The 55100-nt window shown below is 71.8% G+C and carries 53 protein-coding genes and 1 pseudogene (1 of these 54 running past the window's edge); 27 read left to right on the top strand and 27 right to left on the bottom strand.

From position 1 onward, the window contains the following. The 4 genes from ACIBG6_RS11815 to ACIBG6_RS11800 all read right to left on the bottom strand — a co-directional run. Positions 1 to 513 carry the 5' portion of a hypothetical protein gene (locus tag ACIBG6_RS11815; protein WP_399222417.1) on the bottom strand. The gene continues 72 nt to the left of window position 1, outside the view, so the window shows 513 of its 585 coding nt (coding positions 1-513); its start codon is at positions 511 to 513; the stop codon falls past the left edge of the window. Beyond that, positions 510 to 1433, bottom strand: a complete 924-nt coding sequence (locus ACIBG6_RS11810; RefSeq protein ID WP_399222416.1) for a hypothetical protein — start codon at positions 1431 to 1433, stop codon at positions 510 to 512. The genes ACIBG6_RS11815 and ACIBG6_RS11810 overlap by 4 nt, the downstream gene beginning before the upstream one ends. Continuing rightward, entirely contained in the window at positions 1430 to 2164 is a 735-nt protein-coding gene (locus ACIBG6_RS11805; RefSeq protein WP_399222415.1) for a DUF4386 domain-containing protein, read from the bottom strand. Before ACIBG6_RS11805 ends, ACIBG6_RS11810 begins: the two co-directional genes overlap by 4 nt. A gap of 136 nt (positions 2165 to 2300) precedes the next feature. Further along, positions 2301 to 2546: a hypothetical protein gene (locus ACIBG6_RS11800; RefSeq protein ID WP_399222704.1), complete on the bottom strand. Its 246-nt coding sequence runs from the start codon at positions 2544 to 2546 to the stop codon at positions 2301 to 2303. Here ACIBG6_RS11800 and ACIBG6_RS11795 point away from each other — a divergent pair. From ACIBG6_RS11795 to ACIBG6_RS11765, 7 genes are all read left to right on the top strand, one after another. After that, positions 2436 to 3014, top strand: coding sequence for a LysR substrate-binding domain-containing protein (locus ACIBG6_RS11795; RefSeq protein ID WP_399222414.1), 579 nt, complete (start codon positions 2436 to 2438; stop codon positions 3012 to 3014). The two genes, ACIBG6_RS11800 and ACIBG6_RS11795, sit on opposite strands and share 111 nt — an antisense overlap. Before the next feature lie 24 nt (positions 3015 to 3038). Further along, positions 3039 to 4259 carry an NAD(P)/FAD-dependent oxidoreductase gene (locus tag ACIBG6_RS11790; RefSeq protein WP_399222413.1) on the top strand — a complete coding sequence of 407 codons (1221 nt, stop codon included), beginning with the start codon at positions 3039 to 3041 and terminating at the stop codon, positions 4257 to 4259. Then, positions 4256 to 6781 carry a nitrite reductase large subunit NirB gene (nirB, locus tag ACIBG6_RS11785; RefSeq protein WP_399222412.1) on the top strand — a complete coding sequence of 842 codons (2526 nt, stop codon included), beginning with the start codon at positions 4256 to 4258 and terminating at the stop codon, positions 6779 to 6781. The genes ACIBG6_RS11790 and nirB overlap by 4 nt, the downstream gene beginning before the upstream one ends. Then, positions 6778 to 7137 carry a nitrite reductase small subunit NirD gene (gene nirD / locus ACIBG6_RS11780; RefSeq protein ID WP_399222411.1) on the top strand — a complete coding sequence of 120 codons (360 nt, stop codon included), beginning with the start codon at positions 6778 to 6780 and terminating at the stop codon, positions 7135 to 7137. The genes nirB and nirD overlap by 4 nt, the downstream gene beginning before the upstream one ends. A gap of 37 nt (positions 7138 to 7174) precedes the next feature. Continuing rightward, a complete protein-coding gene (locus ACIBG6_RS11775) occupies positions 7175 to 7759 on the top strand; it encodes a TetR family transcriptional regulator (protein ID WP_317594980.1) in 585 nt (194 codons plus the stop codon). A 99-nt stretch (positions 7760 to 7858) separates the two neighbouring features. Further along, positions 7859 to 9229 (top strand): MFS transporter, encoded by a 1371-nt coding sequence (locus tag ACIBG6_RS11770; RefSeq protein WP_399222410.1) that lies wholly within the window; start codon positions 7859 to 7861, stop codon positions 9227 to 9229. 54 nt (positions 9230 to 9283) lie between these two features. Next, positions 9284 to 10054 (top strand): SDR family NAD(P)-dependent oxidoreductase, encoded by a 771-nt coding sequence (locus ACIBG6_RS11765; RefSeq protein ID WP_399222409.1) that lies wholly within the window; start codon positions 9284 to 9286, stop codon positions 10052 to 10054. A 51-nt stretch (positions 10055 to 10105) separates the two neighbouring features. On the opposite strand, the gene ACIBG6_RS11760 is transcribed toward ACIBG6_RS11765, so the two are convergent. Continuing rightward, entirely contained in the window at positions 10106 to 10519 is a 414-nt protein-coding gene (locus ACIBG6_RS11760) for a VOC family protein (RefSeq protein ID WP_399222408.1), read from the bottom strand. A 111-nt stretch (positions 10520 to 10630) separates the two neighbouring features. Further along, the gene (locus tag ACIBG6_RS11755; RefSeq protein ID WP_399222406.1) at positions 10631 to 11080 is read right to left on the bottom strand and encodes a group III truncated hemoglobin; all 450 of its coding nucleotides are present in this window, start codon (positions 11078 to 11080) and stop codon (positions 10631 to 10633) included. Between the two features lie 275 nt (positions 11081 to 11355). Here ACIBG6_RS11755 and ACIBG6_RS11750 point away from each other — a divergent pair, with 275 nt between their 5' ends. After that, positions 11356 to 12510 carry an alkaline phosphatase PhoX gene (locus ACIBG6_RS11750; RefSeq protein WP_399222405.1) on the top strand — a complete coding sequence of 385 codons (1155 nt, stop codon included), beginning with the start codon at positions 11356 to 11358 and terminating at the stop codon, positions 12508 to 12510. Here the strand turns inward: ACIBG6_RS11750 and ACIBG6_RS11745 are convergent. The 4 genes from ACIBG6_RS11745 to ACIBG6_RS11730 all read right to left on the bottom strand — a co-directional run bounded on the left by ACIBG6_RS11745 (position 12480) and on the right by ACIBG6_RS11730 (position 19385). Continuing rightward, positions 12480 to 13532: a helix-turn-helix domain-containing protein gene (locus tag ACIBG6_RS11745; RefSeq protein ID WP_399222404.1), complete on the bottom strand. Its 1053-nt coding sequence runs from the start codon at positions 13530 to 13532 to the stop codon at positions 12480 to 12482. The genes ACIBG6_RS11750 and ACIBG6_RS11745 overlap by 31 nt on opposite strands. 678 nt (positions 13533 to 14210) lie before the next feature. Then, complete coding sequence (gene ppdK / locus ACIBG6_RS11740; RefSeq protein WP_399222403.1) at positions 14211 to 16922, bottom strand: pyruvate, phosphate dikinase; 2712 nt, start codon at positions 16920 to 16922, stop codon at positions 14211 to 14213. Positions 16923 to 17288: 366 nt separating this feature from the next. Beyond that, positions 17289 to 18425 carry a tRNA dihydrouridine synthase DusB gene (gene dusB / locus ACIBG6_RS11735; RefSeq protein ID WP_399222401.1) on the bottom strand — a complete coding sequence of 379 codons (1137 nt, stop codon included), beginning with the start codon at positions 18423 to 18425 and terminating at the stop codon, positions 17289 to 17291. Between the two features lie 42 nt (positions 18426 to 18467). After that, positions 18468 to 19385, bottom strand: coding sequence for a helix-turn-helix domain-containing protein (locus ACIBG6_RS11730; protein ID WP_399222687.1), 918 nt, complete (start codon positions 19383 to 19385; stop codon positions 18468 to 18470). A 110-nt stretch (positions 19386 to 19495) separates the two neighbouring features. Here ACIBG6_RS11730 and ACIBG6_RS11725 point away from each other — a divergent pair, with 110 nt between their 5' ends. Next, positions 19496 to 20938, top strand: coding sequence for an MFS transporter (locus ACIBG6_RS11725; RefSeq protein ID WP_399222400.1), 1443 nt, complete (start codon positions 19496 to 19498; stop codon positions 20936 to 20938). A gap of 53 nt (positions 20939 to 20991) precedes the next feature. Here ACIBG6_RS11725 and ACIBG6_RS11720 read toward each other — a convergent pair whose 3' ends face one another. After that, positions 20992 to 21204 carry a DUF6243 family protein gene (locus ACIBG6_RS11720; protein ID WP_399222399.1) on the bottom strand — a complete coding sequence of 71 codons (213 nt, stop codon included), beginning with the start codon at positions 21202 to 21204 and terminating at the stop codon, positions 20992 to 20994. Between the two features lie 229 nt (positions 21205 to 21433). On the opposite strand from ACIBG6_RS11720, the gene ACIBG6_RS11715 reads away from it, so the two are divergent. Next, positions 21434 to 22471 (top strand): aldo/keto reductase, encoded by a 1038-nt coding sequence (locus ACIBG6_RS11715; RefSeq protein WP_399222398.1) that lies wholly within the window; start codon positions 21434 to 21436, stop codon positions 22469 to 22471. Positions 22472 to 22487: 16 nt separating this feature from the next. Next, positions 22488 to 23081, top strand: coding sequence for a TetR family transcriptional regulator (locus ACIBG6_RS11710; protein WP_399222397.1), 594 nt, complete (start codon positions 22488 to 22490; stop codon positions 23079 to 23081). A 98-nt stretch (positions 23082 to 23179) separates the two neighbouring features. Here the strand turns inward: ACIBG6_RS11710 and ACIBG6_RS11705 are convergent, their stop codons facing one another. Beyond that, positions 23180 to 24559, bottom strand: coding sequence for a glycine--tRNA ligase (locus ACIBG6_RS11705; protein ID WP_399222396.1), 1380 nt, complete (start codon positions 24557 to 24559; stop codon positions 23180 to 23182). A 166-nt stretch (positions 24560 to 24725) separates the two neighbouring features. Between ACIBG6_RS11705 and ACIBG6_RS11700 the strand changes: the two genes are divergently transcribed. From ACIBG6_RS11700 to ACIBG6_RS11685, 4 genes are all read left to right on the top strand, one after another. After that, positions 24726 to 25736, top strand: a complete 1011-nt coding sequence (locus ACIBG6_RS11700) for a metal ABC transporter substrate-binding protein (protein ID WP_399222394.1) — start codon at positions 24726 to 24728, stop codon at positions 25734 to 25736. Between the two features lie 29 nt (positions 25737 to 25765). Continuing rightward, positions 25766 to 26539: a metal ABC transporter ATP-binding protein gene (locus ACIBG6_RS11695; RefSeq protein WP_399222393.1), complete on the top strand. Its 774-nt coding sequence runs from the start codon at positions 25766 to 25768 to the stop codon at positions 26537 to 26539. Between the two features lie 27 nt (positions 26540 to 26566). Further along, positions 26567 to 27463: a metal ABC transporter permease gene (locus ACIBG6_RS11690; protein ID WP_399222392.1), complete on the top strand. Its 897-nt coding sequence runs from the start codon at positions 26567 to 26569 to the stop codon at positions 27461 to 27463. Between the two features lie 61 nt (positions 27464 to 27524). Continuing rightward, on the top strand, positions 27525 to 27935 hold the full coding sequence (locus ACIBG6_RS11685) for a Fur family transcriptional regulator (RefSeq protein ID WP_399222391.1): 411 nt from the start codon (positions 27525 to 27527) through the stop codon (positions 27933 to 27935). A gap of 66 nt (positions 27936 to 28001) precedes the next feature. Here the strand turns inward: ACIBG6_RS11685 and ACIBG6_RS11680 are convergent, their stop codons facing one another. Continuing rightward, positions 28002 to 28544, bottom strand: coding sequence for a YcxB family protein (locus ACIBG6_RS11680; protein WP_399222390.1), 543 nt, complete (start codon positions 28542 to 28544; stop codon positions 28002 to 28004). Between the two features lie 97 nt (positions 28545 to 28641). Between ACIBG6_RS11680 and ACIBG6_RS11675 the strand changes: the two genes are divergently transcribed. Both ACIBG6_RS11675 and ACIBG6_RS11670 read left to right on the top strand, forming a co-directional pair. Next, positions 28642 to 29682 (top strand): helix-turn-helix transcriptional regulator, encoded by a 1041-nt coding sequence (locus ACIBG6_RS11675; protein WP_399222389.1) that lies wholly within the window; start codon positions 28642 to 28644, stop codon positions 29680 to 29682. A gap of 144 nt (positions 29683 to 29826) precedes the next feature. Continuing rightward, a complete protein-coding gene (locus tag ACIBG6_RS11670) occupies positions 29827 to 32562 on the top strand; it encodes a M4 family metallopeptidase (RefSeq protein ID WP_399222388.1) in 2736 nt (911 codons plus the stop codon). A gap of 59 nt (positions 32563 to 32621) precedes the next feature. On the opposite strand, the gene ACIBG6_RS11665 is transcribed toward ACIBG6_RS11670, so the two are convergent. The 3 genes from ACIBG6_RS11665 to ACIBG6_RS11655 are packed head-to-tail and all read right to left on the bottom strand — an operon-like array spanning position 32622 to position 35193. Next, the gene (locus ACIBG6_RS11665; protein WP_399222387.1) at positions 32622 to 33446 is read right to left on the bottom strand and encodes an isoprenyl transferase; all 825 of its coding nucleotides are present in this window, start codon (positions 33444 to 33446) and stop codon (positions 32622 to 32624) included. A 17-nt stretch (positions 33447 to 33463) separates the two neighbouring features. Next, complete coding sequence (recO, locus tag ACIBG6_RS11660) at positions 33464 to 34213, bottom strand: DNA repair protein RecO (RefSeq protein ID WP_055643554.1); 750 nt, start codon at positions 34211 to 34213, stop codon at positions 33464 to 33466. Further along, positions 34210 to 35193: a LysR family transcriptional regulator gene (locus ACIBG6_RS11655; protein WP_399222386.1), complete on the bottom strand. Its 984-nt coding sequence runs from the start codon at positions 35191 to 35193 to the stop codon at positions 34210 to 34212. Before ACIBG6_RS11655 ends, recO begins: the two co-directional genes overlap by 4 nt. A gap of 71 nt (positions 35194 to 35264) precedes the next feature. On the opposite strand from ACIBG6_RS11655, the gene ACIBG6_RS11650 reads away from it, so the two are divergent. Continuing rightward, the gene (locus ACIBG6_RS11650) at positions 35265 to 35879 is read left to right on the top strand and encodes a maleylpyruvate isomerase family mycothiol-dependent enzyme (protein WP_399222385.1); all 615 of its coding nucleotides are present in this window, start codon (positions 35265 to 35267) and stop codon (positions 35877 to 35879) included. After that, entirely contained in the window at positions 35876 to 36334 is a 459-nt protein-coding gene (locus ACIBG6_RS11645; protein ID WP_399222383.1) for a MarR family transcriptional regulator, read from the top strand. Before ACIBG6_RS11650 ends, ACIBG6_RS11645 begins: the two co-directional genes overlap by 4 nt. Positions 36335 to 36354: 20 nt before the next feature. On the opposite strand, the gene ACIBG6_RS11640 is transcribed toward ACIBG6_RS11645, so the two are convergent. Continuing rightward, positions 36355 to 36570: a hypothetical protein gene (locus ACIBG6_RS11640; RefSeq protein ID WP_399222382.1), complete on the bottom strand. Its 216-nt coding sequence runs from the start codon at positions 36568 to 36570 to the stop codon at positions 36355 to 36357. Beyond that, the gene (locus ACIBG6_RS11635; protein ID WP_317595023.1) at positions 36567 to 36788 is read right to left on the bottom strand and encodes a hypothetical protein; all 222 of its coding nucleotides are present in this window, start codon (positions 36786 to 36788) and stop codon (positions 36567 to 36569) included. Before ACIBG6_RS11635 ends, ACIBG6_RS11640 begins: the two co-directional genes overlap by 4 nt. Positions 36789 to 36920: 132 nt before the next feature. Here ACIBG6_RS11635 and ACIBG6_RS11630 point away from each other — a divergent pair, with 132 nt between their 5' ends. Continuing rightward, the gene (locus tag ACIBG6_RS11630; RefSeq protein ID WP_399222381.1) at positions 36921 to 37754 is read left to right on the top strand and encodes a Scr1 family TA system antitoxin-like transcriptional regulator; all 834 of its coding nucleotides are present in this window, start codon (positions 36921 to 36923) and stop codon (positions 37752 to 37754) included. Continuing rightward, positions 37736 to 37930, top strand: coding sequence for a DUF397 domain-containing protein (locus ACIBG6_RS11625; RefSeq protein ID WP_399222379.1), 195 nt, complete (start codon positions 37736 to 37738; stop codon positions 37928 to 37930). Before ACIBG6_RS11630 ends, ACIBG6_RS11625 begins: the two co-directional genes overlap by 19 nt. A 54-nt stretch (positions 37931 to 37984) precedes the next feature. On the opposite strand, the pseudogene ACIBG6_RS11620 reads toward ACIBG6_RS11625, so the two are convergent. Beyond that, positions 37985 to 38495 (bottom strand): annotated as a pseudogene (locus ACIBG6_RS11620) (TetR/AcrR family transcriptional regulator). A gap of 204 nt (positions 38496 to 38699) precedes the next feature. Here ACIBG6_RS11620 and ACIBG6_RS11615 point away from each other — a divergent pair. From ACIBG6_RS11615 to ACIBG6_RS11600, 4 genes are all read left to right on the top strand, one after another. Next, a complete protein-coding gene (locus tag ACIBG6_RS11615; protein ID WP_399222377.1) occupies positions 38700 to 39533 on the top strand; it encodes a hypothetical protein in 834 nt (277 codons plus the stop codon). 137 nt (positions 39534 to 39670) lie between these two features. Further along, positions 39671 to 41041: an FAD-dependent oxidoreductase gene (locus ACIBG6_RS11610; protein ID WP_399222376.1), complete on the top strand. Its 1371-nt coding sequence runs from the start codon at positions 39671 to 39673 to the stop codon at positions 41039 to 41041. Positions 41042 to 41101: 60 nt separating this feature from the next. After that, positions 41102 to 42880 (top strand): LuxR C-terminal-related transcriptional regulator, encoded by a 1779-nt coding sequence (locus ACIBG6_RS11605; protein ID WP_399222375.1) that lies wholly within the window; start codon positions 41102 to 41104, stop codon positions 42878 to 42880. 166 nt (positions 42881 to 43046) lie between these two features. Then, positions 43047 to 44420 carry an FAD-binding oxidoreductase gene (locus ACIBG6_RS11600; protein ID WP_399222373.1) on the top strand — a complete coding sequence of 458 codons (1374 nt, stop codon included), beginning with the start codon at positions 43047 to 43049 and terminating at the stop codon, positions 44418 to 44420. 14 nt (positions 44421 to 44434) lie between these two features. On the opposite strand, the gene ACIBG6_RS11595 is transcribed toward ACIBG6_RS11600, so the two are convergent. The 3 genes from ACIBG6_RS11595 to leuA form a co-directional block, all read right to left on the bottom strand. Beyond that, complete coding sequence (locus ACIBG6_RS11595) at positions 44435 to 45127, bottom strand: TerB family tellurite resistance protein (protein WP_399222371.1); 693 nt, start codon at positions 45125 to 45127, stop codon at positions 44435 to 44437. A gap of 131 nt (positions 45128 to 45258) precedes the next feature. Continuing rightward, entirely contained in the window at positions 45259 to 46668 is a 1410-nt protein-coding gene (locus ACIBG6_RS11590; RefSeq protein ID WP_399222370.1) for a choice-of-anchor A family protein, read from the bottom strand. Between the two features lie 252 nt (positions 46669 to 46920). Next, positions 46921 to 48684, bottom strand: coding sequence for a 2-isopropylmalate synthase (leuA, locus tag ACIBG6_RS11585; RefSeq protein WP_399222369.1), 1764 nt, complete (start codon positions 48682 to 48684; stop codon positions 46921 to 46923). Between the two features lie 296 nt (positions 48685 to 48980). Between leuA and ACIBG6_RS11580 the strand changes: the two genes are divergently transcribed. Beyond that, entirely contained in the window at positions 48981 to 50045 is a 1065-nt protein-coding gene (locus tag ACIBG6_RS11580; protein ID WP_399222368.1) for a M4 family metallopeptidase, read from the top strand. A gap of 20 nt (positions 50046 to 50065) precedes the next feature. Further along, positions 50066 to 50329, top strand: a complete 264-nt coding sequence (locus tag ACIBG6_RS11575) for a protealysin inhibitor emfourin (protein WP_399222367.1) — start codon at positions 50066 to 50068, stop codon at positions 50327 to 50329. A 49-nt stretch (positions 50330 to 50378) separates the two neighbouring features. Here the strand turns inward: ACIBG6_RS11575 and ACIBG6_RS11570 are convergent, their stop codons facing one another. From ACIBG6_RS11570 to ACIBG6_RS11550, 5 genes are all read right to left on the bottom strand, one after another. Next, positions 50379 to 51269 (bottom strand): hypothetical protein, encoded by an 891-nt coding sequence (locus ACIBG6_RS11570; protein ID WP_399222365.1) that lies wholly within the window; start codon positions 51267 to 51269, stop codon positions 50379 to 50381. 4 nt (positions 51270 to 51273) lie between these two features. Next, positions 51274 to 51630: a peptidase inhibitor family I36 protein gene (locus tag ACIBG6_RS11565; RefSeq protein ID WP_399222364.1), complete on the bottom strand. Its 357-nt coding sequence runs from the start codon at positions 51628 to 51630 to the stop codon at positions 51274 to 51276. Positions 51631 to 51728: 98 nt separating this feature from the next. Then, positions 51729 to 52754 carry a helix-turn-helix domain-containing protein gene (locus tag ACIBG6_RS11560; protein WP_399222363.1) on the bottom strand — a complete coding sequence of 342 codons (1026 nt, stop codon included), beginning with the start codon at positions 52752 to 52754 and terminating at the stop codon, positions 51729 to 51731. A 214-nt stretch (positions 52755 to 52968) separates the two neighbouring features. Further along, positions 52969 to 53919, bottom strand: coding sequence for a GTPase Era (gene era, locus ACIBG6_RS11555; RefSeq protein WP_399222362.1), 951 nt, complete (start codon positions 53917 to 53919; stop codon positions 52969 to 52971). A gap of 51 nt (positions 53920 to 53970) precedes the next feature. Continuing rightward, positions 53971 to 54930, bottom strand: coding sequence for a WxL protein peptidoglycan domain-containing protein (locus ACIBG6_RS11550; protein WP_399222361.1), 960 nt, complete (start codon positions 54928 to 54930; stop codon positions 53971 to 53973). Between the last annotated feature and the right edge of the window lie 170 nt (positions 54931 to 55100).

Here is a 55100-nt window from a genome sequence, read left to right as displayed (position 1 = left end):
CCGGCGGCCGCGGCGGGTCCTGCCCCATGGCTTGTGGACGGACAGTGCCGTCGCCGCGACCAGCAGCACCAGAGCGATGCTCATGCTGATCACCAGCTGCAGGCCGACGGATTCGGAGGCCGTGTCCAGGTCCGCCTGTCGGCGCAGCCAGTGCTGGAGGAGGAAGTGGCCGTCCAGCATCAGGGTGACGGTGACGACGAGTTTGGTCGCGATCCAGTAGTGCTTCAGCAGGCCCCACTGCGTCGCCATCGCGAGGAGCAGGCCGGTCAGCAGGGTCATCCAGGCGATACCGACGGTCAGTTCGAGCCCGAGGATCTCCATGACGACGCGGGTCGCGCGGACGACTTCCGGGTCGTCGGTGGTGAGGCCGACCAGCCCGAGGAGGAGCTGGGCGATCTCGACTCCCACCCAGCCGACCGCCACCGTCACATGGAGGGTGAGGATCGCCTTGCGCCATCGCGGGGAGAGGCGCCGGCCCCTTCCGGCGGCGGGCGTTGTCCGGGGTCGGTTCATGCGTCCTGCCTCCGGTCGTCGTACCGGACGCCCGGCGAGACGCCGAACAGGAGGAACGCCCCTGCGGGGATCATCGTGACGCCCGCGCTCACCGCAGCCGTGGTGGCCGGGGAGGCGAAGGTGAGGCCGGCCGCGGCCGCGGCGGTGACCAGCGCGACGACGGCGCCGTACGCGGCGACGGTGATACGGATCAGGCGCAGCCGTTCCGCCTCCGGTCGTCGGGTCCGGCTCAGCAGCCAGGCCAGGGAGGGCAGCAGCAGGACGGCGTGCATGGTGACGGCATGGGCGGGGCGCAGGAAGCCCGCCGACCGGTAGGCCTCGGCCGCGCGGCCGGCACCCTCAAGGGTCAGCCCGTAGGCGATCATCACCGCTCCGGCCGCCATGGAGCCGGTGAGCGCCACCAGTCCGGCGCGGAGCGCGAGCCGCATGCTGGGGGCGACGGTCGGGCTGGGGGCGGCAGCCGGAATGGCGCGCAGTGCGGCGACGGTGAGGGCGACGACGGCGGCGACGAGGGTGACGCCGCCGGCCGCGAGGGCGCGGGTGACGACGGTGTCGAAGGTGGTCTCGGTGTTGAAGTGCGAGGGGACACCGCGCCATGCCTGGAGGGTGATCAGACCGGTCTCCAGCAGGGACGCCGCGGTGAACGCGCCCAGGAGGAGCGTGCGGGTGCGCGCGGCGAGCGGGAGGAGCCGGCAGATCCAGGTGACGGTCAGCACGCTGATCCCGAAGGACAGCCCGAAGGTGATCGGCTTCCGCCAGGAGACGGGGCCGTCCCACGGGCCGCCGTCCAGCACGAGGACGGCGGTGTGGAAGGCGGCGGAGGCGAGCAGCAGCAGGCCCGCGGCGACGGGGATCCGCCGGGCCGGGCGCCCGGGCCCGGCTCCTCGTACGGGCGAGGCGGCGGTCATGGCGGCGGTCATGCGTTCACGGCCGGTGCGGTCGGTGCGGCCGGTGCCGTCGGGCGCGAGCGGACCAGCGCGACCGCGGCCCAGACCAGCCAGGCCGTTCCGCCGAAGCGGACGACGGGCAGCAGGTAGCCGAAGTCGAGGGCGAGGAGCGTGAGGGTGGCGGCCAGTCCGGCGGCGGCGATGACCAGCCCGGTGGTGGCGCAGGCGCGCGGCAGGAGCCCGCTCCTCCGGGCCGCCAGGCAGGTGCCTGCCGCCAGGAACGCGAAGGACACGGCGTATCCGAGACCGCCGGCGAGGAAGGACAGGTCGGCCAGGGCGCGGGCCAGGGCCGCGGGCGCCTCCTCCGGAAGCCGGCCGAGGGTCCAGGTGAGCGCGGCGCTGGAGGCCAGCGCGCCACCGGCAAGGACTCCGCCGGCGAGGACGGTCGCCGCCGCGGCGCCGTGGTCCTGTCCCTGCCCCTGCCCCCGTCGCACCAGCGCGGCCAGGGTGGCGGCGGCGGGCACCAGGAGCACGGCGGCGACGAGCAGCAGGAAGGCGCCCAGGTTGATCGCCGTGCCGTTGTCGCGTACGTAGTCGCGCAGGATGTCGCCGCCGGGGGTGTCGGGCTGCGGGGTGGAGCGGTTGGTGACGACGTACGCGGCGGTGAGTGCGGCGTAGGAGAGCGAGAGGGTGAGCAGCGGGACGGCGGCGCGCGGTCGCGGGGCGGCTTGGGCGGCTTGGGACTCACGTACTGATGTGGGCATGACAGCTCCCGGATCATGGGTGAAGGGAATCGCTGAAGTGAATCGGCGGGCGGTGCGGGCGTGGAACCCCGGTGCGTGACAGCCAGAATGCCGCCGCGGGGGTGCCAGGGTCGTCCCGCGGCGGGAGGCGGTACGACTACTCCGCGGGGAGTAGTCCACTCCGGGGCGGCGAGCCCGCCAGGGGCGTGGAGTCGAGGTAGCGGACCTCGTAGACGCGCTCGGCGAACTTCCAGCCGTCCGGGGTGCGTTGGTAGCGGTCGTGGTAGACGGCGTGGTCATCGTCCAGCCGGATGGTGCCGGGGTGGACGTTCTGCACGAAGAACTCCCAGAGGCCCTGACCCCGGTCGGCCGGCGCCTCCGCGAGGATCTCCAGCAGGCTCACGACCTCCTCCGAGCGGGACTCGCCCGCGCCGAGGCGGCCGGTCTGGGCGCGGGCCGTATACGGCTCGGGGTCATCGGCACACTCGGATACGAACTCCGCCCGCGCCTCGACGCGTTCCGCAGCCGCTACCCCGGCAGTGACGTGCAGTTCACCGAAGTCGTGGGCAGCGACCCGTTCACCTCCCTGCGCACCGGGGAGACGGACGTGAACGTGCTGTGGCCGCCCGTCGCCGAGCCGGACCTCACCGTCGGCCCCACCATGGCCACCGGAGGCCGCGTCCTGGCCGTGCCGGCGGAGCATCCGCCGGCCGTGCGCGACACGGTGTCCCCGGAGGACCTCGCCGACGACCAGGTCGCCGCCCCCCTGTGGCCACCGACCTCCCCTGTGACCACTGGCCCTCACAGCGCCCGGGACCGGGGACGGAGATCAGCGTTCCGTACGGGAAACAGTCGGGATGCCGCCGGGTAACACCGGCCGCGCACGCTTCCCGGTATGAGTACACGGATCGTGGTGGTCGGGGGCGGAACGGCGGGCGCCCGGCTCGCCCAGCGCCTGCCCGTCACCCTCCTCGGCGAGGAACCGCACGCCCCGTACAACAGGGTGCTGCTCGCGGACGTCCTCGCCGGGCGGTACGCCCCCGAGGTGATCGCCCTGCCCGGGACCCGGGAGCCGGTACGGCTCGGGGTACGGGCGGTACGGATCGACCGGGCGGCGCGGACGGTGGAGTGCGCGGACGGCTCCCTCGTCGGCTACGACCGGCTGGTCCTGGCCACGGGCTCCAACCCGGTGCTGCCGCCGCTGCGCGGCCTGCGCGGGGCGGCGCTGCCGGAGGGCGTCCACCCCTTCCGTACGCTCGACGACTGCCTGACGCTGCGCGCGCTCGTCCGGCCCGGGGTGCGGGCGGTGGTCATCGGCGGCGGGCTCCTCGGGGTCTCGGCGGCGCGGGCGCTCGCGGCGCTGGGCGCGGAGGTCGTCCTGACCCAGCAGGGCGAGCGCCTGATGGAACGCCAACTCGACGTCCAGGCCTCGGCCCTGCTGCGCGACCACGTGGAGTCCCTCGGCGTCGAGGTGCACACGGAGTGCCGGGTCAGCGGCCTGCGACAGCGGGACGGGGCGGTGACGGCGGTCGAACTCGCCGACGGCTTCGTCCTCGACGCCCAGGTCGTGGTCCTGGCCTGCGGGGTCAGGCCCCGGACGGCACTGGCGCGGGAGGCGGGCCTCGACGTCGGCAGGGGCGTCCTGATCGACGACGAACTCCGCACGTCCGACCCGTACATCCACGCGATCGGCGACTGCGCGGAACACGCGGGCCGCGTCTACGGCCTGGCCGGCCCGGCCCTGGAACAGGCGGACGTCCTGGCGAACGTCCTCCTGACCGAGGCGCCCGCGACGGACCACGCGGCAACGGACTCCGGCCCCCGATACACCGGCACCCGCGCCCTCACCCGCCTCACCCTCGGCGGCCCCCACCCCCTGGACCTCGCCGCCTTCGGCGACGCGACCGCCCGGCCGGGCGACGACGTCGTCCAGCTCACCGACGCCACCCAAGGCGCCTACCGCAAGGTCGTCGTCCGCGGTGACCGGCTCGTCGGGGGCGTCCTCCTCGGCGACCTGGCCGCGGTCGGCGCGCTCGCCCGGGCCTGGGAGGGCGACGAAGCCCTCCCGGAGGCCCCCCTGCTGCACCTGCTCACCCACGACGGAGGCTCCTCATGACCACCCCCACCATCGTCCTGGTCGGCCACGGAATGGTCGGCCAGCGATTCCTGGAGGCGCTCGCCGACCGTGGCGTCACCGAGCGGGCCCGGATCGTGGTCCTCTGCGAGGAGCCGCGCCCGGCCTACGACCGCGTGCAGCTGACCTCGTACTTCTCGGGGAAGAGCGCCGAGGACCTGTCGATGGTCGAGGCCGGGTTCCTGGAGAAGCACGGCATCGAGCTGCACCTCGGCGACCCGGCGGAGTCGGTGGACCGGGAGGCCCGTACGGTCACCGCCCGCTCCGGGCAGGTCTTCGCGTACGACACGCTCGTCCTCGCCACCGGCTCGTACCCCTTCGTCCCGCCGGTCCCCGGCAAGGACGCCCGCGGCTGCTTCGTCTACCGCACGATCGAGGACCTGCTCGCCATCGAGGAGTACGCGAAGACGGCGACGACCGGCGCGGTCGTCGGCGGCGGGCTGCTCGGCCTGGAGGCGGCGGGCGCGCTCAAGGGGCTCGGGCTCGACACGCACGTCGTGGAGTTCGCACCGCGCCTGATGCCGGTGCAGGTCGACGAGGGCGGCGGCGCGGCGCTCCTTCGCACGATCGAGCGGATGGGCCTGAGCGTCCACACGGGGACGGGCACGCAGGAGGTCCTGACGGCGGACGGCGCCGTGACCGGCATGAAGCTCTCGGACGGCTCCGAACTGGCCGCGGACATGGTCGTGTTCTCGGCGGGCGTGCGCCCCCGTGACCAGCTGGCCCGCGACTGCGGCCTGGACGTCGGCGAGCGCGGCGGCATCGCGGTCGACGAGCGGTGCCGTACGTCGGACCCCGCGGTGTTCGCGATCGGCGAGTGCGCGCTCGCCGTGGACGGCCGGGTGTACGGCCTGGTGGCGCCAGGCTACGAGATGGCGCAGACGGTGGCGGCGGCGATCGCCGACGAAACGGTCGACGGCTTCACGGGCGCCGACATGTCGACCAAGCTCAAGCTCCTCGGCGTGGACGTGGCCTCGTTCGGCGACGCGCACGGCGCGGCCGAGGGCTGCCTCGACGTCGTCTACTCCGACTCCCGCTCGGGCGTCTACAAGAAGCTGGTGATCTCCGGCGACGGGGTGCTGCTCGGCGGCGTCCTGGTCGGCGACGCCGAGCAGTACGGGCTCCTTCGCCCGCTCACCGGTTCCGTACCGCCCGTCTCCCCCGAGCAGTTGGTGCTCCCGGCGGGCGCGGGCGCGCCGGTGGCGCTCGGCCCGTCGGCGCTGCCGGACGACGCGGTGATCTGCTCCTGCCACAACGTCACGAAGCACGCGATCGGCCAGTGCGAGTCGCTGGCCGAGGTGAAGAAGTGCACCAAGGCCGGTACGGGCTGCGGCAGTTGCGTGAAGGTGATCGAGAAGCTGCTGCCGGCCGCCACCGACAAGGGGCTCTGCGGCTGCTTCTCGTACAACCGCAGCGAGCTGTACGAGATCGCCCGCACGCTCCGGATCACCTCCTTCGCCGCGCTGCTGGACTCGCACGGGCGGGACGGGGCGAAGGGCGGCGAGGGCTGCGAGGTCTGCAAGCCGACGGTCGGCTCGATCCTGGCCTCCCTCAACAACGGTTACATCCTCGACGGCGAGCAGGCCTCCCTCCAGGACACCAACGACCACTTCCTCGCCAACATGCAGCGGAACGGCTCGTACTCGGTCGTGCCGCGCATCCCCGGCGGCGAGATCACCCCGGACAAGCTGATCGTGATCGGCGAGGTGGCACGGGACTTCGGCCTCTACACGAAGATCACGGGCGGCCAGCGGATCGACCTCTTCGGCGCCCGGGTGGACCAACTCCCCTCGATCTGGACCCGCTTGGTCGACGCGGGCTTCGAGTCGGGACACGCCTACGGCAAGGCGCTGCGCACGGTGAAGTCCTGCGTCGGGCAGACCTGGTGCCGGTACGGCGTCCAGGACTCGGTGAAGATGGCGATCCAGCTGGAGCTGCGCTACCGGGGCCTGCGCGCCCCGCACAAGCTCAAGTCGGCGGTCTCGGGCTGCGCCCGCGAGTGCGCGGAGGCCCAGTCGAAGGACTTCGGGATCATCGCGACGGCGAACGGCTGGAACCTGTACGTCGGCGGGAACGGCGGCGCGACCCCGCGCCACGCGGACCTGCTCGCCCAGGACCTCTCGGACGCCGAACTCGTCCGCCTGATCGACCGGTTCCTGATGTTCTATATCCGGACGGGGGACCGGCTGGAGCGGACGTCGACCTGGCTGGAGCGCCTGGAGGGCGGGCTCGACCACCTCAAGGACGTGGTGGTGCACGACTCGCTCGGGCTGTGCGACGAGCTGGAGGCGCTGATGTCGGCGCACGTCGCGGACTACCAGGACGAGTGGGCGCAGACGCTGGACGACCCGGACCGGCTGCGGCGCTTCGTCTCCTTCGTGAACGCGCCGGAGGCGCCGGACCCGTCGGTCCGGTTCATGCCGGAGCGCGACCAGATCAAGCCGGATCTCACGATCCTGACGCTCGGCCCGACGAACAGCACCCTGGAAGGGGCTTCCCGATGACGGCACTCACCTCGACGACGCTCACCTCGACGATGCTCGAACTCTCCCCCTCCCCCGACTCCTGGATGACGGTCTGCGAGGAGTCCCGGCTGACCCCGGGCCGGGGCGTGGCGGCCCTGCTCCCGGACGGCCGGCAGGCGGCGGTCTTCCGGGACCGGTCGGGCCGGACGTACGCGATCGACAACCGCGACCCGTTCACCGGGGCGCAGGTGCTGTCCCGGGGGCTGATCGGCTCGGCGGACGGGCGGCCGTTCGTGGCGTCGCCGCTCCTGAAGCAGCGCTTCGACCTGGAGACGGGCCGCTGCCTGGACGACGACGAGGTCACGGTCGCGGTCTATCCCCTCCGAACCCTTTAGCTTGACCGGTCGTTCCAAAAAGACGTACGGTCTCTCTGTGGCCAGGACCAAGGAATTCGATCCCGACGCCGCGCTCCAGGCCGCTCTCGACCTGTTCTGGGCGCGCGGCTACGAGGCGACGACGATGTCGGACCTCGTGGAGCACCTCGGCGTGGGCCGCGCCAGCATCTACGCGACCTTCGGGAACAAGCACGACCTGTACATGAAGGCGATGGACCGCTACCTGGAGACCCGCGACCCGGAGCTCGTCGAGGAGCTGTCCACGCCGGGCCCGGCCCTGCCGGCCGTGCGCGGGCTCGTCCGCCGCTTCGCCGCCCAGGCGGCGACGGAGGGCGAGCGCCTGAACGGCTGCTTCGTCACCAACTCGGCGGCGGAGCTGGCCCCGCACGACGTGGCCGTCGCACGCCGGGTCGAGCTCAGCTGGGAGCAGGTCGAGACGCTCCTGTACGGGGCGCTCACCCGGGCCCGGGCCGGGGGCGAGCTCCCGGCGGACCGGGATCCGCGCGCCCTGGCCCGGATGCTGCTCGTCCTGCTCCAGGGGATCAGGGTGGTCGGCAAGGCGTCGACGGACCCTGGCAGGGTCCTGGACGCGGCGGAGCAGGCGCTGGAACTGCTGGACTAGAGGAGCCGAGGAGCGGGCGCCCGCAGAGGGGCGCCCTTTCTTCGGGGCCCATATTGGAATGTACGGTCAAGTACAAGGCCACACTCAGGGGGATGGGTCATGCAAGCGACGACGCGGACACGGGGACACGACAGAGCAGCGGCCGGACCCGACCGGCCCCGCACCCGCGGCGGGTTCGCCCTGCTCGGCGGCGTGCAGATGACGCTCATCTTCACGCTCGCCGGCCTCGCCGTCCCCCTCCCCCGCATCCGCGCCGAGTTCGGGCTCGACCGCGCCGACCTGATCCTGCTGACCGCCGCCTACGGCCTGACCTTCGCCGGGCTGCTCCTGCTCGGCGGGCGGCTCGCCGACCGGTTCGGCGGCCGCAGGACCCTCACCGCCGGGCTCCTGGTCTTCGGCACCGCCTCCGCGCTCGCACCGCTCGCCCCGGGGTACGAGGCGCTGCTCGCCGCCCGCTTCGGGCAGGGCGTCGGCGCGGCGCTCGTCGCCCCGGCCGCGATGGCCGTGCTCCGGGCGCTGTTCCCGGCACCGGCCGCGTACGGCAGGGCGATGGCCACCTGGGGCGGGCTCTCCGTGCTCGGCGCGACCTCAGGGAACCTCCTCTCCGGGGTGATCGCGGCCGCCGTCTCCTGGCGCGGCACCTTCGCCGTACCGGTCGCCGTGACCCTCGCGGCGCTGCTCCTCGCGCCCCGGCTGCTGCCCGCGACCCCGCCCGGTACGGGCCGGGCCCTGGACCTGCCCGGCGCGCTGCTCGCCACCGCCGGGATCACGCTCGCCAGCTTCGGGCTCGTCCTCACCGACGCCCACCCCTGGGGCTCCGCCCCGGTCCTCGTCCCGCTGCTCACCGGACTGGCCCTCCTCGCCGCCTTCGCGGCCGTCGAGCGGCGGACCGCCGACCCGCTGCTGCCGCCCGACTTCCTCCGCGACGGCCGCCGGGGCCTGGGCCTCGCGGCGATCGGGCTCACGGCGGCGGGAACGGCCACGGTGTTCCTCCTGCTGTCCCTCGCCCTCCAGGAGGGGCGCGGCTGGTCCGCGCTGCTCACCTCCGCCGCCTTCGTGCCCTTCGCGGTCGCCCTGCTCGGCGCGGGACGGCTCGCGGGCCCGCTGATCGGGCGGTACGGCCCCGGCGGGGTGACCGGAGCCGGGCTCGGCACGGCCGCCGCCGGGCTCGGGCTGCTCGCCGCGACCGGCTTCGACACCACCGTCCCGTACGCGTACGGGCTGCTGCCCGGCCTCGTGCTGCTCGCGGCCGGTAGCGCCGGGTCCTTCGCGGGCGCCGCCGTCCTCGCCACCGACGGCGTCCCGGCGCACCGCGCGGGGCTCGCGGGCGGCGTCCTGAACACGGCGATGGAGCTCGGGCCGACCGTGGTCTTCGCCGCACTGCTCACCCTCGGCTCCGACGCGGTGTCGCTGGCGGCCGCGGCCGTCGCGTTCACCGCTCTAGCGGCCACCACGATCCGTACCAAGTAGAAGCAAGCAAACACGCACGCACACAAGCACGCACGCACAGGGGAGTCGACTCACATGTCCGCATCAGCCGCCCGCTTCACCGACCGCACCGTCCTCGTCACCGGCGCCGGCTCCGGCCTCGGCCGGGCCATCGCGCTCGCCTTCGCCGCCGAGGGCGCGAAGGTCGTCGTCGCCGGCCGTACCGCCGAGCCCCTCGACGCGACGGTCGCCCTGATCGAGGCCGCCGGGGGTACCGCGGCCGCGGTCACGGCCGACGTGTCCGGCGCCGAGTCCACGCGGGAGCTGGTCCGGCGCACGGTCGAGCTCTTCGGGGGTCTCGACGTCGCCGTGAACAACGCCGGGGTCTTCCGGGGCGGCCACAGCGCGGCCGACTTCCCCCTGGAGGACTGGCAGACGCTGCTCGACATCAACGTGACGGGGGTGCTGCACGCCCTCCAGGCCGAGGTGGCGCACATGCGGGCGCACGGCGGCGGGGCGATCGTGAACATCTCGTCCAACCTGGGTCCGCACGTCCGGATCCCCGGGGTCTTCGGCTACCAGGTCTCGAAGGCGGCCGTCTCGGCCCTCACCAGGGCCGCGGCCCTGGACCACATCGCCGACGGGGTGCGGATCAACGCGGTCAGCCCGGGCGCCGCGGAGTCCTCGATGTCGCTGCAGCCCGGCGAGACCGAGGCCGAGCGGGCGGTCCGGATGAAGGAGCAGTCGCCGCTGGGCCGGATCTCGTCCGCCGCGGAGGTGGCGGCGGCGGTCCTGTACCTCGCCTCGGACGCGGCGGGCTCCGCCGTCGGCACCGACCTGGTGATCGACGGCGGGGTCTCCGCCTGACATACGCCGGGAGTCCGGGGGTCCGAGGCCCCTGGGTCCGGTGGGAGGGGCTCAGCCCTGGGCGGCGGCCGGGTCCATCCAGAAGACCTCCCAGTGGTGGCCGTCCAGGTCGGTGAAGGAGCGGCCGTACATGAAGCCCATGTCCATCGGCTCCTTCGCCGGGCTGCCACCGGCGGCGAGGGCCGCGTCGGCCAGCTCGTCGGCCTTCGCGCGGCTCTCGGCGCTCAGCGTGACGAGCACCTCGGTGGTCTTCGTGGCGTCGGAGATCTCCTTGCCCGGGGCGGTGAAGGTCTTGAACTTCTCCTCCGTGAGCAGCATCGCGAAGATCGTGTCGCTGATGACGACGCACGAGGCGGTCTCGTCGGTGAACTGCTCGTTGATCGAGAAGCCGAGCTTCACGAAGAAGGCCTTGCTGGCGTCGAGGTCCTTCACGGGCAGGTTCACGAAGATCATCTGCGGGGCCATGACGTGCTCTCTTCCGTCGGGCGGCCGGACGCTCGGTGCGTTCCGGCGCTTTCAAGAGGTAGGACGGGCGTCCCGCCCGTAACTCATCGCTCTCCCGAGGATCCTTTTCGCTCAGGCCGCGGAGCGCAGCTCCAGCGCCGCCAACGGTACGAATCCGCCGCCTCCGCCCCCGGTCCCGGCGTCCGGTCCGGCGAGCCTGCGCAGCATCGCGACGGCGATCCGCTCGCCCTGCGCCTTGGCCCGCTCGGCCCGCGGCCCCCGGTGGAGGCCGTCGACGGTGGCGTGCCAGAGCTGGACCCAGCGGCCGAAGTGGGCGGCGGTGAGCGGCCGCGCGGAGTGGAGGGCGGCGTGCGGCGCGAAGGCGTCCCGCCCGTACTCGGCGGTACGGAAGAGGGCGCGCTCCCAGAAGTCGGTGATCCGCGGCAGGTGGACCTCCAGGTCCGTGCCGGCGATCTCGGTGAAGAAGGGCCCGATGAGCGGATCGGCGAAGGCGGCGCCGTAGAAGCGCCGCAGCAGCACGTCGAGGTCGTCACGGTCGCTGATGTCCCGGGTGGCGCGCATGCCCCCCAGTGTGCCCGCCCGGACCCCGCTCCCCCAGTGCCGAACGTCCCGGGTGCGGTCGGTGGGCGCCCCGGCATCCCGGGGCGCCGAGGCGTCCGCGGACGAGGCCCCGCGCCTCCCCCACCTGCGACGCCGCGCTTCGCCCCGCACCCGCCTCTTCCCCTTCATCGCTTGTTGATGCACCGTCAACTCCGTACTCCTAGGTTCCGGAAGCGCGCGACCCCGCCGCCGACCGGCTTGGCGGGGCGGTTCATCACCCTCTTCAGGAGTGAGACGTGGAGCGACGCAGTTTCCTGCGTGGAGCGGTCATCGGCACCTCCGCCGCCGCCTTCGGCGGCAGCCTCTGGCACGGGGCGGCCTTCGCCGCGCCCGCCCAGCCCGGCGCGGGCCCGTACGGGGCGCTCGGCGCGGCGAACTCGCACGGCATCCAGCTGCCGGCCGGTTTCACCAGCCGGATCATCGCCCGGTCCGGCCAGACCGTGACGGGCACCTCGTACACCTGGCACAACGCCCCCGACGGCGGCGCCTGCTTCGTCGACGGCACGGGCTGGATCTACGTGTCGAACTCGGAGATCAACCCGAGCGGCGGCGCGAGCGCCGTGCGGTTCGACTCCGCGGGCACGATCACCGGCGCGTACCGGATCCTCTCCGGCACCCGTCAGAACTGCGCGGGCGGCGCCACCCCGTGGAACACCTGGCTCTCCTGCGAGGAGGTGTCCCTCGGCTACGTCTACGAGTCGAACCCGTGGGGCGGCACGGCCTACCGCCGTGACGCGATGGGCAAGTTCAAGCACGAGGCCGCCGCCGCCGACCCGGTCCGCAAGGCGATCTACCTGACCGAGGACGAGTCGGACGGCTGCTTCTACCGCTTCGTCCCCACCACCTGGGGCAACCTCTCCTCCGGCACCCTCCAGGTCTTCAAGGCCGGCACGGCCACCTCCGGCACGTTCACCTGGCAGAACGTGCCGGACCCGGACGGCGCGCCGACCACCACCCGCAACCAGGTCTCCGGCGCCAAGCGCTTCAACGGCGGCGAGGGCTGCTACTACGCGGACGACACCGTCTGGTTCACCACCAAGGGCGACAACCGCGTCTGGCAGGTCAACCTCGCCGCCGGCACGTACGAGCTGGCCTACGACGACTCGCTCGTCTCCGGCACGGCCCCGCTGACCGGCGTCGACAACGTCACCGGCACGACCTCCGGCGACCTGTTCGTCTCCGAGGACGGCGGCAACATGGAGATCTGCGTCATCACCCCGGACGACATCGTCGCCCCGTTCCTCCGCATCACGGGCCAGTCCAGCTCCGAGATCACCGGACCGGCGTTCTCGCCCGACGGCAAGCGGCTGTACTTCTCCAGCCAGCGCGGTACGACGGGCAGCTCCTCGGGCGGCATCACCTACGAGGTGACCGGCCCGTTCCGCGCGTAATGGCGCAGGTCGGCCGTCCGCAGGTCGGCCTTCCGTAGATCCACCGTCCGTTGGGCGCCGCCGAGCAGGGCGGCGCCCAACGGCGTCAGCGTGTGCAGGACCGCGTTGCCGTGGCGCAGGGTCGCGATGAGCCCGGCCTCCCGGAGCACGCCCGCGTGCTGGCTCGCGGAGGCGAGCGACACCCCGGCCCGGCGCGCGAGCTCGCTCGTCGTACCGCCGTCCCCGATGGCGTGCAGGACCGCCGAGCGGGTCTGGCCGACCAGCTTGGCGAGCGAGGAGCCGCCCGGCGAGCGGACGGTCGGCGCCTCGCCGTGCGTGACGGGGTACACGAGCACCGGCGGCAGCGCGGGGTCGCGCAGCACCACCGGGGTCCCCCGGCAGAAGTACGAGGGCTGGAGCAGCAGCCCCCGCCCGTCGAGGTGGACGTCCCGGTCGACCGGGTAGTCGGCCTCCAGGACGGGCGCGCGCCAGCGGAGCATCGGCGGCAGCGAGGCGAGCAGTTCGTCCGCGCCGCCGTCGAGCAGGGCCCGGCCCCGACGGGCCCGGTCGGCCTCCACACGGGCCCGGATGTGCGGCCAGTACGGCTCGATCGCGGCCCGGTGATAGCTGCGCAGGGCCCCCACGAGCCGGTCGAAGGGCTCCGCGCCGCCGTCGGCGAGGGCGCGCAGCGAGTGGGGCACGGTCCGGCCCCCGGAGCGGTCGGCGGCGAGCAGGGAGAGCTCGTCGCGGAGCCGTCCCGAGTCGGTCGCGCGGATCGCCCGGAGGCCCTCGTCGAGGCCGTTGACGCCTTCGGCGGGCGTCAGGAAGTCGGGAAAATAGCCGCGGCTGGGAACGAGGGCGGCGAGCAGACGGGTCTCACCGCCGAGCCGCATCCGGGCGTCCGAGCGCCATTCCCGGTAGACGACGGATCCGCGCCGGTCCCTTAAGCGGTGAAAGCTGAGAATGGTTTCCCACAGAACATCCGGCCGGGCGGCCGTCCGCACCCCCGCCAAGTCGTTTCCGGTGAAATGAATCCGCAGCATGACGTCCCCACCTGTGCACTCGCAACCACCCCCGACGACGAGTATGCACAGCATCACAGCACGTTACCAGGGTGTTTCAGCCACAGTTGAAAAGCATCGCGGCGATCGGGGGAGAAACGAAAAGCTGTGCGGGTCGGGCAGGAAACCTTCAGGACCGAGGTGACGTGGCGAAGACCGTGGGGGGCTTTGCACGTCCGGCGGCGGTCGGCGAGGTTGCGGCTCACCTGCCCGACATCGGTAAAGGGCGCGGCCTCCGGGTGGGGATCCGGGGGTCGCGCCCGCTCCGTTCTTTGCGGAGAGTTGCGGCGAGGAAACAGAAAAGTTCAATGGCCAATAATTGAATCGGCCGAAATTGAACAGGAACTCACATCTGATCGACGATCAAGCAAAATGAGCGGCCGCGTTCGGGATGAAATACGACGGGGCGGACACCTCCGCACAAAGGTGTCCGCCCCGTCTCTCTTTGGTACCCGGGGCCGCCGCCCGTCGGTGAGGGTCGAAAGTGACCGACGGCGGCCCCGGTGGTTCTGGTGGTTTCGGTGATTTCCGCTGCTGAACGGGGGTTCAGCAGGGCTCGGCACCGCTGCTGAACGGGGGTTCAGCAGCGGAGCGGGACTGCTGCTGAACCGGGGTTCAGGAGGGCCCGACCGCCGCTCCTGACCCCCGGTTCAGCAGGACTCAGCGGCTGTCGCTGCCCTTGGACTCGGCCGCCGCGCGGCCGGCCTCCAGGCGCGCCACCGGGATCCGGAAGGGCGAGCAGGAGACGTAGTCGAGACCGACCTCGTGGAAGAAGTGCACCGACTCCGGGTCGCCGCCGTGCTCGCCGCAGACACCGAGCTTGATGTCGGGGCGGGTGGCGCGGCCGGCCTGGACGGCGCTGCGCACGAGCGCGCCGACACCGTCCTTGTCGATGGTCTCGAAGGGGCTGACGCCGAAGATGCCCTTCTCCAGGTACGCGGTGAAGAACGAGGCCTCCACGTCGTCGCGGGAGAAGCCCCAGACCGTCTGCGTCAGGTCGTTCGTGCCGAAGGAGAAGAACTCCGCGGCCTCGGCGATCTGACCGGCGGTCACGGCGGCGCGCGGCAGCTCGATCATGGTGCCGAGCGCGAGCTTCAGGTCCACGCCCGTCTGCGCCCTGACCTCCGCGATGACCTGCTCGGCCTCCTCGCGGACGATCTCCAGCTCCTGGACGGTGCCGACGAGCGGGATCATGATCTCGGCGCGCGGGTCGCCCTTGGCGTCGATGCGCTGGGCCGCGGCCTCGGCGATCGCCCGGACCTGCATGGTGAACAGGCCGGGGATGACCAGGCCGAGGCGGACGCCGCGCAGACCCAGCATCGGGTTCTGCTCGTGCAGCCGGTGCACGGCCTGGAGGAGGCGCAGGTCGTTCTCGTGCGGCTCCTTGCGGGACTCGGCGAGGGCGACGCGCACCGACAGCTCGGTGATGTCGGGCAGGAACTCGTGCAGCGGCGGGTCGAGCAGCCGGACCGTGACGGGCAGCCCGTCCATGGCCTCGAACAGCTCGATGAAGTCCTGCTTCTGCAGCGGCAGCAGGGCCTCCAGGGCCTGCTCGCGCTCGACGTCCGTGTCGGCCAGGATCAGCCGCTCGACGAACTGACGGCGCTCGCCGAGGAACATGTGCTCGGTGCGGCAGAGGCCGATGCCCTGGGCGCCGAAGCGGCGGGCGCGCAGCGCGTCCTCGGCGTTGTCGGCGTTGGCGCGGACGCGCAGCCGGCGGACGCGGTCCGCGTAGGCCATGATCCGGTGGACGGCGGCGACGAGCTCGTCGGCGTCGTCGGCACCGGCGTGCATGCGGCCCTCGAAGTACTCGACGACCGGGGACGGTACGACGGGTACCTCACCGAGGTACACCTTGCCGGTGGAGCCGTCGATGGAGACGACGTCGCCCTCCTCGACGACCTGGCCGTCGGAGGTGGTCATCCGGCGGCGCTTGGTGTCGACCTCGAGCTCCTCGGCGCCGCAGACACAGGTCTTGCCCATGCCGCGGGCGACGACGGCGGCGTGCGAGGTCTTGCCGCCGCGCGAGGTGAGGATGCCCTCGGCGGCGATCATGCCGTCCAGGTCGTCCGGGTTGGTCTCGCGGCGGATCAGGATGACCTTCTCGCCGGAGCGGGACCACTTGACCGCGGTGTACGAGTCGAAGACGGCCTTGCCGACGGCGGCACCCGGGGAGGCGGCGATGCCGCGCCCGATCTGCTCGACCTTCGCGTCCTCGTCGAACTTCGGGAACATGAGCTGCGCGAGCTGGGCGCCGGTGACGCGCTGGAGCGCCTCGGCCTCGTCGATCAGGCCCTGGTCCACGAGCTGCGTGGCGATGCGGAAGGCGGCACCGGCGGTGCGCTTGCCGACGCGGGTCTGGAGCATCCAGAGCTGGCCGCGCTCGATGGTGAACTCGATGTCGCAGAGATCCTTGTAGTGGGTCTCCAGCGTGTTCATGATGTGCATGAGCTGGTCGTACGACTTCTTGTCGATCGACTCGAGGTCGGCCAGCGGCACGGTGTTGCGGATACCGGCGACGACGTCCTCGCCCTGCGCGTTCTGCAGGTAGTCGCCGTAGACGCCGGCGTGGCCGGAGGCGGGGTCGCGGGTGAAGGCGACGCCGGTGCCGGAGTCCGGGCCGAGGTTGCCGAAGACCATCGAGCAGACGTTGACGGCGGTGCCGAGGTCGCCCGGGATGCGCTCCTGGCGGCGGTACAGCTTCGCGCGGTCGGTGTTCCAGGAGTTGAAGACGGCCTCGATGGCGAGGTCCATCTGCTCACGCGGGTCCTGGGGGAAGTCGCGGCCGGTCTCGGCCTTCACGATCTTCTTGAAGTGCTTGACGACCTTCTTGAGGTCGGCGGCGTCCAGGTCGGTGTCGCTGGCGACCTTCTTCGAGGCCTTGGCCTCGTCGAGGGCGTCCTCGAAGAGCTCGCCCTCGACGCCGAGGACGGTCTTGCCGAACATCTGAATGAGCCGGCGGTACGAGTCCCACGCGAAGCGCTCGTTGTCGGCCTGGCGGGCGAGTCCGACGACGGACTCGTCGGAGAGGCCGATGTTGAGGACCGTGTCCATCATGCCCGGCATGGAGAACTTGGCTCCGGAGCGGACGGAGACGAGCAGCGGGTCGTCGGCCTGGCCGAGCTTCTTGCCCATCTGCTGCTCGAGAGCGTCGAGGTGCGCGCTGACCTCGTCGCGGAGCTCGACAGGCTCCGAACCGCTCTCGAGGTAGACCTTGCACGCCTCGGTGGTGATCGTGAAGCCGGGGGGAACCGGCAGGCCGAGGTTGGTCATCTCGGCGAGGTTCGCGCCCTTGCCACCGAGCAGGTCCTTCAGGTCCCTGTTGCCCTCGGTGAAGTCGTAGACGAACTTCTGATCATTGTTTTCCGACACGGGTCCCGACTCCTCGATGACTCGGTTGGCTGCCCTGACGGCGAGGAACATACCCAGATCGAAGGCGTCTGTGGAGGTACGCCTGCCGGTCACATGGTCTTAACCACCCGTCCGCCAGCACATCGAAAGTAACTGAGAGGTAGCTTCCGCTTTCAGGCCCCGAAGCTCAGATGACCAAAAGAAGAGCCTTAGCGCTCAGGTGAGCGCCCATCCGAGCACTTGCGTTCACTTCTTGAACGCAAAAAGGGTGGCACCCGGTGCCACCCTTCAGGCGGTGCAGTCGTCCGTAACATGCTCATGTGAGCACTACCCCCCTCAGGGGTGGCGAGGATCACTCCCCAGGAAAGGCCGATTCCTGCACGGATCTCACCCGCCGGACGTGTCCAGCTCGGCGTCCTCGCTCACCCCTGCGCAGTCGTACGGGTCCTTCAACCAGCCGTCCGGCAGGACAACTCGGTTGTTTCCGGACGTACGACCCCGAGGACCGTCCGCACCCACCGGCCACGGCTGGTCCAGGTCCAGCTCGCTCAACTGAGCGCTCAGTTCGTCGAGGGACGAGGTGATGGCGAGCTTCTTGCGCATCTCGGAGCCCACCGAGAAGCCCTTCAGGTACCAGGCCACATGCTTGCGGAAGTCGATGACACCGCGTGCCTCGTCCCCGAGCCACTCACCGAGCAGCCGCGCGTGCCGCACCATCGCGTCCGCGACGACCCGCAGACCCGGCGCCGCGTAGGCTCCGGTGCCTTCGAAGCCCGCCACCAGGTCCGCGAACAGCCAGGGCCGGCCGAGGCAGCCGCGCCCGACGACCACGCCGTCGCAGCCCGTCTCCCGCATCATCCGCAGGGCGTCGTCGGCCGACCAGATGTCGCCGTTGCCGAGCACCGGGATCTCCGGCACGTGCTCCTTGAGGCGCGCGATCGCGTCCCAGTCCGCCGTACCGCCGTAGTGCTGCGCCGCCGTCCGCCCGTGCAGGGCGATCGCCGTGACGCCCTCCTCGACCGCGATCCGGCCCGCGTCGAGGAAGGTGATGTGGTCGTCGTCGATGCCCTTGCGCATCTTCATCGTGACCGGCAGGTCGCCCGCGTTGCCCACGGCCTCGTTCAGGATCGCGCGCAGCAGCGGCCGCTTGTAGGGCAGGGCCGAGCCGCCGCCCTTCCGGGTCACCTTGGGGACCGGGCAGCCGAAGTTCAGGTCGATGTGGTCGGCGAGGTCCTCGTCGACGATCATCCGGACGGCCTTGCCGACCGTCACCGGGTCCACCCCGTACAGCTGGATCGAGCGCGGCTTCTCGGTCTCGTCGAACCGGATGAGCTGCATCGTCTTCTCGTTGCGCTCGACCAGGGCGCGCGTCGTGATCATCTCGCTCACGAACAGCCCCTTGCCGCCGCTGAACTCGCGGCAGAGGGTACGGAAGGGGGCGTTGGTGATGCCGGCCATCGGGGCGAGCACCACCGGCGGCTGCACGATGTGCGGCCCGATGGCGAGGGGAGAGAACGCGGTCATTGAGCCATTGTCGCGCACTCCGGCAGTCATGAGTCAGCCGTACTATCCGCACGCCCGAGCCGGCTCGTCCTGAGCTGCCCCGCTCGGAGCGACGGCCCGAGCCTCCTCCTCGATCACGAGGGCGAGGAGGCGCTCGACGCCCGCCCGGGACTTCTCGTCCACGGGGACGTACGTCACGAGGCACGGTCCGGACGTCGGGCCGAGCCACAGGTTGGTGTGCTCGAACCGGAGCACACCGACGCGGGCATTGTGGATGACCTTGGTGCGGCCGCCCGGGGCGACCACGTCGTGCCGGGCCCAGATCTCCCGGAATTCGCGCGAGGCCCCTTCGAGCCGCTGGACGAGCGCCTTCCAGGCGGGCTCCGCCAGGTGCTCGGCCATGGCGGCGCGGAGCTTCCCGGCGAGGATGGGGAGGAGGTCCGGCAGGTCGGTGGCGGCGGCCCGGAAGTCCTCGTTGGTGAAGGCGAGCCAGAGGGAGTTACGGTCCTCGCGGGGCAGGGCGTCCAGGTCGCAGAAGAGCCGCCCGAAGGTCCGGTTGTGGGCGAGGAAGTCGAACCTGCTGTTCTGCACGGCGGCGGGCAGCGGTTCCAGCTGGTCGAGCATCCGGCGCAGTGCGGGCGTGACGGCCGGGGAGGGCGCCCCGGGGTGCGGGTCGGACTGCCCGGCGAGGGCGAAGAGGTGGCTCCGCTCGGTCGGGTCGAGGAGCAGCGCGTCGGCGAGGGCGTCGAGGACCTGCGGGGAGACCTGGATGTCGCGGGCCTGTTCCAGCCAGGTGTACCAGGTGACGCCGACGGCGGAGAGGTGCGCGACCTCCTCGCGGCGCAGGCCGGGCGTGCGGCGGCGCCGGCCTCGCGGGAGGCCGACCTGTTCGGGGGTGATGCGCTCGCGCCGGCTGCGCAGGAAGGCGGCGAGCTCGTGCCGCCGGGTCCCGGGCGACGCCGCCACCGCCGTCGTCGTCATGGTCGTCACTGCTCCAGGGTGCCGGGGCGGCAGGCCGGTTGCCAGGTACTGGTTCTACCAGGATAAGAAGACTCTGGTACCAGGCTCAGCGTGGGCGGATCGTCGACCGCGTGACTTCGACCTCCACTTCCACGTCCCCCCGGGCAGGCGCACCGGCCCTCGGCCACGGCCCCGCGGCGCTCGGCTCCTTGGGCCTGTTCACCGTCCTCCTCGGCGCCTCGCTGCCGCTGATCGACTTCTTCATCGTCAACGTCGCCCTGCCGTCGATCGGCCGGGAGCTGGCGGCCGGCGAGTCCCTCCTCGAACTGATCGTGGCCGGGTACGGCCTGTCGTACGCCGTCCTCCTCGTCCTCGGTGGGCGCCTCGGCGACCTCTTCGGGCGCCGTCGCCTCTTCCTCGTCGGCATGACCGCCTTCGGCCTGACCTCGCTGGCCTGCGGGCTCGCGCCGGACGCCTGGACCCTCGTGGCGGCCCGGGTGGCCCAGGGCGCCGCGGCGGCGCTGATGCTGCCGCAGGTGCTCGCGACCATCCACGCGTCGACGGCGGGAGCGCGTCGGGCGAAGGCCCTGAGCCTGTACGGGGCGACCGCCGGCCTGTCGATGGTGACCGGTCAGATCCTGGGCGGCGTCCTCGTCGCCGCCGACCTCGCGGGCTCGGGCTGGCGGGCGGTCTTCCTGGTGAACGTGCCGGTGGCGGTGGCCGGCCTGCTGCTCGCCCTGCGGACCGTGCCCGAGACGCGCTCGGACCGGCCGGCCCGGGTGGACGTGCCGGGCACCCTGCTCCTCGCGGTCGCGATGCTCACGCTGCTCGCCCCTCTGACGGAGGGCCGGACGGCCGGCTGGCCGCTGTGGACCTGGGTCTCGCTCGCGGTGTTCCCGTTCGCGGCGGGCGCCTTCTGGCGGGTCGAGCGGCGGGCGGAGCGCCGGGGCGACACCCCGCTGGTCCCGCCGAGCCTCCTCGACCTGGTCTCGCTGCGGCGCGGTCTGATCCTCGTCCTGCCGCTGTCGGGCGGCTTCGGCGGCTTCATGTTCGTGATCGCGGTGGCGCTCCAGCAGGGCCTGGGCCTGGGCGCGGTGGCCTCGGGCCTGGCGCTCGTCCCGATGGCCGTGGCCTTCTTCGGGGCGTCGCTCGCGGGTCCCCGGCTCGTACGGCGCTGGGGCACCCGGGTGGTTCCGGTGGGGGCCCTGCTCCAGGCCCTCGGTCTCGGGCTGCTCGCCCTGACGGCCTGGCGTTCCTGGCCGGACCTGTCGGTGGGGAGCCTGCTTCCCGGCATGGCGCTCGCGGGGCTGGGGCAGGGCCTCCAGCTTCCGGTGCTCTTCCGGGTGGTGCTCTCCGAGGTGCCGCCGGAGCGGGCGGGCGTGGGCAGCGGGGTCATGGTGACGACCCAGCAGACGGCGCTGACCCTGGGCGTGGCCACCCTCGGCACGCTGTTCCTGAGCCTGTCCGCCTCGGACTCGACGGGCACGGCCCTGACGGTGACGCTCCTGCTCCAGCTCGCGATGGCGCTCCTGACAGCGGTGCTCGCGCTGCGGCTGCCGAAGCAGGTGGGGTGAAACGGGCGGGCCCGAGGTGTTCACGACCTCGGGCCCGTTTCACACGGCGCCGGCTACTCCTGACCGGCCGCGGTGTCAGCGGCTTCGGTGTCAGCGGCTTCGGCTCCCTGCGCGCGCTCGCGCATCTTCTTCAGGAGCTCCTGCTTCTGCTCGTCGGCCGTGCGGTGGACGGCACCGCGGCTCCGGCCGGTGCCGTGCTGGTCGGCGCGGGACAGCTTCTTGCGCTGTCCGCCGACTCCGAGGAGGTCGTTACGGCTCTTGCCCATGGGGGTTCTCCCGAATCAGTTCAGTGAGGTGGTCGGTGGTCGGCCTGCGCGGCGCGCTCACTCGTAGATCTGGAAGAACAAAGACATGCCGAAGACGCTACCCCGGCACCCAAGCGGCGGCACCCGTTTTTCGCCACCCCACCCAAACGAATGACAGATATTGAAATCTGTCATCGGTCATGTCATGGTTGTTCTGTCGCACCTCCCGTCGACTCCCCAGGAGACCGCCATGACCACCACCCGGCACCCCGTCCCCACCCGCCCGCTCGGCGCCACCGGGCCCGCCGTCTCCGTCCTCGGTCTCGGCTGCATGGGCATGTCCGCGCTGTACGGGGAAAGCGACCGCGCCGAGTCGATCGCGACCATCCACGCCGCCCTGGACGCCGGGGTGACCCTGCTCGACACGGGCGACTTCTACGGGATGGGGCACAACGAACTGCTGATCGCCGAAGCCCTGCGGAGCGCCCCCGCGGCCGCCCGCGAGCAGGCGCTGACCAGCGTGAAGTTCGGTGCGCTGCGCACGGTCGAGGGCGGCTTCACCGGATACGACGGCCGTCCGGCGGCGGTGAGGAACTTCGCGGCGTACTCGCTCCAGCGCCTCGGCACCGACCACATCGACATCTACCGGATCGCCCGTGTCGACCCGGACGTGCCGATCGAGGAGACCGTCGGCGCCATCGCCGAGCTGGTCGAGGCGGGGCACGTCCGGCACATCGGCCTCTCCGAGGTCGGCGCGGACACCCTGCGCAGAGCGGCGGCGGTGGCCCCGATCGCGGACCTCCAGATCGAGTACTCGCTGATCTCCCGCTCCATCGAGGAGAAGATCCTCCCGGCCGCGCGCGAGCTCGGCATCGGGATCACGGCGTACGGAGTGCTGTCGCGCGGCCTGATCAGCGGCTACTTCACCCGGGACCGGGAGCTCGGCGCGGGCGACTTCCGCGGAATGTCCCCCCGCTTCCAGGGCGACAACCTCCACCGGAACCTCGACCTGGTGGACCGGCTGCGGACGATCGCCGAGGCGAAGGGCGTGACGGTCGCGCAGACCGCGATCGCCTGGGTCCTCGCACAGGGCGAGCGACAGGGCGCGGACATCGTCCCGCTGGTCGGCGCCCGACGCCGGGACCGGCTCGTGGAGGCGCTCGGCGCCCTGGACGTCACGCTCGACGCCGCCGACCTGGCGGCCATCGAGGAGGCCGTCCCGGCGGGCGCCGCGGCCGGCGAGCGGTACCCGGCGGCGCAGATGGCCCACCTGGACAGCGAGCACTGACAGGTAGTGTCATTCCATGGCCGCCACCGAGACCCTGACCGCCGAGCGCATCCTCGAAGCCACGGAGGAGGTGCTCCGGCGCTACGGCCCCGCGAAGGCGACCGTCGTGGACGTCGCCCGGGTGCTCGGCGTCAGCCACGGCAGCGTCTACCGCCACTTCCGCACGAAGGCCGCCCTGCGCGAGGCCGTCACCGAGCGGTGGCTGAGCCGCGCCGAGGTGATGCTCGCCGGGCTGATCGCGGGCGCGGACCGGCCGGCCGGCGAGAAGCTCAGGTCCTGGTTCGCCGCGCTCTTCGAGGCCAAGCGCCACAAGGCGGGCGACGACCCCGAGCTGTTCGCGACGTACGGCGTGCTGATCGACGAGGCCAGCGGCGTGGTCGAGGAGCACATCGAGGTACTGATCGGTCAGGTCCGGGAGATCGTCGAGGAGGGCGTGCGGAGCGGGGAGTTCACCGCCCCCGACCCCGCGGCGACGGCCCGTGCGGTGTTCCACGCGACCGGCCGCTTCCACGACCCGGTGTACGCCCCGGAGTGGCGGCGCCCGACGATCGAGGCGGAGTTCGACGCGGTGCTCGCCCTGCTGCTGCGCGGCCTGAAGGCCGAGGGCTGAGAGGCCCACACCCCACGACGCACCCAGACGCAGGGAAGCCCCCGACTCCTTCCGGAGTCGGGGGCTTCCCTGCGAAGACGATCAGACCGCGACCAGACTCAGCAGCCGAGCAGGCGGCTGCCCAGGTAGCCCTGGATCTGGTCGAGGGAGACGCGCTCCTGCTTCATGGTGTCGCGCTCGCGCACGGTCACCGCGTTGTCGTCGAGGGTGTCGAAGTCGACGGTCACGCAGAACGGGGTGCCGATCTCGTCCTGGCGACGGTAGCGGCGGCCGATGGCGCCGGCGTCGTCGAACTCGATGTTCCAGTTCTGACGCAGGTCGGCCGCGAGGCCCTTGGCCTTCGGCGAGAGCTGCGGGTTGCGCGACAGCGGCAGGACCGCGACCTTGATCGGGGCCAGGCGCGGGTCGAGGCGCAGGACGGTGCGCTTCTCCATGACGCCCTTGGCGTTGGGGGCCTCGTCCTCGGTGTACGCGTCGAGCAGGAAGGCCAGCATCGCCCGGCCGACACCGGCCGCCGGCTCGATGACGTAGGGGGTCCAGCGCTCGCCGGCCTCCTGGTCGAAGAACTGCAGGTCGTTGCCGGACGCCTTGGAGTGCGCGTTCAGGTCGTAGTCCGTGCGGTTGGCGACGCCCTCCAGCTCACCCCACTCGCTGCCACCGAACGAGAAGCGGTACTCGATGTCCGCGGTGCGCTTCGAGTAGTGGGAGAGCTTCTCCGCCGGGTGCTCGAACCAGCGCATGTTCTCCTCGCGGAGACCCAGGCCGGTGTACCAGTTCCAGCGCTGCTCCATCCAGTATTCCTGCCACTGCTCGTCCTCGCCCGGCTTGACGAAGAACTCCATCTCCATCTGCTCGAACTCGCGCGTGCGGAAGATGAAGTTGCCCGGAGTGATCTCGTTCCGGAAGGACTTGCCCATCTGCGCGATGCCGAACGGCGGCTTCTTGCGCGAGGTCTGCAGCACCTGGCCGAAGTTGGTGAAGATGCCCTGCGCGGTCTCGGGGCGCAGGTAGGCGACGGAGCCGGAGTCCTGGGTCGGGCCGAGGTGCGTGGAGAGCAGGCCGGAGAACTGCTTGGGCTCCGTGAAGGTGCCCTTGTTGCCACAGTTGGGGCAGTTGAGCTCGGTGAGGCCCTCGGGGAGACGGCCGTGCTTCGCCTCGAACGCCTCCTCCAGGTGGTCGGCGCGGAAGCGCTTGTGGCAGGAGGTGCACTCGGTCAGCGGGTCCGTGAAGGTGGCGACGTGACCGGACGCCTCCCAGACCTCGGTGGCCAGGATCACCGACGAGTCGATACCGACGACGTCCTCGCGCGCGGTGACCATGTACCGCCACCACTGACGCTTCAGGTTCTCCTTGAGTTCGACACCCAGCGGTCCGTAGTCCCAGGCGGCGCGCTGGCCACCGTAGATCTCGCTGCACGGGTAGACGAAGCCACGGCGCTTGCTCAGGCTGACGATGGTGTCGATCTTGTCGGCGGCCACGGTGCTCTCTTCATTACGACGACGAAGTGCGAATGCCACAGGTTACCGGCGCCCGCACCCCCTGTATCAAATCGGTTCGGTGCCGTGGGAGCGCGAGGCCCGGCGTGGGCGGAGCCACACATACGACAATTGACAATCGTTTCCAGTTTTGTTGAAAATGAGTGTCATGAACGTACGACGCCTGATACCCACCACCGCCCTCGCCGGAGCCGTCGCGCTCGGTCTCGTCTCCCTCTCCGCCTGCGGCACCTCGGACGCCGCCGACAAGGGGAGCAGCGGCAAGCTGGACGTCGTCGCGTCGTTCTACCCCATGCAGTACCTGGCCGAGCAGATAGGCGGCGAGCACGTCGCCGTCGACACGCTCACCAAGCCCGGCGTCGAACCCCACGACCTGGAGCTCAAGCCGAAGCAGATCGGCGAGCTCGGCGAGGCCGACGTCATCCTCTACCTCAAGGGCATCCAGCCCGCCGTCGACGACGCCATCGCCCAGGCCGGTGTCGAGAACACCGTCGACGCCGCCACCCTCACGAAGCTCGAAGCGCACGGCGCCGAGGTCGGCCACGAGCACGAAGGCGAGTCCGCCGAGGAGCACGCCGGGCACGCCGGCGAGGAGCACGCGGCCGAGGAAGAGGGCCACGACCACGGCTCCGAGGCCGGCACCGACCCGCACATCTGGCTCGACCCCGTGAAGTACGCCGAGGTCGCCAAGGGTGTCGGCACCGCCCTGGAGAAGGCCGACCCGGCCAACGCCGCGGACTACGAGAAGAACACCGACGCCCTGGTGAAGAAGCTCGGCGCGCTGAACACCGAGTTCGAGACGGGCCTCGAGAACACCGCCACGAAGACCTTCATCACCACCCACTCCGCCTTCGGCTACCTCGCCGAGCGGTACGGCCTGGACCAGGAGGGCATCACCGGCATCGACCCCGAGTCCGAGCCGAGCCCCGCCCGGATCAAGGAACTCCAGGACAAGGCGAAGAAGGAGAAGGTCACCACGGTCTTCTTCGAGACCCTCACGAGCGACAAGACCGCCAAGACCCTCGCGGGCGACACCGGTCTCACGACCGACGTGCTCGACCCGCTGGAGGGAATCACGGACAAGTCCAAGGGCGATGACTACATCGAGGTCATGCAGTCCAACCTCGCCGCGCTGAAGAAGGCCCTCGGCGCCAAGTGACCGCAGCAGCACAGCAGGAGGCAGGAGCCATGGCAGCGCTGGAACCGGATCCCGTCATCTCCGTCCGCGGAGCGACGGCGGCCCTCGGCGGCCGGCCCGTCCTCCGGGGCGTCGACCTCACCGTCCACCGCGGCGAGGTCGTCGCCCTGCTCGGCGCCAACGGCTCGGGCAAGTCGACCGCCGTCCGCTCCGTCATCGGCCAGGTGCCGCTGACCGGCGGCCGGATCGAGCTGTTCGGCACGGAGCAGAAGCGGTTCCGCGACTGGGCGCGCGTCGGCTACGTACCGCAGCGCACCACAGCGGCGAGCGGCGTCCCCGCCACCATCCGCGAGGTCGTCGCCTCCGGCCGGCTCTCCCGTCGCCGCTTCGGCTGGCTGACGAAGGCCGACAAGGCCGCCGTCGAGGCGGCCATCGAGCTCGTCGGTCTCGCCGACCGCGCGAAGGACTCCGTCTCCGCGCTCTCCGGCGGCCAGCACCAGCGCGTGCTGATCGCCCGCGCGCTCGCCTCCGAGCCCGAGCTGCTGATCATGGACGAGCCGATGGCCGGCGTGGACCTCGCGAGCCAGGAGATCCTCGCCGCGACCCTGCGCGAGCAGGTCGCGGGCGGTACGTCCGTCCTCCTCGTCCTGCACGAGCTGGGCCCGCTGGAGCCGCTGATCGACCGGGCCGTCGTCCTCCGCGACGGCTGCGTCGTCCACGACGGCCCGCCGCCGGAGGCGGTCGGCCAGCACGCGCTGCCCGGCCACGACCACGTCCACCCGCACGCGGCCGGTGAGCCGCTCCGTACGGGTCTGCTGACCTGAAGCCGACCCTAGGAAGCTGACCTGATCATGGAAATGCTCGATCTCGCCTTCATGCAGCGCGCGCTCCTCGCGGCCGTGCTCGTCGGTATCACCGCGCCCGCCGTCGGCATCTACCTCGTCCAGCGCCGCCAGGCGCTGATGGGCGACGGCATCGGCCACGTCGCCATGACCGGTGTCGGTCTCGGCTTCCTGCTGAACTCCAGCCCCGTCTGGATGGCGACCCTCGTCGCCGTCGTGGGCTCGGTCGCCATGGAGCTGATCCGGGCGTACGGGAAGACCCGCGGCGACCTCGCGCTCGCCCTGCTCTTCTACGGCGGCATGGCCGGCGGCGTCCTGCTGATCAACCTCTCGCCGACCGGCTCGAACGCCAACCTCAGCTCGTACCTCTTCGGCTCGCTCTCCACGGTCTCGTCCGAGGACATCACCGCGATCGCGATCCTCGCCGCCTTCGTGGTCCTCGTCACGGTCGGCCTGCGCCGCCAGCTCTTCGCCGTCAGCCAGGACGAGGAGTTCGCGCGGGTCACCGGCCTGCCGGTGCGCGCCCTGAACCTGCTGATCGCGGTCACGGCCGCGGTGACGGTCACGGTCGCCATGCGGGTCGTGGGCCTGCTCCTCGTCAGCGCGCTCATGGTGGTGCCGGTGGCGGCGGCCCAGCAGCTGACGAAGTCGTTCCGTGCGACCTTCGTCCTCGCGGTGGCGACCGGCATCACGGTCACCCTGGCGGGCACGGCCACCTCGTACTACCAGGACGTCCCGCCCGGCGCGACGATCGTCCTGTACGCGATCGGCGTCTTCGTCCTCCTGACCCTTCTCGCCACCCCGCTCGCCAAGCGGCGGGCCCGGGCGGCCGAGGCGGGCGCGGCGAACTGCGACGCCCCGCTCCCGGCCACCAGGCAGCCCACGGACGACGTGAAGGTGGTCTGACCTCAAGCACACGGGGGACTGGCAGAATGGCGGGGGCAGACAAGCACTCAAGGAGGCCCTCGTGGTGACGGCAGGACCCCCCGTACGAGGCCGCTCGACCAAGCAGCGGGCCGCCGTGTCGGCGGCGCTGAACGAGGTGGACGAGTTCCGCAGCGCCCAGGAGCTGCACGACATGCTCAAGCACCGCGGCGACTCGGTCGGCCTCACCACCGTCTACCGCACGCTCCAGTCCCTCGCGGACGCGGGCGAGGTCGACGCGCTGCGCACGAGCGAGGGCGAGACCGTCTATCGCCGCTGCTCGACCGGCGACCACCACCACCATCTGGTGTGCCGCGTCTGCGGCAAGGCCGTGGAGGTGGAGGGCCCGATGGTCGAGCAGTGGGCCGAGACGGTCGCCTCGGAGCACGGCTTCGTGAACGTGGCGCACACGGTCGAGATCTTCGGCACGTGCGCGGAGTGCGCGATGAAGTAGCCCCTGTACGGATACGAGAGCGGGCCTGTACCGAATCCCTTCGGTACAGGCCCGCTCCTCGCCGTGTCAGACCTTGCTGATGTTCCGGTCCAGGGCCGCCCGCAGCCGGTCCGCCTCGCCGGGCCCCGCGAGGCCCCGCTTCGGCAGGTACGCGAAGCCGCTGCCGGACTTCTTCGCCGTGAGCAGCACGAAGAGCCGGGGCGTTTCCACGTACCGGGGCATGAGCGCCCACCGGATCGTCGTGTCGGCGTCCCGGGAGGTCCAGCGCACCCCGTCCTCCTCGACGACGGCCGTGGCCTCGCCCTGGGACCTGACCGCCAGGAAGAAGCTGCGGGCGACGAGCCAGGGCGCCAGCTCGGCGGCGCCCACGGCCACCAGGCCGAGCCCCACCAGCTTGACCACCACGCCCGGATCCGGCGTGGGCGGCAGCAGGGCCACGCCGGAGGCGAGGAGGGTGAGGACGAACGCGCCCCACGCCGCCCATCGCAGCAGCCGCCACCACAGGAGGGCCCGCATCCGTATCCGTACGGCCTCGCGCACGTCCGCGAACACCGGGGGGTAGACGAGTTCGAGCCCGTCCCGAGTGCTGTTCTCCGTCGCTTCGTTCACGGCGGCGATCGTAGCGGTACGGGCAACCGGGCACCGTACCGGTTTTCGATCATCCCGCTTACCCTGGCCCCGTCGTCGGCCGCCGGAGGGGAAGCGCATGGAGAGCACGCCGAAAGACCTGTCTCCGGCCCCCGACTCCTCGCTGCTCTCGCTCCTCGGTCTCGACGCCGAGCAGGACGCCGTCTACCGGCTGCTCGTCGACCGTCCCGACAGCGTCCCGGCGTCGGTCACGGAGCCCGGCGCGGACCCCGGGGCCGTCGCCCGCGCGCTGCGGGACCTCGTCGACCGGGGGCTCGCGAGCGCCGAGCGGGACGAGGACGGCGTACGGTACCGGGCCGCGTCGCCCGTCCTCGCGCTGGGCCCGCTCCTGGAGTCGCGCCGGTCCGCACTGCACCGGGTCGAGCACTTCGTCTCCGAGCTGGCCGAGCGGCACCGGGCGGCGCAGTCACGGACGGGCGGGGCACCGGTGGAGGTGCTGTCGGGGGCGGCGGCGATCCGGCGGCGCCTTGTGGAGATGCAGCGGAAGGCGCGGCACGAGGTGCGGTCGCTGGTGCCGGCGATGGACCGGGCGGTCGCGATCACCTTCGAGGACAACGTCGACGAGGTCGAACGCGAGTCGATGCGCCGGGGTGTGGTCGTGCGGTCGGTGGTGGCACGGGCGTGGCTGGAGGAGCCCCGGGCGGCCCGGTGGCTCACCGACCTGGCGTCGGAGGGTCAGCGGATCTCGGTGACGGAGTCGCTGCCGATCAAGCTGGTGGTGGTCGACGAGGACGTGGCGCTGCTGCCGCTGGATCCCGAGCGGGAGGAGACGGAGCCGGTGGCCCTCGTGGTGCACCGCAGTGGTCTGCTCACGGCCCTGATCTCGCTGTTCGAGCAGTACTTCGCGCTCGGCAGGGAGTTGCACCCGGCCGTCCGGGGGTCGGAGTGCGACGGGTCGGGCCCGCTCGATCCGGTGGACCGGCAGATCGTGGCGCTGCTGCACGTGGGGCTCACGGACGCGGCGATCGCCCGCCAGTTGGGGATCGGGCACCGGACGGTGCAGCGGCGGCTGCACGAGCTGATGGAGTCGGTGGGGGCGGCGACCCGGTTCCAACTCGGCTGGCACGCTTCGGAGTCGGGCTGGCTGCCCGCGCCGTAGGACGGAACGAGGCGGCTTTACGCCTGGGCGGCTTTGCGCCGCACCTCACCCCTTGTAAGCGGAACCCCGCCTACCGAACCATCGACCCCATCAGTCGCGAGGGTCCCTCAGACCCTCGCGAACGTGTGTGATGGGGAGGGCTTCGTGAGGACTCAGAGAACCCGACGGATACGCCGGATGCTCGCGACCGGTGTGGTCATGGCGGCCACCGGTTCGGTGCTGCTGACCGCTCCGGCGCAGGCCGAGGAGGTGAACGAGCCCACCCCGGCCGCCACGCGGGAGGCGACGGTCGCGCCGCGCATGACCCAGGGCCTCGACGGCGCCGCCGCCCGTCCGGGCACCCCGGCGGAGGCGGCCCGCGCCCATCTGAAGGACCACCAGGACACGTACCGCGTACCGGAGTCCGACCTCGCGACGGTCAGGACGAGCGCCGACGCCGGCCAGTCCGCTGTCCGTTTCCAGCAGAAGCGGAACGGCGTGCCGGTCTTCGGCGCCGAGTACGCGGTGCAGACGGAGGCGGCCGACGGCGGTCAGCACGTGACCTCCGCGACGGGCACGCTCTACCCGGAGCTGACCGTCTCCACCACCCCGAAGGTCTCCGAGGCCACCGCCGAGCGGCGGATGCACACCCTGGACACGCGCCTCGCGGCCGCCGAGGGCACGGCGACCGAGCGCCACGGCCTGACGGTCCTGCCGGGTGCGGACGGCGGCCGGCTCGCCTGGCACTTCACGGTGACGGGTGCGACGGCGGCCGGCGAGCCGCTGCGCCAGGAGGTCTTCGTCGACGCACACGTCGGCGGAATCGCCCTCTCGTACAACAACATCGACGCCGCGACGGCGGCCGAAGGCGCCGCCGCCGCTCCCGCCGCTCCCGGGAAGGGCACGGGCGTCCGCGTCGACGGTACGGAGACCCCGCTCGACGTGAACAAGGAGGCGGACGGCTCGTACACCCTGGTCGACTCGGCGCGGGCGATGTTCCCGGTGACCGGCGGCCAGGTCGTCACGTACGACGCGAACCGGCAGAGCTACCTGGACGTCGCCTACGGCCCGGTCCGCGAGGGCACGACGATCGTCTCCTCCCCCACGAACCGTTTCGCGGGTACGGCGACCGCCTCCGGCGCGGTCGACGCGCACGTCAACGCGAGCAAGGTCTACGACTACCTCAAGAACCGGCTCGGCCGTGACGGCGTCGACGGCAAGGGCGGCACGATCCACTCCGTCGTCAACGTCGCCGCCAACGGCAAGGACTACGCCAACGCCTTCTGGGACGGCACCAAGATGGTCTACGGCCACATGGGCGGCGTCCCGCTCTCCGTCGGCCTCGACGTCGTCGGCCACGAGATGACCCACGGCGTCACCGAGCACAGCGCGGGTCTCGTCTACCTCAACCAGTCCGGCGCCCTCAACGAGGCGATCTCCGACTACTTCGGCAACGCCATGGAGACCGCCGACAAGGGCGTCGCCATGAGCGACCCGACGTCGGGCCTGATCGGCGAGCACCTCTGCAACGGCACCAAGCCGCTCGCCGAGTGCGCCCTGCGCGACATGAACGACGGCCGGGTCGCGGGCGAGGACCACCTCCCGGTCTCGCTCGACATCGACAACGGTGGGGTGCACCTCAACTCGACCGTGGTGTCCGGCGCGATGTGGGACATGCGCAAGGCCCTGGACCCGGCGCTCGCGGACAGGATCGTCTACCGGGCGGCACAGAACTACCTGACCCCGCTCTCCGGCTTCTCGGACATGCGGAACGCGGTCACCCTCGCCGCGAAGTCGCTCAAGGTCTCCCGGGCCGACAGTGAGGCCATCGCCAGGGCCTTCGACGACCACGGCATCCAGGAGGGCTGGGAGCGCGCGTCCGGCACCCATGACGGGACCACGCTCGCCGGCGACGTCCTGCCCGCGTACGAGGTGTACGCCGGCGCCGTCGACGAGCAGGCCGCGCAGATCAACGGCGACGTGTACGCGATCGGCCACGGCGACGCCGTCGCGTGGGGCGCGGGCAGCGCGGGCTTCGGCATCACGGTCGGCCGCTTCGGCAAGCACCCGCAGCGTGAGCTGGCCCAGCAGGACGCCTACCTCCTCGACCCGTCCCTCGACGACGACCGCATCGTCTTCACCCGCGTCACCGCCGACTCCGTCGGCGTGTACTCCACGCAGGAGAAGGGCCAGGGCCCGATCCGCAAGCTGGTGGACGGCCCGGGCGACGAGCTGCAGCCCGTGACCGAGGACGGCCGGCTCGTCTACATCGACAGGCGGGACGGCGAGTCCGACGTCATGCTCCTGGACCGCGACGGCACCACGGTCAATCTGACCCCGGCCACGGGCACCAACGCCGACCGCCTGACCATGAAGCACGGCAAGGTGGCCTGGCGGGACAACGACGGCGACCACCTCAACGTGTACGACATCGCCGCCGGCACCGCGCAGCGCGTGCGGATCCAGTCGTACATCTTCGGCGAGATCACGGACATCCAGCTCACCGGGGACCGGGTCTTCTGGCGCGAGACGACGTCGTTCCTCTTCAGCAGCGACGCGTTCTGGTCGGCGCCACTGACCGATCTCACCCAGAAGAAGAAGATCGGCAAGCCGTCCCAGGCGTACTCCGGCCAGTTCTCCGTCAGCGACGAGTACTTCGCCTACTCGACGTACGACGCCTCGGCCGCCCTCGGCGGCTGGAACGGCACGATCGGCAAGGTGTACACGGCCCCCGTCGCGGACGTGCTGGCCGGCACTCCGGTGTACAGCAGGGTCTCCTGCTCCTCCGGCTTCCAGTTGGCCCCGTCGCTGGGCGACGGGCAGCGGACGGCCTGGCTGGACACGACGGCCGCCTCGACGGACGTGGTGACCCGGGCGACCTTCGCCGGCACCTGCGCGTAGGCGGCAGAAGGCCCGAGCCGTACGGACGGTCGGTCCGTACGGCTCGGGCCTCGTTCGGCTCAGCCCTTGTCGAGGACGGCCATGTCGGCCGGGTCGACGCCGCCGAAGCGACGGTCGCGCTGGGCGTACTCGACGCATGCCCGCCACAGGTCGCGGCGGTCGAAGTCGGGCCACAGCACGTCCTGGAAGACCATCTCGGCGTACGCGCTCTGCCAGATCAGGTAGTTGGAGGTGCGCTGCTCGCCGCTGGGCCGCAGGAACAGGTCCACGTCCGGCATGTCCGGGTAGTAGAGGTACTTCTGGATGGTCTTCTCGGTGATCTTCGACGGGTCCAGCCGACCCGCCTTCACGTCCTCGCCCATCGCCTGCATCGCGTCCGTGAGCTCCGCGCGACCGCCGTAGTTCATGCAGAAGTACAGCGTGAGCTTGGTGTTGTCCTTGGTCTGCTCCTGCGCGACCTGGAGCTCCTTGGCCACCGACTTCCACAGCTTGGGCATCCGGCCGACCCAGCGCACCCGCACGCCGAGCGAGTCGAGCTGGTCGCGGGACTTGCGGATGAAGTCGCGGTTGAAGTTCATCAGGAAGCGCACCTCCTCGGGCGAGCGCTTCCAGTTCTCGGTGGAGAAGGCGTAGAGCGAGATCGACCCCACGCCCATCTCGATCGCGCCCTGGAGCACGTCGAGCACCTGCTCGGCGCCGACCTTGTGGCCCTCGGTGCGGGGCAGGCCGCGCTCCTTGGCCCAGCGGCCGTTGCCGTCCATGACGATCGCGACGTGCTCCGGGACGAGCTCGGACTGGAGCTTCGGCGGGCGGGCGCCGGAGGGGTGCGGCTCGGGGGTGCTGTACTCCCGGCGCTGGCGACCGAGCAGTCGTGCGATGGCCATGACGTGGTCTCTCCTACCTAGCTTTTCTCTACGTACCGCAGGGAGCGCAGGCCGCGCTCCAGGTGCCAGTGCAGATAGGCGGACACGAGTCCGCTGCCCTCCCTGACGTGACGCGGCTCGCACGCGTCCGCCGTCGCCCAGTCGCCGGTGAGCAGCGCGCTGAGCAGGCCGATGGCCTCCGCAGAGGGTACGACGCTTCCGGGCACCCGGCAGTCGCCGCATATGACCCCACCCGCTCCGACCGAAAAGAACCGGTTCGGACCGTGGAGTCCGCATTTCGCGCAGTCGTCGAAGCTGGGCGCGTAGCCGTTCACGGCGAGCGAGCGGAGGAGGAAGGCGTCGAGGATGAGGTGGGGCGCGTGCTCGCCGCGCGCGAGGGTCCGCAGACCGCCCACCAGCAGCAGGTACTGCTGCACGGCGGGTTCGCCCTCGTGGTCGGTGAACCGTTCCGCCGTCTCCAGCATGGCCGTGCCGGCGGTGTACCGGGCGTAGTCGGTGACGATCCCGCCGCCGTACGCGGCGATCGTCTCGCTCTGCGTGCAGAGCGGCAGCCCGCGTCCGACCAGCTCACTCCCCCGGGCGAAGAACTGCACGTCCACGTGCGAGAACGGTTCGAGCCGCGCCCCGAACTTCGACTTCGTCCGCCGCACCCCGCGCGCGACGGCGCGTACGCGCCCGTGACCGCGCGTGAGGATCGTGATGATGCGGTCCGCTTCACCCAGCTTCTGGGTGCGCAGCACGATGCCGTCGTCGCGGAACAGACTCATGGGCCCATTCTCCCGTACGGCGGGGGCGGGCCGACCACGGGCCGGACATCCGGTCGGACTTCCGGTCGGACTTCCGGGAACGCTTTCCGCATACGGGCGAGGAGGGCGGCCGCCGCCGGGGCGGCGGGCCCGTCCGCCGGCCAGGCGAGGGCGACCCTGCCACGGAGTGCCGGTTCGGCGAGGGGAAGGGTACGGAGCCCCAGCGCGTCCGCCGCCCCGAGCGGGGGATCCGGGAGGACCGCGACACCGAGGCCGCGGGCGGCGAGCCGCGCCAGGACGTGGGGAACGGCGGCCTCGAAGGCGACATGGGGCCGGAAGCCCGCCTGCGTACAGGCGCGCTCGAGGACGCCGCGCAGTCCGGTGCCGCGCGGAAGGCTGATGAGGGGACGGCCGGCGAGCGCGGCGAGCGGGAGCGTCGCGCGGCCTTCGAGGGCGGTGAGCAGCGGGTCGTCCGCGGCCATGGCGGCGACCAGGGGCACGTCGACGAGGACCTGGAGGCCGACGCCCTGCGGGGGCTCCTCCTCGGCGAGGCCGATCACCGCGAGGTCGAGTTCGCCGCGGCGCAGGGCTGCGAGCATCCGCTCCGACGTGTCGTCGGTGAGGGAGATCTCCACGTGCGGGTGGTCGTCGTGGAAGTCGGCCAGGGCGGCGGCGACGTCGAACTCGTCGGCGGCGGCGGCACCTGACACGAGTCCGACGGTGACCTGTCCCCGGACGAGCCCGGCGAACTCGTCCACGGTCAGCCGCATCCCCTCGACGGCCGCGAGCGCCGCCCGCGCGAAGGGGAGGACCGCCTCACCGACGGCGGTCGTGGTCACCGTCCGGCCGGAGCGGTCGAGGAGCGGCTGCCCCAGCTCCCGCTCCAGCTGCCGGATCTGGGCGCTCACCCCCGGCTGCGCGAGGTGGAGCCGGGCGGCGGCCCGGGTGAAGTTGGCCTCCTCGACGACGGCGAGGAAGTACCGCAGCTGGCGAAGCTCCATAACCAGCAATTCTAGTGAGGAGAAGAACCCGCTCTTGGACTTCTGAAAGGCGCCTCGGCACGCTGGGGATCATGGAGACCACGGCGACGGAGATGCGGGCGGAGATCGCGGCCGAGCGGCGCGAACTGGCGGACGTCCTGGACGGACTGACCGACGAGCAGTGGGAGGCGCCGTCGCTGTGCGGCGGGTGGCGCGTACGGGAGGTCGCCGGGCACCTGAGCATGGGGTTCCGGTACTCGTTCGGCAGGACGGCGCTGGAAATCGCCCGAGCGCGCGGCAACCTGCACCGGATGACCGACCGCCTCGCCCGCCGGGACGCCGCCGCCCTCACCCCGCGCGAACTCGCGGCGGCGCTGCGGGACAACGCCCACCACCCGTGGAAGCCGCCGGTCGGCGGCCTGGAGACGGCCCTCGGCCACGACGTGGTCCACGGCCTGGACATCACCGTCCCGCTCGGCCTCGGGCGCCGGGTCCCGGAGAAACGCCTGCGGATCCTGCTGGAGACCGTCACCCCGAAGACGATCCGCTTCTTCAAGGCGGACCTCGAAGGCGTCACCCTGCGGGCCACGGACCTGGACTGGTCGTACGGAACAGGAGCTCTGGTAGTGAGCCGCCCGGCCCAGGAGCTCCTCCTGCTCGCTTACGGACGCACGCTCGACCGACCCGCAGAGAAGGAAGCCTCATGACGTACTCGCACGAGGACGAGGAGCTGGTGAACCAGCCGATCGGCTACTGGACGTGGGCCGCGAACAAGACCCTGTCGGCCTACGTCAGGGGGCGGCTCGCGGCGATCGGGATCACCCAGCCCCAGTGGTGGGTGCTGCACCAGGTACTGCACGGCGAGGACGGCGCCACCCGGGACGAGGTGATCGCCGCCCATCAGGCCAATCTGGACATCGGTGCCGCGGGCCTGGCGCCCGACATCGACCTCCTGCTGGAACGGACCCTGCTCGTCCTGGACGCGGACGGCCGCCTCCGGATCACCGACGACGGCAGGACGCTGCACGCGCACGCCGCCCGGACGCAACGGGCCGGCCGGGGACACGTACACGCCGGCGTCACGGACGAGGAGTACCTGATCACCCTCAAGGTCCTCCAGCGCATGATCCGCAACGCGGGCGGAGACGTGTCACCGGCCTGACAGCCGTACCGAGGGAGGGTTCAGGGCACCTCGCCCCGGCTCCGGGCGTTGACGTGAGCCGTGGCTGCGCTCAGTCGCTCGGACGAGGTCGCCTCGCGTACGCCCTCGGGCTCCACGTCCCACTCGCGCCCGCCACCGAGCGGCCGGATCTGGACGTAGGGCCCCTCGTGGCCCATCACTCTCCCGACCCGTCCGGTACGGATCTCCACGACGTACGACCCGATCGACAGTGTCATGTCCCGCTCTCCTCCCCCGGCAGTAGGGCGGCCGCGATGAGCCGTGCCGTTTCCGCCGTGCAGCATCCCAATTCGACGAGCGGCCTCGGAGGGTCGGCGGCGAGGGTGACGACGTCGAGCCCTAGCGAGGGGAGCGTGATTCCCGCCCTCGCGAGCGCCTCGCGCAATTCCGTCACTGCCTCTTGTGCGGCTTCGATGGCCCCCGCGGTCGTCTTCATGATGTCTTCCTTCACCAACGTATGCCTTTCTGAATCCATTTCCTGCTTCGCCTCTCCAGGGTGGGGCGGGATCCGTAGAATCGGCAGACGCGCAGGCCGTACAACTGCGGCGTAGGGTTGGGGAGTTAATCCATGGCCAAGGGCAAGCAGGACGAAGCGTGGGAGTTCTTCGGGGAGCTCCTCAAGGAGCGCCGCGAGGCGGCGGGGCTCTCACAGGGCGAACTGGGCGGACGAGTGTTCGTGTCCGGTGGATACATCGGGCTGTTCGAGCAGGGAATTCGAAAGCCGCAGCTGGATGTGGCGCAGAGAATCGACGAGGTACTACAAACCGGCGGTATTTTCGAACGGACGGTACGCAAACTCATCAACAAGTCGCCGTACGCCTCCTATTTCCACGAGGTGGCGGAGCTGGAGGCGGTGGCGACGAGGATCTGCGAGTTCGCGCCGCTGGTGGTGCCCGGCCTGCTCCAGACGGCGGAGTACGCACGGGCGGTGACGCTGGCGGCGAACCCCTTCGCGACGGAGGAGTACGTCGAGGAGAAGGTGACCTCGCGGATAGACCGGGCGAGGATCCTCATGGACGCTACAAGGCCCGAGTTTTGGGTCGTGCTCCACGAGAACACATTGGTCAACCCTGTAGGCGGCCCTGCGGTCATGGCTGCGCAGCTCGACCACATCGCAAGCCTGATCAGGGCCCGATGGGTCCTGGTGACGGTGATCCCCCGATCGGTCGGAGCGCATGCCTCCATGAACGGCATGCTGCGACTCATGGAGTTCGAGGACCAACCGCCAACGGCCTATACGGAGACCTCGTTTTCGGGGACGCTCCTGGACGATCCGGCTGTGGTGAAGCGCGCGCAGCGCGCCTACGATCTGCTCAGGGTCGCCACGCTGTCGCCGGAGGCGTCCCTTGCCCTGATCGAGTCGGCGGCGGAGGACTTCAGACGATGCGCGAGTACGACCTGAGCAACGCCCAGTGGTTCAAGAGCAGCTACAGCAACGGCGAGGGCGGTGAATGCGTCGAGGTCTCAACGGGCTTCACCGGCGTCGTCCCCGTCCGGGACAGCAAGGTCACCGACGGCCCCGTCCTGATCGTGCCCGCCGCCGCCTGGTCCGCGTTCGTCACCGGTATCGCCAGATGACGACCGCCCCCTCCCTCGTCCTGCGCGGCAGCGGCCGGCTGGTCGCCACGACGCTCAAGGGCTGATCGCCCCGGCGACCACGGCCTCCAGCTGCCGCGCCACCCGGTCCAGCGGCTCCGTGGAGCGCTTGGCGCGGCACATCGCCACCGTTCCCTCCACGGACGCGACGACGAGCGTGGCGACCTCGGCGGCGGCCGCGAGGACGGGCGGACCTCGGCGACCGGGGGTTCCTCGATGGCGACGGCGAGGACCGTGCAGCCCGCGTGGAAGTCCGTGCCGACGAGCCGTCTTGCGCCAGAGGTCGAGCAGGGCGCGCAGCCCGGCGACCGGGCCCGCCTCCAGCTCCTTGCGCAGGCTGCGGGCGATGACGCCCCCCGCGTACCGGACGGCCTCGGCGGAGAGCTGTTGCTTGCCGCCGGGAAAGTAGTGGTCCGTGGAGCCGAGCGGCGCCTTCGCGCGCTTGGCCGTCTCGCGGATGCTCGTCGCGTTCAGGCCGCGCCGCCGGATCATGTCGGGCCGCGCCGGCCACGATCCGCTCGCGCGCCTGTGGGCTGGACTCGGTCACGACTGAGACCGGCTCCCCGACCGAGGAGGGCCGCGCGGGCGTCCGGCGCGAGCTCGCAGGGTCCTGAACGCCGCCGGGCGGGTCTGGGTCCTGGTGCACGAGCAGCCCGAGGGCTCCTGGGGCACAGCGGGCTCCGGCCACCGAGCCGTACGCACGGCGGACACGGGCTTCACCGGCGGTCAGCCCGCCCTTACGATCATGCCCATGTCGACCACTCCGTCCATACCCGTCGTCCAGGGCAGCGGGAAGTCCACCCTCCAACACGAGGGCGACGCGCTTCTCCTGTCCCGCCGTCACGACGAGGTACGCATCCCCCTCGCCGCCATCGCGCAGGTCCGCACCGAGGGGCGGTCCCTCACGGTCGAGCTGACGGCACCGGCCGGAGCGACGTCGTACACGCATCGGATCGACGGGGTGAGCGAGGCGTCGGCCGTCATGTTCGCCGCGACCGTGAACGCCGCTCTGCCCGAGACCGTCGGGCGGGACACGGCGGCCGACGGGACCGCGCTCGTCGAGACGCACACCCGGCCCGTCAGCGCACGGGAGCGGAAGATCCGGCTCGTCACGTGGTGGTCCGCCGCCACCGTCGCCCCGGTCGTCCTCCTCTGCGTCCTCATCGGCGTCGCCGGGCAGCCGGCCGGCATCGTCCTCTTCGTGCCCCTGGGCTTCGTCGCGGCGGCCTCCGCCGTCACGAGCCTCCTCTCGCTGCACAGCTGGTACCGCGAGTTCCGTCTCACGCGGCACGGCATCACCACCCTCGCCGTGGAGGCACCGGGCCGGCGGGGGATGTACCTGTACACGGACCCCGCGGGCCTGGTCCGTCACGTGACCACCTGGCCGGGCAGAATGTCCACCACGATCAGCTACGACCCCGCGAACCCGGCGGACGTGATCCTCCCCCGGACCACGCTCTTCCGGCGCGGAGAGCTCTGCTTCGGCCTGTTCTGCGCCCTCTGCGCGGTCGGCTTCTACGCCACCATGATCGCGATGGTCGTCCAGACCTTCACCGGTAGCCTCGACCTCTCGGAACCCGCCTAGCCACACTTATGGAAGTCATAAGTTCACCTTATGAGTCCATAGACCGGGCCCGGGTACCGCTTCGCGTGTGTTGTTATTTAGGGTGACCTAAGTGTCGGCGGCTTCGCCGCCACCTCGCTTGCGAAGGGAATCCCGTCATGCCCCGCCCCCTCCGGGTCGCGATCGTCGGCGCCGGCCCCGCCGGAATCTACGCCGCCGATGCGCTGCTGAAGTCCGAGGCCGCCGCCGAACCGGGCGTGTCCATCGATCTCTTCGAGCGGATGCCGGCCCCCTTCGGCCTCATCCGCTACGGCGTCGCCCCCGACCACCCCCGGATCAAGGGCATCGTCAAAGCCCTTCACCAGGTCCTCGACAAGCCGCAGGTCCGCCTCTTCGGCAACGTCGACTACGGCACGGACGTCCACCTCGACGACCTGCGCTCGTTCTACGACGCCGTGATCTTCTCGACCGGCGCCATGGCCGACCGCGAGCTCCGCATCCCCGGCGTCGAGCTCGACGGTTCGTACGGCGCCGCCGACTTCGCCTCCTGGTACGACGGCCACCCGGACGTCCCGCGCACCTGGCCCCTGGAGGCCGAGAAGGTCGCCGTCCTCGGCGTCGGCAACGTGGCCCTCGACATCGCCCGCATCCTCGCCAAGACCGGCGACGAGCTGCTGCCGACCGAGATCCCGGCGAACGTCTACGACGGCCTCAAGGTGAACAAGGCCGTCGAGATCCACGTCTTCGGCCGTCGCGGCCCGGCCCAGGCCAAGTTCAGCCCCATGGAGCTGCGCGAGCTGGACCACTCCCCCACCATCGAGGTCATCGTCAACCCCGAGGACATCGACTACGACGACGGCTCGATCGCCGAGCGGCGCAAGAACAAGCAGACCGACATGGTCGCCAAGACCCTGGAGAACTGGGCGATCCGCGACATCGGCGACCGCCCGCACAAGCTCTTCCTGCACTTCTTCGAGTCGCCCGTCGAGATCCTCGGCGAGGACGGCAAGGTCGTCGGTCTCCGCACCGAGCGCACCGAGCTCGACGGCACCGGCAACGTCAAGGGCACCGGCGCCACCACCGACTGGGACGTCTCGGCCGTCTACCGCGCCGTCGGCTACCTCTCGGACGAGCTGCCGAAGATCCCCTGGGACGTCGCCAGCGGCACCGTGCCGGACGAGGGCGGCCGGGTCATCGAGGAGACCGGCGAGCACATGGCCTCCACGTACTGCACCGGCTGGATCCGCCGCGGCCCCGTCGGCCTCATCGGTCACACCAAGGGCGACGCCAACGAGACCGTGGCGAACCTCCTGGACGACTTCGCGAACGGCCGTCTGCTGACGCCCGAGACCCCGGAGACGGACGCGGTCGTGTCCTTCCTGGAGGGCAAGGGCATCACGTACACGACGTGGGAGGGCTGGTACGCCCTGGACGCCGCCGAGAAGGCGCTCGGCGAGCCGCAGGGCCGCGAGCGCGTGAAGATCGTCGAGCGCGAGGACATGCTGCGCGCGAGCGGCGCCATCCAGTAGTCACCCGCGCCTCCGCCTCTTCCCGGTCCTACTCTGAGAGGACCGGGAAGAGGCGAAGCCATGTCCGCACCCACGCTCCACACGCCGCAGACGTCCGACACCGCCGACGCCGTCGAGCGCGCCCGGGACGCGGCCGGGCGGGAATCCTGGGCCGAGGCGTACGCGCTGCTCCACGCCCACGACCTGCACCCCTCCCGCGGTCTCACCGCCGACGACCTGTCCGTGCTCGCCGACGCCGCCTGGTGGTCGGGGCACATCGACGAGTCCGTCACCGCCCGCCTCCGCGCCCACGCCGCCTTCCTCGCGGCCGGTGACCACCGGGGCGCCGGGCTCGCCGCCTGGTGGCTGCACTACGAGTACCAGAGCCTCGGCCGGCCGGCCGCGGCGGCCGGCTGGCTGCACCGGGCCCGGCACCACCTGGAGGACCTGCCGCCCTGCCCCGAGCAGTGCTTCCTCGCCTGGACGGACGCCGAGGAGGCCGCGCAGCACGGCGACCGGGCCGCCGCCCTCGCCGCGGCCCGCCGCATGACCCGCCTCGCCCTCCGCTCCGCCAGCCCCGACCTCGTCGCCCTCAGCCGCCAGGCCGAGTCCGCGGTCCTCCTCGCGAACGGCCGCAGGACCGAGGCCCTCGCCCTCCTCGACGACGCGATGTGCTCGGTCACCGCCGGCGAGCTGAGCAGCATGTTCACGGGCTGGCTGTACTGCCTGGCCCTCACCCAGTGCATGGAGGCGGCGGACTTCGGGCGGGCCGTGGAGTGGACGCACGCGGCGATGGAGTGGTGCGCGCCCCCGTGGACGGGCCGCCCGGCGGAGCCGAGGCCGGAAGCGGGTACGGAGACGACGACCGCGGCCGCCCCGGCCATGACCCCTGTCCCGGCCCTGGCTCCGGCCTCCGGCGAGAACCCCTTCCGGGGCGTCTGCCGGGCCCACCGCGTCGAGGTCCTCGACCTCCTCGGCAGCTGGGCGCTCGCCGAGGAGGAGGCCCGGCAGGCCTGCCGTGAGGTGCCCGTGGACTGTCTGGAATCGGCCGCCGCCTCGTTCTACGCCGCCGGGGACGTCCAGCGGCGGCAGGGCCGCCTCGACGAGGCCGCCGCGTCGTACGCGCACGCCCATGAACTGGGCCGGATCCCGCAGCCCGGGCTCGCGCTGCTGCGCCTCGCCCAGGGCAGGGCCGACGCGGCCGTCGCGGGCGTCGACCTCGCCCTCGCCTGCCAGAGCGACCCGCACCACGACCTCCTGGGCCGGGCCCGGCTGCTCGCCGCCCGTACGGAGGTGGCCCTGGCCGTCCGGGACGTGCCGGGCGCTGCCCGGGCCGCGGCGGAGCTGGACGCGCTGGCCGGGGACGTACCGCTGCTGCGGGCGACGGCCGACACGGCCCAGGGCGCGGTCGCCCTGGCCGAGGCCCGCACGGGCCCCGCGCTGCGGCTGCTGCGGGCGGCGCTCGCCGGCTGGCTGGAGCTCCGCGTCCCGTACGAGGCCGCGCAGGTGCGGATGCTGCTCGCGGCGGCCGACCGGGCGGTGGGCGACGAGGAGGCGGCCCGGCTTGAGCTGGGGGCGGCGCGGACGGTGTTCGAGCGGCTCGGAGCCGTACCGGACACCCGGCGCGCGGCGGCGCTGCTCACCGGCGGGAAGCGGCACCGGCAGCCGGGCGGCCTCACGGCCCGCGAGGCGGAGGTGCTGCGGCTGGTGGCCGGGGGCGGGACGAACAAGGACATCGCCCAGGCCCTCGTGATCAGCGAGCACACGGTCTCCCGCCACCTGAACAACATCTTCGCCAAGCTGGACGTGAGCTCCCGCTCGGCGGCGACGGCCTACGCGTACGCCCACGACCTGCTCTGACACGCCCGGCGCCCGACGGCCTGCGCCCCCTGCGCCCTGCGCCCTGCGCCCTGCGCCCTGCGCCCTGCGCCCTGCGCCCTGGTGCGAACGGCCCATCCCCCGTCGGGTGGTCGGATGGGCGGTACGGGCGATGCCCCGCCCGGCTCCCCCGGGCTACACCGGAACCATGACCACCACGACCAACCCCCTGGACACGCTCCGCGGTGCCGTGCGCGGCACCGTCGTGACCCGCGGCGACCCGTCGTACGACGTCGACCGCCGGGTCTACAACGCCCTGCACGACCGCCGGCCGGAAGTCGTCGTCCACGCCGTGGACGCGGGCGACGTCATGGCATCGGTGCTGTACGCCCGGGAGCACTCCCTCCCGCTCGCCGTGCGCGGCGGTTCCCACTCGGTCGCCGGGTTCGGCACCGTGGACGACGGCCTCGTCGTCGACCTGTCCCGGATGCGGGGCGTGCGGGTCGACCCGGAGGCCCGTACGGCCCGGGCCGAGGGCGGCGCCACCTGGGGCGACTTCAACCACGCCACCCACGCCTTCGGGCTCGCCACCACCGGCGGGGTGATCTCCACGACCGGCATCGGCGGCCTGACGCTCGGCGGCGGCATGGGCCACCTGGCCCGCCGCTGCGGGCTGAGCTGCGACAACCTGATCGCGGCGGACGTCGTGACCGCCGAGGGCACGCTCGTCTCCTGCGACGCCGAACGGCATCCGGACCTGTTCTGGGCGCTGCGCGGCGGCGGCGGGAACTTCGGGATCGCCGTCTCGCTCGCGTACCGGCTGCACCCGGTGTCGGACGTCTTCGGCGGCCTGACCTGCTACCCGCTCAGCCCGGACGTCGCCCGCGCCTGGCAGCGGATGAACGAGGACGCGCCGGTCGAGCTCAACTCGATCCTCGTGATCGCGCTCGGCCCCGAGGAACCGTTCCTGCCGGAGCGCTGGCACGGCCGCCCGATCTGCGCCGCGTTCACCTGCTTCAGCGGCCCGGCGGCGGACGACGACAAGGTCCTGACCCGCCTGGACGGGCTCGGCCCGGTCGTCGGCCGGTTCATGGAGCGGATGCCGTACCCGGTGATCAACACCGTCTTCGACGAGCAGCTGCCGCCGGGGCTCTTCCACTACTGGAAGGGCAACTTCAGCCGCGGGCTCACGGACGGCGCGATCGACGCCCACATGACGTTCGGCGAGACGATGCCGTCGATGGAGTCGGACACCGCGATCTTCCCGATCGACGGGGCCTGCCACGAGGTGGGTCCGGAGGAGACCGCGTTCGCCTACCGGGACGCCGACCTCTCGCACTCCATCGGCGCGACCTGGTCGACCGGTGCGGCGGACGCGGAGGCGAACATCGCCTGGACCCGCGCCTACGACAAGGCGCTGCGCCCGCACACCGAGGAGGGCGGGTACGTGAACTTCATGGACACCGACGACCAGGACCGGGTGCGGGTCAACTACCGGCAGAACTTCGACCGGCTGCGTACGGTCAAGCGCCGGTACGACCCCGAGAACGTGTTCCGGCTGAACCAGAACATCGCACCGTAGGGCAGACAGCGGGACTACGACACCGTCCGCGCCGAGGCGAGGAGGCGGACGGTGTCGTCGGGGGCCAGCGCGAGCGCGTTCCCGACGGTCCCGAGGACCTCCATCTCGGTCGGGCTGTAGACGCCGTCGGCGAGGGCGATGCGGGCGGCCTGGAGCAGGATCGACTCCCGCCCGGCGGGCGCCAGGTGCGGGGTGAGCGGCTCCAGGGCCTCGTGGAGCTCGATCGCGAGGAGGCTGCCCTCGGGGTTCACCTCGGGCATGAAGCGCCCGGTGTCGGCCTCCAGGGCCTCGACGAGGTCGACGAGCTGGACGGCCGTGCACTCGGCGAAGCCGGCGGACCGGACCGCGCTCACGGCTCGGTCGAGGACCGCGCGGGAGTCGGTGCCGCCGGCCGCGAGCACGGCAAGCGCGACGGTGTGCACGCCGTCCCGCAGCATCGCGGAGAAGCGGCTCGTCGTCGGACGGTCGAGGACCTCCGTACCGAAGTGCGTGTGACAGGCCGCGCACTCGACGACGGGGCCCGTACAGCCCCGGGGAAGGACGGGGACGCCCAGGACGGCGAACCTGCGGCGGCCGGTGCGCCGCCGGTAGTTCCGGTCGCCGCCGCACTCCTCGCAGAAGAACTCGCCGTCTCCGACCGTGTTCCAGGAGGTGCGGATTCCGCAGACGCCCACTTTCCCGCCACGTGGATTCCGGGCAGACCGCATACGCACCTCCTCAACGGCCCGGCTGCACTGCCGGCGTTGGCGTGATGTTAGCCACATCCTTGATGTGGCGTCAGCACCCCGTCAGCAGATCGCCGTGGAGATGGCCGAGACACGACACCGTCCGCGAAACCTCAGGAGGCGCGGCGGCGGCGCTTTGCGAAGGCCAGGAAGCCTCCGCCGACGAGGACGGCGGCCGCCGCGGCACCGATCGTGCCGGGTCCGATGGCCGAACCGGTCGTCGCGAGATCACCCTCCGGGGTGGCGGGCGGCGCCGTCGAGGGCGCGGCCGGGGCGGTGGTGGCCTCGTCGGGGGTTCCCGGGCCGGCCGGGGTCTCCGAGGCCTCGGGGGTGCCGGCGGGCGTCGACGGGGACGCGGAGGTCCCGGGCGTCTCGGAGGCGCCCGGGGTCTCCGGGGTCGCGGGGGCCGTGGGCGTCCCGCCGCCCTCGCTCGGGGTGGGCTCGGGGGTCGCGGGCGGGGTGGGGACGGCCGTCTCGGTCGGCGTCGGCGGCTGCGGGGTGACGACCTCGCCGGGGGTGGTCTCCTTCGGGAGGCAGCCGGCGAAGTTCATCTGGTGGGTCTCGGCGCCGGGGACGGTCTTCAGGGACTCGGCGATGACGGAGCCGTTGACGTGGCCGGGGCCGACGTTCCCGCTACCCATCTCGACCGTGGCGTTCGGCGCGAGGATCGTGCCCGGCCAGGAGGTGTAGTTCTTCTTCACGCTCTCGGCCTGCGGGAAGTTCCACAGCAGCTTGGAGCGGATCTGGCGGAACTCGTCGCTCGCCAGGGTGTAGTCGTCGATGACCGGGGCCGTGCCGTCCGCGCCCTGGTAGTAGACGCCGTAGGTGGCGGACTTGCTCATGTCGTACGAGGCGCCGAGGACGTTCACGAGGGTGGAGGAGCCGGCCGGGACCTTGAGCGTGATCGCCCGGGCCTTCTCCAGGTCGGCGGCGTCCACCGCGAAGACGTTGAGCTCGGTGCTCGTACCGGTGAGGAACAGGCCCTGGGCGTCCTTGTCGCCGGCCACCGTGCCGTTGGGCGCGGTGCCCGCCCAGCCGGTGGAGAGCGCGCGCAGGCCGGCGAACTCCTTCGCGAAGTCGACCGGGGAGGCCGGGGAGGCGCCCTCCGTGACCTTGTCGCCGTCGACGCCGAAGCCCTGCCCCGGGGTGGAGCGGTCGACGACCTTGCCGGCGATGCCCGTGCCGTTGTCCAGGACGACCTGGTTCGCGTACAGCGTGCCGCCGACGACGAGGCTGTGGCCGCCGGGCAGCTTCGCGAGGTCGGCGCCGGTGAGCTTGTGGCCGATCGAGAAGCCCGACGGCTGCTTCGGGTCGCCGAAGGTGGCGTCGCCGCCGACCGCGACCGCGCCCTCGGAGTCGGAGTGGCGGACGGAGTCCTTCTCGACGAACTCGGCGTAGAGGCCGGCCGTGCCGAGCGGATGCGTCGCGCACGACGTGGCGGGGGCGGCGGAGACGGCGGGGGCCCAGGCGAGGGCGGTGCCGGTCACCGCGAGGACAGCGGCCACAGCAGCGGTCGTGCGCATACGAAACTCCAGGTCAGGGAGGTGCGAAGGGGGCGCGTGGGGGGCGTGTCCGAGGGGACGAGCCGACCTTCCGCCATTCCCCGATGTGCCGTCAACTCACCTGATATGACGCCGAATCCGACATGGCGACATGATCTTCCTTAAGCGAACCTGAAACCGTGACGCAGGTCACACATGGGCTGGAAAGCAAAGCTGCCCCGCACCCTCCGGGAGGAAGGGTGCGGGGCAGCGGCCGTGAAGCGCGTCAGGGGGTCAGCGGGCGGAGCGGTTGACCGCCGAGATGACCGCCTTCAGCGAGGCGCGGGTCGTGTTGGCGTCGATGCCGATGCCCCACAGGACCTGACCGTCGATGGCGCACTCGATGTACGAGGCGGCCTGCGCGGACGCGCCCTCGCTCATCGTGTGCTCCTGGTAGTCCAGCAGACGGGCGTCCACGCCGATCGACTGCAGCGCGGCGAAGAAGGCCGAGATCGGGCCGTTGCCGGAGCCGGACAGCACGGTCTCGGCGCCGTCGACGACCGCCTCGACGGTCAGCGTGTCCGTGCCGTCGGTGTCGGAGGTGGTCTGGCCGGAGCGCAGCTGGATGCGGCCCCAGGCGTTCTGCGGGTTGGGCAGGTACTCGTCCTGGAAGACGGACCAGATCGCGGCCGGCGTGACCTCGCCGCCCTCGGTGTCGGTCTTCTGCTGGATGATCTTCGAGAACTCGATCTGCATCCGGCGGGGCAGGTCCAGCTTGTGGTCGTTCTTCAGGACGTACGCGATGCCGCCCTTGCCGGACTGCGAGTTGACCCGGATGACGGCCTCGTAGGAGCGGCCGACGTCCTTCGGGTCGATCGGCAGGTACGGGACGGCCCACTCGATGTCGTCGACGGTGACGCCCTTGGCGGCCGCGTCGGCCTCCATCGCGTCGAAGCCCTTCTTGATGGCGTCCTGGTGGGAGCCGGAGAAGGCGGTGTAGACCAGGTCGCCCGCGTAGGGGTGGCGCGGGTGGACCTCCATCTGGTTGCAGTACTCGCTGGTGCGGCGGATCTCGTCGATCTGCGAGAAGTCGATCTGCGGGTCGACGCCCTGGCTGAACAGGTTCATGCCCAGGGTGACCAGGTCGACGTTGCCGGTGCGCTCGCCCTGGCCGAACAGGCAGCCCTCGATGCGGTCGGCGCCGGCCATGATGGCCAGCTCGGCGGCGGCCACCGCCGTACCGCGGTCGTTGTGCGGGTGGACGGACACGCAGATGTACTCGCGGCGGGTCAGGTTCCGGGACATCCACTCGAACCGGTCCGCGTGCGTGGACGGCGTCGAACGCTCCACGGTGGCGGGCAGGTTCAGGATGATCTCGCGGCCCGGGCCCGGCTGCCAGACGTCACAGACCGCCTCGCAGACCTCCAGGGCGAAGTCCAGCTCGGTGTCGGTGAAGATCTCGGGGCTGTACTGGTAGCCGAAGGTGGTGCGCTCGTCGAGCAGCTTCTCCGCGTACTCCATCACCAGGCGGGTGCCGTCCACGGCGATCTGCTTGATCTGCTCCTTCGAGCCGCGGAAGACGACCCGGCGGAAGGTGGGCGCGGTGGCGTTGTACAGGTGGACGGTGGCGCGCTTGGCGCCGACCAGGGACTCCACGGTCCGCTCGATCAGGTCCTCGCGGGCCTGGGTCAGTACGGAGATGGTGACGTCGTCCGGGATCGCGCCCTCTTCGATGATGGAGCGCACGAACGCGAAGTCGGTCTCGCCGGAGGACGGGAAGCCGACCTCGATCTCCTTGTAGCCCATGCGCACCAGCAGGTCGAACATCTCGCGCTTGCGGGCCGGGGACATCGGGTCGATCAGGGCCTGGTTGCCGTCGCGCAGGTCGGTCGACAGCCAGCGGGGCGCCTTGGTGATGCGCTGCTCGGGCCAGGTGCGGTCGGGGATCCGCACGGCCTCGTACTGCCCGTACTTGTGGATCGGCATCCCGGACGGCTTCTGCAGCTGCGTCGCGTTGGTGACGGGCGTGGGGCGGCTGACGAAGGGGGACTGGCTCATTGCGTTGGGCTCCTCGGGTCCAGCATCAAGAAGGACGGCCGACTGTCGAACGCAACACCAGGTCCCGCGGGGAGGGGGTCGGCCTACGACTACAGGCCCTCGCCGCGGCAGCTAAGGAGAAGCAGCCCGAAACGCATGATGTGCCGCAGCCTAGCTCAGGGACGCCGGAGACGGACGTCCTGTTCCAGTATGCGGGACGGCCCGCGCGTCAAGGCCGATCAGTGACACATCACTCCATTTCGCCAATCCTCGTCGCATCTCGTGACAGTGGAGTCACGCGGTGCCACATTGCGAGGATGACTCCCCACTCGCATCACTCCGCCCCGGTCTTCTGCTCGATCGTCCCCCCGCACCTCCTGGAGCACCTGGCGCGCTCCTCGAACCCGGCCGTCGCCGCCGCCGCCCGCCGCACCCTCATCGCGGACGCCTCGGCCCGTACGAGCCGGGTGCTGCCGCTGCCCGGCAGCGCGCCCACGCTCGCCCCCGCCGACGTCGGCCGGCCGCACCGCACCGTGTACGACTGCGAGCGCGGGACCGAGCTGCCGGGCGTCCGGGTCCGCGCCGAGGGCGAGGAGGCGACCGGCGACGCCACCGTCAACCGCGCGTACGCGGGCCTCGGCGCCACCTTCGACCTCTTCCTGAACGCCTTCGGGCGGGACTCGATGGACGGCGCCGGGCTGCCGCTGCTGGCCTCCGTCCACTACGACGAGAACTACGGCAACGCCTTCTGGAACGGCGAGCAGATGGTGTTCGGCGACGGCGACGACGAGATCTTCCTCGACTTCACGCTGCCCGTGGACGTCATCGGCCACGAGCTGGCCCACGGCTTCACCCAGTACACGGCGAACCTGGAGTACTTCAGCCAGTCCGGCGCGCTCAACGAGTCCGTCTCGGACGTCTTCGGCTCCCTCGTGAAGCAGTACGCCCTCGGGCAGACCGCCGGGCAGGCCGACTGGCTGATCGGCGAGGGGCTCTTCCACCCGAACGTGGAGGGCACGGCCCTGCGCTCGATGAAGGCCCCGGGCACCGCGTACGACGACGACGTCCTCGGCAAGGACCCGCAGCCCGGCCACATGGACGACTACGTCCGCACGAGCCGGGACAACGGCGGGGTGCACATCAACTCGGGCATCCCCAACCACGCCTTCTACCTGGCGGCGACCGAGCTCGGCGGGAACGCCTGGGAGCGGCCCGGGCAGATCTGGTACGACGTGATGACCGGCGGGACGCTCACCCCCGAGACCCGTTTCTCCGAGTTCGCGGCGGCCACGGTCGCGGCGGCGAAGGCGCGGTACGGCGACGGCGAGGAGATCCAGGCCGTCCTGAAGGCCTGGGCGGCGGTGGGGGTGCCCACCGACTGACCCGCTGGTACACAGGTCCCATGCGGATTCGAGTGCGGCGCACGGGCGGTTTCGCGGGCATCGAGCGGTCGGCGGAGGTGGACACCTCGGGCAGGGCCGACGCCGGCGAGTGGCACACGCTGGCCGTCGCCGTCCTCGCGGACGGGAGCGACGACGGCCGGGCCGTGCCGGACGGCTTCTCGTACGAGATCACCGTCGACGACCGCACGGTCCGCTGCCACGACCCGCGCCTCACGGACGCGCAGCGGACCCTCATCAAGAAGCTCCTCAAGGAAGGCGCCTGAGCCGTGTCCCCCCGGGACACACGGCTCAGGCGCCCGTCCTGCCTCCGGGTCAGGCGCCCGTCCGGCGCAGGGCGCGCTCGCGGAGGTCCCTGACCTGGGTGGCTTTGGCCCACGAGGCCTTCGGCAGCCGGGACTGGACGTCCTCCTGAGCGGTGCGCACGACCTCCGCCAGGTCGGCGCGGCCCTGGCACAGCGCGTCGCGCCGGGCCAGTTCCTGCTCGCGGCGGCCCGCCCGCAGCAGCGCCTGGCGGTCGTCGCCCGCCGCGATCACCGCGTCCTGGACGAGGCCGCGGGCCTCCTGGACCGTGGTGACCGTTTCCCCCTGCTCCGCCATGCAGGCGGCCCACGTCCGCTGCGCCGCCAGGAACGCGGGCGCGGCGGCGACCCGGGCGACGACCTCCGTGCTCGCTCCGGTGGCGTCGACCTCCGCCTGCTCCCACGCCGCGCCGTACACCTCGCGGCGGGCCAGGTAGACGCAGCCGTCGGTGTTGACGCGCAGCGACGGGGCCCCGTTCGCCGTCAGGGTGACCTGGCGCTTCCCCGTACCGATCAGCGCCACCTGCCAGGCCGTGCGCCGGGCCTCGGGCAGCTTCGCCAGGGCGGGGCCGTTGGGGTCGACCGGGCGGCCGTCGAGCGCGGCGGACGCGAGGCCGTAGCCGTCGGCCTGCGCGGCGTCCTCCGTCAGCAGCCCGTACGGGTTGGCGGAGACGGGCCGGCGGCCGGCCGGTACGGGATCGTAGGCGAAGCCGCGCCCGGTCATGCACGCGTCGACGGCCCGTTCCTCGGCCTCGTACAGCGTCCCGGCCTGCCGCTCCGGGACGACGGTGGCCCCGTCGAGGGGGACGGGGAGGGTGCTCGCGTCCCGGTGGGCGGGTGCCGAGGAGCACCCGCCCACTGCCAGCAGGCACAGGACGAACAGAGCCGCTGGTCGCAGGTTCACGGCATCAGCACCAGTGGTTCGAGGCGATGTTCTTGTAGAAGGCGGTACCGGAGAGGTTGCCGATGCCGTAGCCCCTGGGGATGTTCACGGAGGAGCCGGTGCGGCCCGTACCGCTGTAGATGCGGACGCTGCAGTCGTTGCCCGAGTTCGACACCGACACCGCGTTGTTGAACTTGTTGTACTGGAGCAGGTTGCTGTTGTTGCCGTAGACCGTGCCCGGGTCGCCCGAGTAGTTCGTGTACAGGTAGGCGCAGAGCGCGCCGGACGGACACGCGGCCGCGGCGGCCGGCGCGGCGGTGACGCCGGCGCCGAGCCCGGCCGCGGCGATGACGGCGACGCTCGCGATCAGCTTCTTCAGCATGGGTGATTCCTCCCGTTGCGGTCGGTGGGGGTTCCACCGCCGGGCAGGACGCTAGCCAGCCCCACCCCACCGGGGCATTCGCACTCCGTGCCCACTCGTTACCTTCGCGTGCCCGCGCCGAGCAGGGCCCGGTGCCGGTACTCGCCCGGCGGCAGCCCGTACGCACTGCGGAAGACCCGGCTGAAGACGGCGGGCCGCGGGAATCCCCAGCGCGTGCCGATGGCGTGCACCGTGAGGTGGCTGAGGTGGAGGGCGGTCAGGTCGCGCCGGCAGTGTTCGAGGCGCTGACGCCGGATGAACGCGGCAACCGTCGTGTGGTGATGGCCGAAGAGCCGGTGCAGGGCGCGGACGGACATCTGGTGCGCCGAGGCGACGACGGCCGGTGTCAGGTCCTCGGAGCCCAGGTGCGCGCGGATGAACGACTCGATCCGCAGGAACAGGACGTGCTGCTGCGAGTGGGACGGCAGCGACCGCTCCCGGTCGAGGTGGTGCGCGAGGACCGCGCCCGCCAGGTCGAGGACGGCGCTCTGCAGCCTGCCGGTGTCCTGGGGCGTGCAGTGCGGCAACTCCTCGCCGAGGCCGGTGAGGAAGCGGGCGAGGAGCCCGCCGACGCCCTGCCGGGCGGAGAGCGGCACGGCGAGGAGCCGGGAGACGTGGGCGTCGCGGAAGGGCAGGAGGTGCTTCGGGACGTTCAGGATGAGCGAGTCGGCCAGGCCCCCGTCGGCGGTGACCGAGGCCTCGTACGGCCGTGAGCTGTCGTACAGCACGAGCTCGCCCCGGCCGAGCGACACCCGCCGGCCGCACTGCTCCAGGTTCTGCCGGCCGCCGGTGATCAGGGCGAGCTGGTACAGCTCGGGATCCGACCTCCTGATGAGCGCCGGGGTCCGCCGGCAGGCCAGGGAGCCGTAGGTCAGCGCCGCGAGCTGGACGCCCTCCCGCAGGGCCACGGCCTTGAGCCGGACCTTCAGACTGCCCTCGTCCGGGTAGCGGACCTGGGTGACGCAGAGGGCGTTGTCGGCGAGCTCCTGCCAGCCCGAGGCCCGTGCGGCGGCCGGTAACACGTCACTGTCGAAGACGACGTCCATGTGTTCCCCCATGTTCGACCGGTCGGTACGCGTGGACACGTACCGACCGGATGATGGCGCCGAGCGCACGGGGGAGCAACGCGGCGCGAGGGCCTTCAGAAGGCCTACGCGAGGACTACAGAACTAGAAGCCGAGCTTCCGCAGCTGCTTGGGAACACCTCTTGCCATGCCGCACTCGCACCGCTCGGCCCCGGGGGGCCTCACGGGCTTCGCACGGCTGCGCCGGCCTCCGACCGGACGGTGGAGGGTTGCCCTAGAAGCCGAGCTTCCGCAGCTGCTTGGGATCCCGCTGCCAGTCCTTCGCGACCTTCACGTGGAGGTCGAGGAAGACCGGGGTGCCGAGGAGCGCCTCGATGTGCTTGCGCGACTTCATGCCGACCTCCTTGAGGCGGCTGCCCTTCGGGCCGATGATGATGCCCTTCTGGCTGGGGCGCTCGATGTACACGTTCGCGTGGATGTCGAGCAGCGGCCGGTCCGCCGGGCGGTTCTCGCGCGGGATCATCTCCTCGACGACCACCGCGATGGAGTGCGGCAGCTCGTCCCGTACGCCTTCGAGCGCGGCCTCGCGGATCAGCTCCGCGACCATGACCTGCTCCGGCTCGTCCGTGAGGTCGCCCTCCGGGTAGAGCGGCGGGGACTCCGGAAGCATCGGGACGAGCAGGTCGGCGACGAGCTGGACCTGCTTGTCGCCGACGGCCGAGACCGGGACGATCTGCTGCCACTCGAAGCCCAGCTCCTTGCCGAGCTGGTCGATCGCGATGAGCTGCTCGGCGAGCGTCTTGGAGTCGACCAGGTCGGTCTTGGTGATGATCGCGACCTTGGGGGTCTTCTTGATCGCGGCGAGTTCCTTGACGATGAACTTGTCGCCGGGGCCGAGCTTCTGGTCGGCGGGCAGGCAGAAGCCGATCACGTCGACCTCGGCCCAGGTGGTGCGCACGACGTCGTTGAGCCGCTCGCCGAGGAGGGTGCGCGGCTTGTGGAGGCCGGGGGTGTCGACCAGGATCAGCTGCGCGTCCGGGCGGTGCACGATGCCGCGGACGGTGTGCCGTGTGGTCTGCGGCCGGTTCGAGGTGATGGCCACCTTCTGGCCGACCAGAGCGTTCGTGAGGGTGGACTTGCCCGCGTTGGGGCGGCCGACGAAGCAGGCGAAGCCGGCCCGGTGGACGGCTTCGGTTTCTTGGTTGCGAGCGCTCATGGAGGCCATTGTCCCCGATGAGCGCCCGCCTCACGTACTCAGTACGTCCCGGGACCGGCCTCAGGCCTCGTCCAGGGCCCGGCGGCGGTGCATCCGGAGGCCGAGGAATCCGGTCACGGCCGCGACGAGGAGGGTCCCGGCGGCAAGCCAGGGCAGGGCCATGAAGGACACCGTGCCGGTCTCCTCCACGTCCTTCGCGCTGGCCGTGAGGGTCACGTCACCCCAGTCGAACTGCGGGGATCCGCTCCACCGCTCGGTGAGCCGGATCTTCTGGCGGGGCAGCAGCTCGGACGGGACCTTCGCCAGGTCGCGGTCGAGGAGGGTGCGGCCGAAGAGTCCCTCGGCCTTGAGGACGACCTTGGGATTGAGGGTGATGTTGCCCCGGTTGTGGAGCGTGTACGTGACGAGGGCGCTGCTCCCGCCGACGCCGGGGACGAGCGGCCGGTCCTGTTCGAGGGTGACGTCCTCCACGGCGAGGGCGGGGACGGTCGGCCCGTTGACCCGGAGGTAGACGCGGGCGCCGACCGCGCGCTGGACGCCGACGGCGACGGAGCCCTGTCCGCTCGGGCTGATCCGCTCGTCGAGGGCGACGAGGGCGCCGGGGTGGTCGCCGGGGTCGGCGTCGGCGGGGACGGTCAGCGTGTACGGGACGGTGACGGCGGAGCGCGGCGGGACGGTGACCCGGGTCCGCTCGGGCTTGATCCAGGCACCGGCCCCGGTCTGCTTCTCCGCCTGCGTCCGGATGGCGAAGCCGCCGTCCCGGTCGGTGTTGTAGGCGTCGGCGCCGTACAGCCGGAAGGTGAGCGGGGCGGCGGTCTTGTTGGTGACGGTGACGCGCTCGGTGAGCGAGGTGCCGGGGTCGACGGAGAGGTAGTAGTACGGGCGGCTGCCGGGCTTGGCGGCGGCCGGGTAGACGGCCCACTCGCCGTTCTCGGCGGCGGTGGCCTGTGGCGCGGCGCCGAAGAATACGAGGAGCGCGGCGACCGCGCTCAGGAGGAGGACGTACGGCTTGCTGCGCACAGTGCGGAGAACCCCCGGGTGCGGAGCGGGGGGGGGGGGGGGGGGGGCCCGGCCGCCCCCCGCGGGGGGGGGGGGCGGGGGGGGGGGGGGGGGTGGCCGGTGTGGGGGGGGCGGGGGGGGTGGGCGTGGGGGGGGGGGGCCGCGCCGTCGACGGACACGGGTTCGCCGAG

This window comes from Streptomyces sp. NPDC050842 (assembly GCF_044456565.1).
In the GTDB taxonomy this organism is placed as follows: domain Bacteria; phylum Actinomycetota; class Actinomycetes; order Streptomycetales; family Streptomycetaceae; genus Streptomyces.
Note: the sequence above shows the minus strand (reverse complement) of the source record. Positions and strands in the feature narration are given on the sequence as shown.

Excerpts from the sequence above, each read along its gene's own strand:
- ACIBG6_RS11580 (WP_399222368.1), top strand. The coding sequence starts at position 48,981 with ATGACTCCCCACTCGCATCACTCCGCCCCGGTCTTCTGCTCGATCGTC.
- ACIBG6_RS11745 (WP_399222404.1), bottom strand. The coding sequence starts at position 13,532 with ATGCTGCGGATTCATTTCACCGGAAACGACTTGGCGGGGGTGCGGACG.
- ACIBG6_RS11645 (WP_399222383.1), top strand. The coding sequence starts at position 35,876 with ATGACGTACTCGCACGAGGACGAGGAGCTGGTGAACCAGCCGATCGGC.
- ACIBG6_RS11760 (WP_399222408.1), bottom strand. The coding sequence starts at position 10,519 with ATGGCCCCGCAGATGATCTTCGTGAACCTGCCCGTGAAGGACCTCGAC.
- ACIBG6_RS11810 (WP_399222416.1), bottom strand. The coding sequence starts at position 1,433 with ATGACCGCCGCCATGACCGCCGCCTCGCCCGTACGAGGAGCCGGGCCC.
- ACIBG6_RS11630 (WP_399222381.1), top strand. The coding sequence starts at position 36,921 with ATGGCCAAGGGCAAGCAGGACGAAGCGTGGGAGTTCTTCGGGGAGCTC.
- nirD (WP_399222411.1), top strand. The coding sequence starts at position 6,778 with ATGACGGCACTCACCTCGACGACGCTCACCTCGACGATGCTCGAACTC.
- ACIBG6_RS11765 (WP_399222409.1), top strand. The coding sequence starts at position 9,284 with ATGTCCGCATCAGCCGCCCGCTTCACCGACCGCACCGTCCTCGTCACC.
- ACIBG6_RS11565 (WP_399222364.1), bottom strand. The coding sequence starts at position 51,630 with ATGCTGAAGAAGCTGATCGCGAGCGTCGCCGTCATCGCCGCGGCCGGG.
- ACIBG6_RS11590 (WP_399222370.1), bottom strand. The coding sequence starts at position 46,668 with ATGCGCACGACCGCTGCTGTGGCCGCTGTCCTCGCGGTGACCGGCACC.
- ACIBG6_RS11805 (WP_399222415.1), bottom strand. The coding sequence starts at position 2,164 with ATGCCCACATCAGTACGTGAGTCCCAAGCCGCCCAAGCCGCCCCGCGA.
- ACIBG6_RS11625 (WP_399222379.1), top strand. The coding sequence starts at position 37,736 with ATGCGCGAGTACGACCTGAGCAACGCCCAGTGGTTCAAGAGCAGCTAC.
- ACIBG6_RS11610 (WP_399222376.1), top strand. The coding sequence starts at position 39,671 with ATGCCCCGCCCCCTCCGGGTCGCGATCGTCGGCGCCGGCCCCGCCGGA.
- ACIBG6_RS11665 (WP_399222387.1), bottom strand. The coding sequence starts at position 33,446 with ATGGCCATCGCACGACTGCTCGGTCGCCAGCGCCGGGAGTACAGCACC.
- ACIBG6_RS11595 (WP_399222371.1), bottom strand. The coding sequence starts at position 45,127 with ATGCGGTCTGCCCGGAATCCACGTGGCGGGAAAGTGGGCGTCTGCGGA.
- recO (WP_055643554.1), bottom strand. The coding sequence starts at position 34,213 with ATGAGTCTGTTCCGCGACGACGGCATCGTGCTGCGCACCCAGAAGCTG.
- ACIBG6_RS11650 (WP_399222385.1), top strand. The coding sequence starts at position 35,265 with ATGGAGACCACGGCGACGGAGATGCGGGCGGAGATCGCGGCCGAGCGG.
- ACIBG6_RS11635 (WP_317595023.1), bottom strand. The coding sequence starts at position 36,788 with ATGAAGACGACCGCGGGGGCCATCGAAGCCGCACAAGAGGCAGTGACG.
- leuA (WP_399222369.1), bottom strand. The coding sequence starts at position 48,684 with ATGAGCCAGTCCCCCTTCGTCAGCCGCCCCACGCCCGTCACCAACGCG.
- dusB (WP_399222401.1), bottom strand. The coding sequence starts at position 18,425 with ATGACCGCGTTCTCTCCCCTCGCCATCGGGCCGCACATCGTGCAGCCG.
- ACIBG6_RS11655 (WP_399222386.1), bottom strand. The coding sequence starts at position 35,193 with ATGGAGCTTCGCCAGCTGCGGTACTTCCTCGCCGTCGTCGAGGAGGCC.
- ACIBG6_RS11575 (WP_399222367.1), top strand. The coding sequence starts at position 50,066 with ATGCGGATTCGAGTGCGGCGCACGGGCGGTTTCGCGGGCATCGAGCGG.
- era (WP_399222362.1), bottom strand. The coding sequence starts at position 53,919 with ATGGCCTCCATGAGCGCTCGCAACCAAGAAACCGAAGCCGTCCACCGG.
- ACIBG6_RS11700 (WP_399222394.1), top strand. The coding sequence starts at position 24,726 with ATGAACGTACGACGCCTGATACCCACCACCGCCCTCGCCGGAGCCGTC.
- ACIBG6_RS11690 (WP_399222392.1), top strand. The coding sequence starts at position 26,567 with ATGGAAATGCTCGATCTCGCCTTCATGCAGCGCGCGCTCCTCGCGGCC.
- ACIBG6_RS11790 (WP_399222413.1), top strand. The coding sequence starts at position 3,039 with ATGAGTACACGGATCGTGGTGGTCGGGGGCGGAACGGCGGGCGCCCGG.
- ACIBG6_RS11720 (WP_399222399.1), bottom strand. The coding sequence starts at position 21,204 with ATGGGCAAGAGCCGTAACGACCTCCTCGGAGTCGGCGGACAGCGCAAG.
- ACIBG6_RS11770 (WP_399222410.1), top strand. The coding sequence starts at position 7,859 with ATGCAAGCGACGACGCGGACACGGGGACACGACAGAGCAGCGGCCGGA.
- nirB (WP_399222412.1), top strand. The coding sequence starts at position 4,256 with ATGACCACCCCCACCATCGTCCTGGTCGGCCACGGAATGGTCGGCCAG.
- ACIBG6_RS11715 (WP_399222398.1), top strand. The coding sequence starts at position 21,434 with ATGACCACCACCCGGCACCCCGTCCCCACCCGCCCGCTCGGCGCCACC.
- ACIBG6_RS11755 (WP_399222406.1), bottom strand. The coding sequence starts at position 11,080 with ATGCGCGCCACCCGGGACATCAGCGACCGTGACGACCTCGACGTGCTG.
- ACIBG6_RS11675 (WP_399222389.1), top strand. The coding sequence starts at position 28,642 with ATGGAGAGCACGCCGAAAGACCTGTCTCCGGCCCCCGACTCCTCGCTG.
- ACIBG6_RS11615 (WP_399222377.1), top strand. The coding sequence starts at position 38,700 with ATGTCGACCACTCCGTCCATACCCGTCGTCCAGGGCAGCGGGAAGTCC.
- ACIBG6_RS11600 (WP_399222373.1), top strand. The coding sequence starts at position 43,047 with ATGACCACCACGACCAACCCCCTGGACACGCTCCGCGGTGCCGTGCGC.
- ACIBG6_RS11605 (WP_399222375.1), top strand. The coding sequence starts at position 41,102 with ATGTCCGCACCCACGCTCCACACGCCGCAGACGTCCGACACCGCCGAC.
- ACIBG6_RS11640 (WP_399222382.1), bottom strand. The coding sequence starts at position 36,570 with ATGACACTGTCGATCGGGTCGTACGTCGTGGAGATCCGTACCGGACGG.
- ACIBG6_RS11695 (WP_399222393.1), top strand. The coding sequence starts at position 25,766 with ATGGCAGCGCTGGAACCGGATCCCGTCATCTCCGTCCGCGGAGCGACG.
- ACIBG6_RS11710 (WP_399222397.1), top strand. The coding sequence starts at position 22,488 with ATGGCCGCCACCGAGACCCTGACCGCCGAGCGCATCCTCGAAGCCACG.
- ACIBG6_RS11730 (WP_399222687.1), bottom strand. The coding sequence starts at position 19,385 with ATGACGACGACGGCGGTGGCGGCGTCGCCCGGGACCCGGCGGCACGAG.